58 protein-coding genes (2 of these 58 running past the window's edge) are annotated in these 54,914 nt (G+C 62.7%); 24 read left to right on the top strand and 34 right to left on the bottom strand.

Annotated features, from left to right (window positions below):
* The 7 genes from CRO48_RS09695 to CRO48_RS09725 form a co-directional block, all read right to left on the bottom strand.
* On the bottom strand, positions 1 to 182 hold the 5' end (the start) of the coding sequence (locus CRO48_RS09695; RefSeq protein ID WP_097138569.1) for a pyruvate dehydrogenase complex dihydrolipoamide acetyltransferase. 1,156 nt of this gene lie to the left of the window's left edge; only the first 182 of its 1,338 coding nucleotides appear in the window; it begins with the start codon at positions 180 to 182; the stop codon falls past the left edge of the window.
* A gap of 15 nt (positions 183 to 197) precedes the next feature.
* A complete protein-coding gene (locus CRO48_RS09700; RefSeq protein ID WP_097138571.1) occupies positions 198 to 1,589 on the bottom strand; it encodes a pyruvate dehydrogenase complex E1 component subunit beta in 1,392 nt (463 codons plus the stop codon).
* A gap of 19 nt (positions 1,590 to 1,608) precedes the next feature.
* Positions 1,609 to 2,655, bottom strand: a complete 1,047-nt coding sequence (pdhA, locus tag CRO48_RS09705; RefSeq protein WP_097138573.1) for a pyruvate dehydrogenase (acetyl-transferring) E1 component subunit alpha — start codon at positions 2,653 to 2,655, stop codon at positions 1,609 to 1,611.
* A gap of 148 nt (positions 2,656 to 2,803) precedes the next feature.
* Entirely contained in the window at positions 2,804 to 3,112 is a 309-nt protein-coding gene (locus CRO48_RS09710) for an FtsB family cell division protein (RefSeq protein WP_097138575.1), read from the bottom strand.
* Between the two features lie 356 nt (positions 3,113 to 3,468).
* Positions 3,469 to 4,743, bottom strand: a complete 1,275-nt coding sequence (gene eno, locus CRO48_RS09715) for a phosphopyruvate hydratase (RefSeq protein ID WP_097138577.1) — start codon at positions 4,741 to 4,743, stop codon at positions 3,469 to 3,471.
* Between the two features lie 131 nt (positions 4,744 to 4,874).
* On the bottom strand, positions 4,875 to 5,714 hold the full coding sequence (kdsA, locus tag CRO48_RS09720) for a 3-deoxy-8-phosphooctulonate synthase (RefSeq protein WP_097138578.1): 840 nt from the start codon (positions 5,712 to 5,714) through the stop codon (positions 4,875 to 4,877).
* A gap of 1 nt (position 5,715) precedes the next feature.
* Positions 5,716 to 6,606 carry a VOC family protein gene (locus CRO48_RS09725; protein ID WP_097138581.1) on the bottom strand — a complete coding sequence of 297 codons (891 nt, stop codon included), beginning with the start codon at positions 6,604 to 6,606 and terminating at the stop codon, positions 5,716 to 5,718.
* Positions 6,607 to 7,405: 799 nt separating this feature from the next.
* Here CRO48_RS09725 and CRO48_RS09730 point away from each other — a divergent pair.
* The 4 genes from CRO48_RS09730 to CRO48_RS09745 are packed head-to-tail and all read left to right on the top strand — an operon-like array spanning position 7,406 to position 10,018.
* Positions 7,406 to 8,038: a lysophospholipid acyltransferase family protein gene (locus CRO48_RS09730; protein WP_097138774.1), complete on the top strand. Its 633-nt coding sequence runs from the start codon at positions 7,406 to 7,408 to the stop codon at positions 8,036 to 8,038.
* Positions 8,035 to 8,985: a phosphatidate cytidylyltransferase gene (locus tag CRO48_RS09735; RefSeq protein ID WP_097138582.1), complete on the top strand. Its 951-nt coding sequence runs from the start codon at positions 8,035 to 8,037 to the stop codon at positions 8,983 to 8,985. The genes CRO48_RS09730 and CRO48_RS09735 overlap by 4 nt, the downstream gene beginning before the upstream one ends.
* Complete coding sequence (locus CRO48_RS09740; protein ID WP_097138584.1) at positions 8,982 to 9,377, top strand: hypothetical protein; 396 nt, start codon at positions 8,982 to 8,984, stop codon at positions 9,375 to 9,377. Before CRO48_RS09735 ends, CRO48_RS09740 begins: the two co-directional genes overlap by 4 nt.
* Positions 9,374 to 10,018, top strand: coding sequence for a CDP-alcohol phosphatidyltransferase family protein (locus CRO48_RS09745; protein ID WP_097138586.1), 645 nt, complete (start codon positions 9,374 to 9,376; stop codon positions 10,016 to 10,018). Before CRO48_RS09740 ends, CRO48_RS09745 begins: the two co-directional genes overlap by 4 nt.
* Positions 10,019 to 10,285: 267 nt before the next feature.
* Here the strand turns inward: CRO48_RS09745 and CRO48_RS09750 are convergent, their stop codons facing one another.
* From CRO48_RS09750 to CRO48_RS09770, 5 genes are all read right to left on the bottom strand, one after another.
* Positions 10,286 to 11,212 (bottom strand): alpha/beta hydrolase, encoded by a 927-nt coding sequence (locus CRO48_RS09750; RefSeq protein ID WP_097138588.1) that lies wholly within the window; start codon positions 11,210 to 11,212, stop codon positions 10,286 to 10,288.
* A 364-nt stretch (positions 11,213 to 11,576) separates the two neighbouring features.
* On the bottom strand, positions 11,577 to 13,205 hold the full coding sequence (locus CRO48_RS09755; protein WP_176526707.1) for a CTP synthase: 1,629 nt from the start codon (positions 13,203 to 13,205) through the stop codon (positions 11,577 to 11,579).
* 149 nt (positions 13,206 to 13,354) lie between these two features.
* Entirely contained in the window at positions 13,355 to 13,828 is a 474-nt protein-coding gene (gene secG / locus CRO48_RS09760; protein WP_097138592.1) for a preprotein translocase subunit SecG, read from the bottom strand.
* Positions 13,829 to 13,923: 95 nt separating this feature from the next.
* Positions 13,924 to 14,694 carry a triose-phosphate isomerase gene (gene tpiA / locus CRO48_RS09765; RefSeq protein WP_097138594.1) on the bottom strand — a complete coding sequence of 257 codons (771 nt, stop codon included), beginning with the start codon at positions 14,692 to 14,694 and terminating at the stop codon, positions 13,924 to 13,926.
* A gap of 125 nt (positions 14,695 to 14,819) precedes the next feature.
* On the bottom strand, positions 14,820 to 15,728 hold the full coding sequence (locus CRO48_RS09770; RefSeq protein WP_097138776.1) for an alpha/beta hydrolase: 909 nt from the start codon (positions 15,726 to 15,728) through the stop codon (positions 14,820 to 14,822).
* Between the two features lie 231 nt (positions 15,729 to 15,959).
* Here CRO48_RS09770 and parE point away from each other — a divergent pair, with 231 nt between their 5' ends.
* Positions 15,960 to 18,047 carry a DNA topoisomerase IV subunit B gene (parE, locus tag CRO48_RS09775; RefSeq protein WP_097138596.1) on the top strand — a complete coding sequence of 696 codons (2,088 nt, stop codon included), beginning with the start codon at positions 15,960 to 15,962 and terminating at the stop codon, positions 18,045 to 18,047.
* A gap of 137 nt (positions 18,048 to 18,184) precedes the next feature.
* Entirely contained in the window at positions 18,185 to 18,616 is a 432-nt protein-coding gene (locus CRO48_RS09780) for a hypothetical protein (RefSeq protein WP_097138598.1), read from the top strand.
* 84 nt (positions 18,617 to 18,700) lie between these two features.
* On the opposite strand, the gene CRO48_RS09785 is transcribed toward CRO48_RS09780, so the two are convergent.
* Positions 18,701 to 19,828: a DUF2336 domain-containing protein gene (locus CRO48_RS09785; RefSeq protein WP_097138600.1), complete on the bottom strand. Its 1,128-nt coding sequence runs from the start codon at positions 19,826 to 19,828 to the stop codon at positions 18,701 to 18,703.
* Positions 19,829 to 19,969: 141 nt separating this feature from the next.
* Between CRO48_RS09785 and CRO48_RS09790 the strand changes: the two genes are divergently transcribed.
* Positions 19,970 to 20,623 (top strand): hypothetical protein, encoded by a 654-nt coding sequence (locus CRO48_RS09790; RefSeq protein WP_097138602.1) that lies wholly within the window; start codon positions 19,970 to 19,972, stop codon positions 20,621 to 20,623.
* Positions 20,624 to 20,741: 118 nt separating this feature from the next.
* Here the strand turns inward: CRO48_RS09790 and CRO48_RS09795 are convergent, their stop codons facing one another.
* Positions 20,742 to 21,347 (bottom strand): flavin reductase family protein, encoded by a 606-nt coding sequence (locus CRO48_RS09795; protein WP_097138605.1) that lies wholly within the window; start codon positions 21,345 to 21,347, stop codon positions 20,742 to 20,744.
* A gap of 10 nt (positions 21,348 to 21,357) precedes the next feature.
* A complete protein-coding gene (locus tag CRO48_RS09800; protein ID WP_097138607.1) occupies positions 21,358 to 21,942 on the bottom strand; it encodes a nitroreductase family protein in 585 nt (194 codons plus the stop codon).
* Positions 21,943 to 22,043: 101 nt separating this feature from the next.
* Here CRO48_RS09800 and CRO48_RS09805 point away from each other — a divergent pair, with 101 nt between their 5' ends.
* Positions 22,044 to 23,033 carry a hypothetical protein gene (locus tag CRO48_RS09805; protein ID WP_097138609.1) on the top strand — a complete coding sequence of 330 codons (990 nt, stop codon included), beginning with the start codon at positions 22,044 to 22,046 and terminating at the stop codon, positions 23,031 to 23,033.
* A 31-nt stretch (positions 23,034 to 23,064) separates the two neighbouring features.
* On the opposite strand, the gene CRO48_RS09810 is transcribed toward CRO48_RS09805, so the two are convergent.
* Both CRO48_RS09810 and thrS read right to left on the bottom strand, forming a co-directional pair.
* Complete coding sequence (locus CRO48_RS09810) at positions 23,065 to 23,904, bottom strand: lysophospholipid acyltransferase family protein (protein WP_097138779.1); 840 nt, start codon at positions 23,902 to 23,904, stop codon at positions 23,065 to 23,067.
* 107 nt (positions 23,905 to 24,011) lie between these two features.
* Positions 24,012 to 26,015: a threonine--tRNA ligase gene (thrS, locus tag CRO48_RS09815; RefSeq protein WP_097138611.1), complete on the bottom strand. Its 2,004-nt coding sequence runs from the start codon at positions 26,013 to 26,015 to the stop codon at positions 24,012 to 24,014.
* Between the two features lie 229 nt (positions 26,016 to 26,244).
* On the opposite strand from thrS, the gene CRO48_RS09820 reads away from it, so the two are divergent.
* The 3 genes from CRO48_RS09820 (at position 26,245) to CRO48_RS09830 (ending at position 29,080) form a co-directional block, all read left to right on the top strand.
* Positions 26,245 to 27,216 (top strand): DMT family transporter, encoded by a 972-nt coding sequence (locus CRO48_RS09820; RefSeq protein ID WP_097138613.1) that lies wholly within the window; start codon positions 26,245 to 26,247, stop codon positions 27,214 to 27,216.
* Positions 27,217 to 27,291: 75 nt separating this feature from the next.
* Positions 27,292 to 27,693 carry a MarR family winged helix-turn-helix transcriptional regulator gene (locus CRO48_RS09825; protein ID WP_097138615.1) on the top strand — a complete coding sequence of 134 codons (402 nt, stop codon included), beginning with the start codon at positions 27,292 to 27,294 and terminating at the stop codon, positions 27,691 to 27,693.
* Positions 27,694 to 27,784: 91 nt separating this feature from the next.
* Entirely contained in the window at positions 27,785 to 29,080 is a 1,296-nt protein-coding gene (locus tag CRO48_RS09830; protein WP_097138617.1) for an MFS transporter, read from the top strand.
* 63 nt (positions 29,081 to 29,143) lie between these two features.
* Here the strand turns inward: CRO48_RS09830 and yidD are convergent, their stop codons facing one another.
* Entirely contained in the window at positions 29,144 to 29,602 is a 459-nt protein-coding gene (gene yidD, locus CRO48_RS09835) for a membrane protein insertion efficiency factor YidD (RefSeq protein WP_407071907.1), read from the bottom strand.
* Positions 29,603 to 29,604: 2 nt separating this feature from the next.
* On the bottom strand, positions 29,605 to 30,051 hold the full coding sequence (locus CRO48_RS09840) for an iron-sulfur cluster assembly scaffold protein (protein ID WP_097138619.1): 447 nt from the start codon (positions 30,049 to 30,051) through the stop codon (positions 29,605 to 29,607).
* 347 nt (positions 30,052 to 30,398) lie between these two features.
* On the opposite strand from CRO48_RS09840, the gene folE reads away from it, so the two are divergent.
* The 3 genes from folE (at position 30,399) to CRO48_RS09855 (ending at position 32,869) form a co-directional block, all read left to right on the top strand.
* Positions 30,399 to 31,016 carry a GTP cyclohydrolase I FolE gene (gene folE, locus CRO48_RS09845; protein WP_097138620.1) on the top strand — a complete coding sequence of 206 codons (618 nt, stop codon included), beginning with the start codon at positions 30,399 to 30,401 and terminating at the stop codon, positions 31,014 to 31,016.
* 29 nt (positions 31,017 to 31,045) lie between these two features.
* Complete coding sequence (hisI, locus tag CRO48_RS09850; protein ID WP_097138622.1) at positions 31,046 to 31,504, top strand: phosphoribosyl-AMP cyclohydrolase; 459 nt, start codon at positions 31,046 to 31,048, stop codon at positions 31,502 to 31,504.
* A 354-nt stretch (positions 31,505 to 31,858) separates the two neighbouring features.
* On the top strand, positions 31,859 to 32,869 hold the full coding sequence (locus CRO48_RS09855; protein ID WP_097138625.1) for a patatin-like phospholipase family protein: 1,011 nt from the start codon (positions 31,859 to 31,861) through the stop codon (positions 32,867 to 32,869).
* A 121-nt stretch (positions 32,870 to 32,990) separates the two neighbouring features.
* Here CRO48_RS09855 and CRO48_RS09860 read toward each other — a convergent pair whose 3' ends face one another.
* Positions 32,991 to 33,419 (bottom strand): CBS domain-containing protein, encoded by a 429-nt coding sequence (locus CRO48_RS09860; RefSeq protein ID WP_097138626.1) that lies wholly within the window; start codon positions 33,417 to 33,419, stop codon positions 32,991 to 32,993.
* Between the two features lie 193 nt (positions 33,420 to 33,612).
* Positions 33,613 to 34,326, bottom strand: coding sequence for a rhomboid family intramembrane serine protease (locus tag CRO48_RS09865; RefSeq protein ID WP_097138628.1), 714 nt, complete (start codon positions 34,324 to 34,326; stop codon positions 33,613 to 33,615).
* A gap of 307 nt (positions 34,327 to 34,633) precedes the next feature.
* Between CRO48_RS09865 and CRO48_RS09870 the strand changes: the two genes are divergently transcribed.
* The 6 genes from CRO48_RS09870 to CRO48_RS09895 all read left to right on the top strand — a co-directional run bounded on the left by CRO48_RS09870 (position 34,634) and on the right by CRO48_RS09895 (position 40,055).
* Positions 34,634 to 35,245 carry a PAS domain-containing protein gene (locus tag CRO48_RS09870; protein WP_176526708.1) on the top strand — a complete coding sequence of 204 codons (612 nt, stop codon included), beginning with the start codon at positions 34,634 to 34,636 and terminating at the stop codon, positions 35,243 to 35,245.
* A 106-nt stretch (positions 35,246 to 35,351) separates the two neighbouring features.
* A complete protein-coding gene (locus CRO48_RS09875) occupies positions 35,352 to 35,963 on the top strand; it encodes a PilZ domain-containing protein (RefSeq protein ID WP_097138632.1) in 612 nt (203 codons plus the stop codon).
* A gap of 439 nt (positions 35,964 to 36,402) precedes the next feature.
* A complete protein-coding gene (locus tag CRO48_RS09880) occupies positions 36,403 to 37,008 on the top strand; it encodes a transglutaminase-like cysteine peptidase (RefSeq protein WP_097138634.1) in 606 nt (201 codons plus the stop codon).
* A gap of 270 nt (positions 37,009 to 37,278) precedes the next feature.
* Complete coding sequence (locus CRO48_RS09885) at positions 37,279 to 38,052, top strand: hypothetical protein (RefSeq protein ID WP_097138636.1); 774 nt, start codon at positions 37,279 to 37,281, stop codon at positions 38,050 to 38,052.
* Positions 38,053 to 38,169: 117 nt separating this feature from the next.
* Positions 38,170 to 39,627: a D-alanyl-D-alanine carboxypeptidase gene (locus CRO48_RS09890; protein WP_245423478.1), complete on the top strand. Its 1,458-nt coding sequence runs from the start codon at positions 38,170 to 38,172 to the stop codon at positions 39,625 to 39,627.
* 167 nt (positions 39,628 to 39,794) lie between these two features.
* The gene (locus CRO48_RS09895) at positions 39,795 to 40,055 is read left to right on the top strand and encodes a hypothetical protein (RefSeq protein WP_097138640.1); all 261 of its coding nucleotides are present in this window, start codon (positions 39,795 to 39,797) and stop codon (positions 40,053 to 40,055) included.
* Between the two features lie 2 nt (positions 40,056 to 40,057).
* On the opposite strand, the gene CRO48_RS09900 is transcribed toward CRO48_RS09895, so the two are convergent.
* The 6 genes from CRO48_RS09900 to CRO48_RS09925 form a co-directional block, all read right to left on the bottom strand.
* Positions 40,058 to 40,948 (bottom strand): SDR family NAD(P)-dependent oxidoreductase, encoded by an 891-nt coding sequence (locus tag CRO48_RS09900; RefSeq protein WP_097138642.1) that lies wholly within the window; start codon positions 40,946 to 40,948, stop codon positions 40,058 to 40,060.
* On the bottom strand, positions 40,945 to 41,730 hold the full coding sequence (locus CRO48_RS09905; protein ID WP_097138644.1) for a hypothetical protein: 786 nt from the start codon (positions 41,728 to 41,730) through the stop codon (positions 40,945 to 40,947). The genes CRO48_RS09900 and CRO48_RS09905 overlap by 4 nt, the downstream gene beginning before the upstream one ends.
* 36 nt (positions 41,731 to 41,766) lie before the next feature.
* On the bottom strand, positions 41,767 to 42,354 hold the full coding sequence (locus CRO48_RS09910; protein ID WP_097138783.1) for a protein-S-isoprenylcysteine O-methyltransferase: 588 nt from the start codon (positions 42,352 to 42,354) through the stop codon (positions 41,767 to 41,769).
* Positions 42,355 to 42,420: 66 nt separating this feature from the next.
* Complete coding sequence (locus CRO48_RS09915; protein WP_097138646.1) at positions 42,421 to 43,008, bottom strand: hypothetical protein; 588 nt, start codon at positions 43,006 to 43,008, stop codon at positions 42,421 to 42,423.
* 144 nt (positions 43,009 to 43,152) lie between these two features.
* Positions 43,153 to 43,281, bottom strand: coding sequence for an ABC transporter (locus CRO48_RS09920; protein WP_097138648.1), 129 nt, complete (start codon positions 43,279 to 43,281; stop codon positions 43,153 to 43,155).
* Positions 43,282 to 43,589: 308 nt separating this feature from the next.
* Positions 43,590 to 44,183: a L,D-transpeptidase gene (locus CRO48_RS09925; protein ID WP_097138649.1), complete on the bottom strand. Its 594-nt coding sequence runs from the start codon at positions 44,181 to 44,183 to the stop codon at positions 43,590 to 43,592.
* A gap of 213 nt (positions 44,184 to 44,396) precedes the next feature.
* Between CRO48_RS09925 and CRO48_RS09930 the strand changes: the two genes are divergently transcribed.
* Positions 44,397 to 45,152 carry an SDR family NAD(P)-dependent oxidoreductase gene (locus tag CRO48_RS09930; protein ID WP_097138651.1) on the top strand — a complete coding sequence of 252 codons (756 nt, stop codon included), beginning with the start codon at positions 44,397 to 44,399 and terminating at the stop codon, positions 45,150 to 45,152.
* Between the two features lie 23 nt (positions 45,153 to 45,175).
* Here the strand turns inward: CRO48_RS09930 and CRO48_RS09935 are convergent, their stop codons facing one another.
* The 3 genes from CRO48_RS09935 to CRO48_RS09945 all read right to left on the bottom strand — a co-directional run bounded on the left by CRO48_RS09935 (position 45,176) and on the right by CRO48_RS09945 (position 47,740).
* A complete protein-coding gene (locus CRO48_RS09935) occupies positions 45,176 to 45,613 on the bottom strand; it encodes a DUF1489 family protein (RefSeq protein WP_097138653.1) in 438 nt (145 codons plus the stop codon).
* Between the two features lie 82 nt (positions 45,614 to 45,695).
* Positions 45,696 to 47,096, bottom strand: coding sequence for an L-serine ammonia-lyase (locus CRO48_RS09940; RefSeq protein ID WP_097138655.1), 1,401 nt, complete (start codon positions 47,094 to 47,096; stop codon positions 45,696 to 45,698).
* Positions 47,097 to 47,350: 254 nt separating this feature from the next.
* Entirely contained in the window at positions 47,351 to 47,740 is a 390-nt protein-coding gene (locus CRO48_RS09945) for a hypothetical protein (protein ID WP_141402035.1), read from the bottom strand.
* An 11-nt stretch (positions 47,741 to 47,751) separates the two neighbouring features.
* Between CRO48_RS09945 and CRO48_RS09950 the strand changes: the two genes are divergently transcribed.
* Positions 47,752 to 48,441, top strand: coding sequence for a DUF599 domain-containing protein (locus tag CRO48_RS09950; RefSeq protein ID WP_097138660.1), 690 nt, complete (start codon positions 47,752 to 47,754; stop codon positions 48,439 to 48,441).
* A gap of 66 nt (positions 48,442 to 48,507) precedes the next feature.
* A complete protein-coding gene (locus tag CRO48_RS09955; protein ID WP_097138662.1) occupies positions 48,508 to 49,524 on the top strand; it encodes a heparan-alpha-glucosaminide N-acetyltransferase in 1,017 nt (338 codons plus the stop codon).
* Positions 49,525 to 49,579: 55 nt separating this feature from the next.
* Here the strand turns inward: CRO48_RS09955 and CRO48_RS09960 are convergent, their stop codons facing one another.
* Together CRO48_RS09960 and mgtE are read right to left on the bottom strand one after the other, a co-directional pair.
* Positions 49,580 to 49,966 carry a MerR family transcriptional regulator gene (locus CRO48_RS09960; protein ID WP_097138664.1) on the bottom strand — a complete coding sequence of 129 codons (387 nt, stop codon included), beginning with the start codon at positions 49,964 to 49,966 and terminating at the stop codon, positions 49,580 to 49,582.
* A 66-nt stretch (positions 49,967 to 50,032) separates the two neighbouring features.
* Positions 50,033 to 51,463 carry a magnesium transporter gene (gene mgtE / locus CRO48_RS09965; RefSeq protein WP_097138666.1) on the bottom strand — a complete coding sequence of 477 codons (1,431 nt, stop codon included), beginning with the start codon at positions 51,461 to 51,463 and terminating at the stop codon, positions 50,033 to 50,035.
* A gap of 321 nt (positions 51,464 to 51,784) precedes the next feature.
* Here mgtE and CRO48_RS09970 point away from each other — a divergent pair, with 321 nt between their 5' ends.
* Positions 51,785 to 52,279 (top strand): peptide deformylase, encoded by a 495-nt coding sequence (locus CRO48_RS09970; RefSeq protein WP_097138668.1) that lies wholly within the window; start codon positions 51,785 to 51,787, stop codon positions 52,277 to 52,279.
* Between the two features lie 59 nt (positions 52,280 to 52,338).
* Here the strand turns inward: CRO48_RS09970 and CRO48_RS09975 are convergent, their stop codons facing one another.
* Both CRO48_RS09975 and ligD read right to left on the bottom strand, forming a co-directional pair.
* Positions 52,339 to 52,905, bottom strand: coding sequence for a dual specificity protein phosphatase family protein (locus CRO48_RS09975; protein WP_245423479.1), 567 nt, complete (start codon positions 52,903 to 52,905; stop codon positions 52,339 to 52,341).
* Positions 52,906 to 54,068: 1,163 nt separating this feature from the next.
* Positions 54,069 to 54,914 carry the 3' portion of a non-homologous end-joining DNA ligase gene (gene ligD, locus CRO48_RS09985; RefSeq protein WP_245423480.1) on the bottom strand. Its footprint extends 240 nt past the window's final position, so the window shows 846 of its 1,086 coding nt (coding positions 241-1,086); its start codon lies off the right edge, out of view; the stop codon is at positions 54,069 to 54,071.

The following is a 54,914-nucleotide window of genomic DNA, read 5'->3' on the forward strand; positions in this document are numbered from 1 at the left end:
ACGACGATTTTGGCAACGGTGCCCTCGTCTACGGCCTCGACTTCCATCGTCGCCTTGTCAGTTTCGATCTCGGCGATGACGTCGCCCGACTTGACGGCGTCACCTTCCTTGACCAGCCACTTCGAGAGATTGCCCTCTTCCATGGTCGGCGACAGGGCAGGCATGGTGATGTTGATCGGCATGTCTCCGCCCTCCCGTTACTTGTAGCAGACGGTCTTCACCGCCTGGACGACTTCGCCGACGTTCGGAAGCGCGAGCTTCTCGAGGTTGGCGGCGTAGGGCATCGGCACATCCTTGCCGGCGATCGTCAGGATCGGCGCATCGAGATAGTCGAACGCCTGCTGCATGACGCGCGTGGCAATCTCGGTGCCAACCGAGCTCTGCGGATAGCCTTCCTCGACGGTGACGAGGCGGCCGGTCTTCTTCACCGATTCGATGATCGTCGGCAGGTCCATCGGGCGGATCGTGCGCAGGTCGATCAGTTCGACGTCGATGCCGTCCTTCTCGAGTTCGGCAACCGCCTTCGTCGCATAGGTCATGCCGATGCCGAAGGAAACGACGGTCGCGTCCTTGCCGGCCTTGTGGATGCGCGCCTTGCCGATCGGCAGCACGAAATCATCGAGCTTCGGCACGTCGAAGTGCTGGCCGTAGAGGATCTCGTTTTCCAGGAAGATGACCGGGTTCGGATCGCGGATCGCAGCCTTCAGCAGGCCCTTCGCGTCGGCTGCCGTATAGGGCATGACGACCTTGAGGCCCGGGATATGGCTGTACCAGGCGGCATAGCACTGCGAGTGCTGGGCGGCGACGCGGGCGGCAGCACCGTTCGGGCCGCGGAAGACGATCGGGGCGCCCATCTGGCCGCCGGACATGTAGAGCGTCTTGGCTGCCGAGTTGATGATCTGGTCGATCGCCTGCATGGCGAAGTTGAAGGTCATGAACTCCACGATCGGCCGCAGGCCGGTCATCGCGGCTCCGACGCCGACACCGGCAAAGCCGTGCTCGGTGATCGGTGTGTCGATGACGCGCTTGGCGCCGAACTCCTGCAGGAGCCCCTGTGTGATCTTGTAGGCGCCCTGGTACTCGGCCACTTCCTCGCCCATGACGAAGACGTCGCCGTCGCGGCGCATTTCCTCAGCCATGGCATCGCGGAGCGCTTCGCGCACCGTGGTGGAGACCATCTCGGTGCCGGCCGGAATATCCGGATCGGCAGCAACTTCAGTCTTCGGCGCTGCGGGAACGGAGGCAGGGGCGGCCTGCGCCGCCAACGGAGCCTCGACCTCGGCGCCCTTGGCGCCGGCTGCGACCTCGTCCTGGCCGACGCCCTTGCCGAGCTGGTCGACGTCGTCGCCCTCTTCAGCAAGAAGCGCGATCAGCGTATTGACCTTCACGTTCTCGGTACCGGCCGGCACGACGATCTTGGCGATCGTACCCTCGTCGACGGCTTCCACTTCCATGGTCGCCTTGTCGGTCTCGATCTCGGCGATGACGTCGCCAGCCTTGACCGCGTCGCCCTCGTTCTTGAGCCACTTGGAAAGCGTGCCCTCTTCCATTGTCGGCGACAAGGCGGGCATGAGAATATCGATTGGCATGGTGTTTCCTCCGCCCGGATCAGATCAGAATATCGGTGTAGAGCTCGGATGCATCCGGCTCCGGATCGGACTGGGCGAAATCGGCCGAATCGGCAACGACGTCACGGACGTCCTTGTCGATCTGCTTCAGCTCGTCCTCGGAAGCCCACTTCTTCTCCAGCAGGCGCGCACGCACCTGTTCGATCGGATCGTGCTCGGAGCGCATCTTCTGCACTTCGTCCTTCGAGCGGTACTTGGCCGGGTCGGACATCGAGTGGCCGCGATAGCGATAGGTGAGCATCTCGAGGATGATCGGCCCCTTGCCGGTCCGGCAATGCTCGACCGCCTCGTCGGCAGCCGCCTTGACCGCACGGACGTCCATGCCGTCGACCTGATAGCCGGGGATGTTGAAGGAGGCGCCGCGCTGGGAGAAATCGGTCTGGGCAGAAGCGCGCGAAACGGCCGTACCCATGGCGTACCGGTTGTTCTCGATGATGTAGATCACCGGCAACTTCCAGAGAGCGGCCATGTTGAAGCTCTCGTAGACCTGCCCCTGGTTGGCCGCGCCGTCGCCGAAATAGGTCAGCGAAACATTGTCGTTGCCGCGGTAGCGGTTGGCGAAGGCAAGGCCCGTACCGAGCGAAACCTGCGCGCCGACAATGCCGTGGCCGCCATAGAAATGCTTCTCCTTGGAGAACATGTGCATGGAGCCGCCCTTGCCCTTGGAAAGGCCGCCCCGGCGTCCGGTTAGCTCCGCCATCACACCGCGCGCGCTCATGCCGCAGGCAAGCATGTGGCCGTGGTCGCGATAGCCTGTGATGACCTGGTCGCCTTCCTTCAGCGCCATCTGCATGCCGACCACGACGGCCTCCTGGCCGATGTAGAGGTGACAGAAGCCGCCGATGAAGCCCATGCCGTAGAGCTGGCCGGCCTTCTCTTCGAAACGCCGGATCAGCAGCATCTCGCGATACGCGTTGAGATCCTCATCCTTGGAAAAGTCGGCAAACGTGCCGCCGTTGAAATCTTTTTTCACAGGCTTTACCGCAGACTTGCGGCTCGATACGGACGCGGTTTTGCGCGGAGCCATACAATCCTCCCCGAGTTATGCCTTTGCGGCAAACATAGGGGAAGAATGAGGCATCAGCAATGCTATATTTGCATGGCTATCATTCATCCTAAACATTTGATTTTTATACAATAACTTAGATTAACCTGTTTCCGGTTAATCGTACTGATCAGTGGAAAATGACGATTTCGTCGGCTCTTGACATGTTAAGCGAAAAGCGCGCCTTCTCGTCCAGCATGTCGCGCTCGAGCGAGCCATCGCTCATCAGCGCGACCTCGCGCTCAAGCCGCGTGCGCTCCTCGACAAGCACATCAAGGCGCGCCTGACGCGTGATGCGCGTGCGCTCGAACTGCTCCATCGCGCGCAGACCGAACTCGCCATGGACAGAATGATAGCTGAAATAGGACAGGAAGGCGACCGTGATCGCCGGTACGACAAACCGACCGAGCCGGCGTTTCTTATGATGCTTGGTCCACATGGAAAGGTCCCGATACGCAGTACGTAGGCACTGTAGCGCGCATCGGTTAACCGAGCGTTGACCATGACGGGATTGCCGATGGGGTTCATGACGGAGGCGAGCCCGCCCTGCCAGGCTCCTTCTTCCCGCGAGCGGGGCTAAGGGCGGCATGGCGTCGAAACGTCGCTAACCCAGAGGTTCAAATAGTCGAAAGAGGATAGGCTGCCCAAGGCAGACCGACGACCAATTCGGCGCAAATGCCGGGACGTCTACGGCTTATACCGCGTCCCTTCTCCCCGCTTGCGGGGAGAAGGTTGGGGTGAGGGGCAAAAATGCCGAATGGATCCCCTCCGGCATCACCCCAAATTATGCCAGCCTCAACCGCGCAGGATCGAGCGGCCGGCGTACTTCGCCTGCGGCCCAAGCTGCTCCTCGATACGGATCAGCTGGTTGTACTTGGCGGTGCGGTCGGAGCGCGCCAGCGAGCCGGTCTTGATCTGGCCGCAGTTGGTGGCAACAGCAAGGTCGGAGATGGTGGAATCCTCGGTCTCGCCCGAGCGGTGCGACATAACGGCGGTGTAGCTTGCCTTGTGCGCGGTCTCTACGGCGTCGAGCGTTTCCGACAGCGAACCGATCTGGTTGACCTTGACGAGGATCGAGTTGGCGACTCCCATCTTGATGCCGTCGCGCAGGCGCGAGGAGTTGGTGACGAACAGGTCGTCGCCGACCAACTGCACCTTGCCGCCGATCTTGTCCGTCAGCGCCTTCCAGCCATCCCAGTCGTCCTCGGCCATGCCGTCCTCGATCGAGAAGATCGGGTACTTGGCGGAAAGCTCGGCAAGGTACTCGGCCATGGCGCCCGGTTCCAGCGTGCGGCCCTCGCCTTCGAGAACGTACTTGCCGTCCTTGAAGAACTCGGTCGAGGCGCAGTCGAGCGCAATGAACATGTCGTCGCCCGGCTTGTAACCGGCCTTCTCGATCGACTTCATGATGAAGTCGAGCGCAGCCGGAGCCGATTCGAGGTTTGGAGCAAAGCCGCCCTCGTCGCCGACATTGGTGTTGAAGCCGCCGGCCGACAGCTGTTTCTTGAGGGTGTGGAACACTTCCGAACCCATGCGGACGGCGTCGCGGATGTTGTCGGCGCCGACCGGAACGATCATGAACTCCTGGAAGTCGATCGGGTTGTCGGCGTGCGCGCCGCCGTTGATGATGTTCATCATCGGAACCGGCAGGATGCGGGCGTTCGGGCCACCGACATAACGGTAGAGCGGCAGACCGGCCGATTCGGCCGCAGCCTTGGCAACGGCGAGCGAAACGCCCAGGATGGCGTTGGCGCCGAGGCGGGCCTTGTTCGCCGTGCCGTCCAGCTCGATCATCGTCTGGTCGATCAGGATCTGGTTTTCCGCATCGAGGCCGCCGACCGCCTCGAAGATTTCGCCGTTGACGGCCTCGACCGCGCGCTCGACGCCCTTGCCGAGGTAGCGGGTTCCGCCGTCGCGAAGCTCGACCGCCTCATGCGCGCCGGTGGAGGCACCGGAAGGAACCGCCGCGCGGCCGAAGCTGCCGTCTTCGAGGTGAACATCCACTTCGACGGTCGGGTTGCCGCGGCTGTCGAGGATTTCGCGGCCGATGATGTCGATGATTGCGGTCATGGTACTCTTCCCTGGTTCATGAAGGGGTCAGCGATTTTAATCGATTGAAATCTCTTAATCGAAGCTGATGGAAATGCAAGCGGGTCGGTGCCGGGCTAACGCAGCGGTGTGACACCAGCATGATGACGCCGTCATGCCTTCGCGATCGCGTCGAATGCGAGCAGCTTTTCCAGCAGCCTCGGCAGATCCTTGATCGCCACCATGTTCGGACCGTCCGAAGGCGCGTTGTCCGGATCCTCGTGCGTCTCGATGAAGACGCCGGCGACGCCGACGGCGACGGCGGCTCGCGCCAGGGTTTCCACGAATTCGCGCTGGCCGCCGGAGGAACCGCCCTGCCCGCCCGGCTGCTGGACCGAGTGCGTGGCGTCGAAGACCACAGGCGCGCCCAGCGAGGCCATGATCGGCAGCGAGCGCATATCGGACACGAGCGTATTGTAGCCGAAGGAGGCGCCGCGCTCACACAGCAGGACGTTCGGATTGCCGCTCTGGGTAAACTTCGCCAGCACGTTCTTCATGTCCCAGGGAGCGAGGAACTGGCCCTTCTTGACGTTGATGACGCGACCGGTCTTCGCAGCCGCGACGAGCAGATCCGTCTGCCGCGACAGGAATGCCGGAATCTGCAGGATATCGACGGTCGGCGCGACCAGGCCGCACTGCTCTTCGGTATGGACATCCGTCAGCACCGGAAAACCGAACTCCGCCTTCAGGTCGGCGAAAATCTCCACCGCCTTTTCCAGGCCGATGCCGCGCTTGCCGGAAATCGACGTGCGATTGGCCTTGTCGAAGGATGACTTGTAGACGAGGCCAAGGCCAAGCTTGCGACACATCTCCACGAGCGTGCCGGCGAGCATGAAGGCATGGTCCCGGCTTTCCATCTGGCACGGGCCGGCGATCAGCGTCAGCTTGTCCTTCTGCGAGAAGGTGACCTTGCCTTTGCCTTCCCCGGCGGTGACGACTGCATTGGTTTCCATCTTACTCTCCAAACACAAAAAGCGCGCCCTGCCCGGGAGCGGGCGCAACGAGCAGGCGACCGCCAAGCTCGGTGAATTCGATATCGTTCTCTTCCATCCTGGCCCTGCAACGCGCCAGATCCTTCACGCGGAAGACGACAGCTGCCCCCTTCAAGCCGCGATCGGTTTGCGGAAGTTCGATGCCATAGAAGCCCTTCATTCCGGCAGGATTGAGTACGGTAATGCGTCCGCGCGGCGTATCCACGCTCATGCCGAAAGAGTGCGCTTCCACCGCGCGTTCGTCGGCAGCAGCCTGTACGAGATACTGGAAATCCGTGGGGTTCTGCTCGGACAGAACCACTTCCGAAAGAGCATCCACGCCGTTTGCATGCTGCTCGAGCGCGCTGCGGTCGGACGGAAGCGCGACGACGCGCTGGGAGGAAAAGAAGAAGAAGTCAGGCGCCCGCCTGTCGGCGGCGAAGGCAAGACGAAAGCTGCCCGTCGCACTGCCGCCATCGGGGAGTTGCATCTCGCGCGAGAATTCAAGCATGCGGCCGGTCGAAAAGCCTTGTCCGGCAAAGCGCCGGTCATCGTCACGCGCGTCGTTCGTCGCCATCGCAATCGCGGAAAAGCCATCCATGCCGCGACGGAAGCGGAAAGACTGGTCGCGCGCCACGAATTCGTTTCCGTTGCGCGCCGCCTCCTCACACTCCTCGCGATTGGCGATGCCAAGGGGTTCCAGATAGCTGCCGTCGGGCAGGAATATGCAGCAGTTCTCGGTTCCGAAGGGATGCCGCGCATCCGCCGCCACCGTGAAGCCCAGCCGCGTCAGCCGCTCGCGCGCGATCGAAAGCTCGGCAACCGGCAGAACGAGATGGTCGATCAGGCGGGCGGTCGTAGGCTTCGCTGTCATGCTGGCGATCCGAGCTCATTCATCCGCGGGTGCTTTGCCCTTTTTGCTTCGCCAATGCAAGGGTGCGCGGGTTTCCGACGCGCGTTTGGGTGCCCCTCTCGCTCGCCCTTCCGTAACGTAAAGCTGCATTTCAACGGGAAAGCATCCACAAAGTTGTTGATTGTACGGGATTCTGGGTGTCAACTTCGATCTACGTTTTGACAATTCGTCGTCCAAAGCCTCTGCTGGCAACAGCGACGCCAGGTTGCGAAGCCACTGATTTGGTTAAATATTTACATAGTTCCAGCGTTGCGCGCAGGCCGCGCGGATACCCGCAATCTTCATTTCCGCCCAGGCAAGCATCTGTCGGGGCTCGAACCAGATCGGCGACTTCACCCGACAATTATTGCCGGACCGTCGCCGCCGGCTGAACAAGCCGGATTGCCGGCGGGGGACATGACGTTTTCCGCCGGCAACTAGTTGGCGGTGCGCGGCGGTCCAGTCGCGCGACCCAACTGCAGATGGCATCCGACCTGCCGGAAAAGTATATGTTGTGGGCTGAAGTGGCAACGATTCGAGCGAACCCCGCAGCCTCCCCTGACGGTTGATGTCAGGCTGCGCGATGCTGCGAGGTTCCTTCGCCTGAACGCCGGTCGAGGGGGAATAATGCTTCGGTATCAAACGTAAGCGACAGGACGCGCAAGCCTCCAATGACCGGCCCACAAAATGCAAGACAAACGATGCGGGTAACGCAACAGTGACGACCATCGAGAATTCGCCGCCGCCGGGCGGAAAGACAGCAGGAAGCCTCCTTCGCGCCATGGCCGCTCCCGCCGTGTCCGCGCTCATCCTGCTGTTCGCCCGCGCGGTGACCGCTGTGCGGGCCATCTGGTCACACGACGGCCCGCCGACACGCCAGTGCGTCTATTTCGCCAATCACAGCAGCCATGGCGATTTCATCCTGATCTGGACCGTTCTGCCGCCCCGATTGCGGCGTGTGACACGCCCGGTCGCGGGTGCGGAGTACTGGCTCAGATCCTGGCTGACCCGCTTCATCGGCAGGGACGTGTTCAATGCGGTGCTGATCGAACGCGAGCGCGAGACGCGCACGGAGGATCCGATCGCCTGCATGGCGCAAACGCTCGATGGCGGCGCCTCGCTGATCCTCTTTCCGGAAGGCACGCGCAATCAGGGCGACGATCCATTGCTGCCCTTCAAGAGCGGCATCTATCATCTGGCGCGGTCCCGCCCCGATGTCGAGTTCGTGCCGGTCTGGATCAGCAATCTCAATCGCGTAATGCCGAAGGGAGAGTTCGTTCCGGTGCCCCTCATCTGCACGGTAAGCTTCGGGCCGCCGTTGCGACTGCGCGACGGCGAGGCGAAGGAACCCTTTCTCGATCGCGCGCGCTCAGCACTTCTTTCGCTTTCCCCGCATGCAGGCGAGACCCCATGACCGACCCGCGCTCCCAACTCCTCACCCTGGTATTCGGCATCGTCGTGTTTTTGGTGATGGCAACCGTGATCGGCCAGGTGCTGCAGCGCAGGCTGTCTCCCAATGGCACGAACGCCGGAATCGAAAACCTGAACGCCCGCATCTATGCCTGGTGGGTGATGGTCGCGCTTCTGGGCCTTGCCTTTCTGGCGGGCCGCGCGGGCGTCATTGCGCTCTTCGCCTTCTGCTCTTTTGCCGCCCTTCGCGAGTTCGTCACCCTGACCCGCACCCGCCGGGCCGACCATTGGGCGCTTGCAGCCGCATTCTTCGTGGTGCTGCCGATCCAGTATTACCTCGTCGCGACCGACTGGTACGGGCTCTATGCCATCTTCATTCCGGTCTATGCCTTCCTGCTGATGCCGATCGTCTCGGTGCTTCGGGGCGATACCGAGCGCTTCCTCGACCGCGTCGCCGAGGTGCAGTGGGCCCTGATGATCTGCGTGTTCTGCGTATCCCACGTGCCGGCGCTGCTGACGCTGCAGATTCCCGATTACGAGGGGCGAAACGTGCTGCTGATCGCCTTCCTGGTAATCGTCGTCCAGATGAGCGACGTGCTCCAGTATGTCTGGGGCAAGATCTTCGGCCGGCACAAGATCGCCCCGAAACTGTCGCCCTCCAAGACGGTCGAGGGCTTTGTCGGCGGTGTCGCAAGTGCCACGCTGATCGGTGCAGCACTGTGGTGGATCACGCCGTTTTCCCCGCTGCAAGCGGGCCTGATGGCGCTTGTGATCACACTGATGGGCTTCTTTGGCGGGCTGGTCATGTCGGCCATCAAGCGCGACCGCGGCGTCAAGGACTGGGGACATATCGTCGAGGGACACGGCGGTCTGATCGACCGGCTCGATTCGGTGATCTTCTCCGCTCCCATCTTCTTCCACATCGTCCGCTACGGGTGGTCGCTGACATGAACGGCAACGCGCGCCCGCTTGCGCAGAGCAGCGCCGTCCACATGGGCGTGGCCTTCGTGGCCATGGGAGGCTGGGCGATCCTTGCCAACCGCGGCCACGCGCCGGCGCAGATGCTGCTTGCCGGGGCCGTGCAGGGCGCGATGTCTGCTGCAATCACGCTCTTTCTCAAGAAGGCGATCGAGAGGCTGGCCCGGATCGTCACCGGCGCAGGAAGGCTCTGGCTGCCGCCGGCGCTCGTGATTGCCGTGTCGGGGACGGCGCTGGCATTGATCCATCGCATCGCCGGCACGCCAGAAATCCTGCGCACGATCGCCGTTCCGCTGCTGGTCTCGGCCAGCTATGCCGCCTCATACAACTATTCGCTTCATCGAAAGGAACAGGGATCGCCATGACAGAGAGCGGAGACCGCCGCCCCCTTTCCAGCCGCGACACCCGCTGGGCACGTTCTACGGCGCAATGGCTGGCAAAGCGATCGATCACGCCGAACCAGATCTCGCAGGCGAGCATGGTGGCGGCGGCGATCGCCGGTCTTTGCTTCTGGCTGTCCGGGCAGCAGGAGGGGATTATCGCAGCCCTGCTCCTGATCGCCGCCGCCCTCTCCTGCCAGCTGCGGCTCCTCTGCAATCTCTTCGATGGCATGGTCGCAGTGGAGGGCGGCAAGGGGCAGGCCGATGGGCCGTTCTGGAACGAGTTTCCCGACCGCGTCGCCGACATCCTCATCCTTGCCGGTGCCGGATATGGGATCAGCTCACCTGCGCTCGGCTGGGCAGCCGCTGCCTTCGCCGTATTGACTGCATATGTTCGCGAACTCGGCCGTGCCGCAGGAGCGCCCGGCGACTTCTCCGGTCCGATGGCCAAGCAGCACCGGATGGCCGTGATGACCGCCGCAGCCGTCCTCGCGGCATTTGCAACGGTGTGGGAACGGCAACTGACAGTCATGGACACGGCGCTCTGGATCGTCGCGGTCGGGGCCGCACTGACGGCCATGCGCCGCGGACGCAAGCTCGTTCGCCACCTCAAAGGTAAGCGCTGAGAGACCTGTTCTACGCGAAAACAGCCGCTACTACGCCCACTTCGGCCCTCGCCCTCACGACGGCGCCGCGCAAACCGCTCCCGACAAACAGAAAGGCTCGGAAACTCTGCCAGCCCATGACTAAAATGTGGAATATCTTCCACCAAACTCAGGCTTTTGCGATTGAGTTTTGCAACAGAAATTTGCCTGAAAATTGAGTGCCGGTGATTCTGTCGTAAAAGTGAGGAATTGTGCGACAAGCTTCGTTCCAGTTTTCCATGCGATTTGTCAGCGCACGGTCAGAAGGTACTTCAAGCCCTGCGTGAAGCCGCGCGGTGCGACTGTGAGGTGATCCTCATCGTCCAGGACCACCGACTTCAATTGCAGGTTCGGATACTTTCTGCTCTCCAACGCCGCCTCCAAAGCCCGATTGTCGGAGACCATATCTACGGTCTGGTTGTAGCACCGGTCGCCTTTGCGCTTGGCCTCAAAGGAGCCGACATAGAGATAGACCTTCGCCGGCAGGTCCTTGTTCTGCGTGGCGTAGTCTGTTTCAAGCTTCAATGCGTGGCGTTTGTCGTACCAGAGAGAGGGGCTACCGAGGATATAGCCGCTAAACAGGCCGGGTTCAGTGAATAGGATCTGTGCACCAAGCAAAGCACCGTAGGAGTGGCCAAGGAAGAGCGATCTGGCGGGATCGGTCCGGTAGCGGGCGGCGATGAAGGGTTTCACCTGATCACCCAGATATCGCTGATAGGCCCGTCCTTGCCCATGGATCGCACCAGCAGGTGCGCTCCTTGGACCGTTCGACGTGGGGGTGTAGTCGCGCTGACGGCTGACCTTGGCATCCTCACCGATTCCATAAGACAAACCGACAAGAATGAATTCCTCGATCCGGGGCCCTTCGACGTTCAGGCGGCGGCTGATCTGTCGGATGATCGGGAAAGCGTAGTCAGCATCGGTGACATAAAGCACGGGGTAGCGCCGCTGCGGTTCCTTCGCATAGGACGGCGGCAAGGCGACGAAGACTTGGTAACCGCGACCAGAAACCGGATCGGGGACATCCCAGACTTCACTATCGATGATCTCGTATGCGCGCCCCTCTCCCAACTGAGCTTTTGGACCCGACTGCGCGTAGATGTGGGTCGGACCGCTGGAGACGCTGAAGCCAGCGATGACGGCTATCAGTAGGGTATTCAGAAAACAGCGACGCATGTGAAACCTCCGCGTGCAGCACTACTATGGCGCGGAGGGTTAGTGGCATACATGCGCGGCAATAAGGCTAAAATCTTATCGATTGCATTTGTACTTAATGAACCGTGACAGCCGAGAATGGCGGTTTTGGTAAAGCTGTAAAGCTGCCAGCATTTCGGCGCAAAAATCCCATTCAAAACGACGGTGTTGCGACTGAATTTACGACGTTGCAAACCGCCATTCCACGGCAGGTGAGTATGCAGACAAACCACCTGAAACACCGATGCCAAAAGGGAATTGGCATCGGTATCTACCGGGTTTCCACATTTCGGTTAGAATCTGGGGCAGCTCTGCCGTGCAATTGTTGTTGCAGTGGAAAACTGTCTCAGACGAGCCGCGACTGTTCCAGGGCAGCTTCGATGAAGCTTGCGAACAGCGGATGCGGGTCCAGCGGACGGCTCTTCAGCTCGGGGTGATACTGCACGCCGATGAACCAGGGATGGTCCGGATATTCGACCGTTTCCGGCAGGACGCCGTCCGGCGACATGCCGGAGAACACCAGCCCGCAGTTTTCCAGCCTGTCCTTGTAGTCGACATTGACCTCGTAGCGATGGCGGTGGCGTTCGGAGATGTCGGTGGTACCGTAAATCTCGGCAATCTTCGTTCCCGCCTTCAAGCCCGCCCGATAGGCGCCGAGCCGCATGGTGCCGCCGAGATCGCCGGATGCGCTCCGCTTCTGCAATTCGTTGCCCTTGACCCATTCCGTCATGAGGCCAACCACCGGCTCCTCGGTCTTGCCGAACTCGGTCGAAGATGCCTTTTCGATACCGGCAAGATTGCGGGCGGCTTCCACGACCGCCATCTGCATGCCGAAGCAGATGCCGAAATAGGGCACCTTGCGCTCGCGGGCGAACTTCGCCGCCTGGATCTTGCCTTCCGAACCGCGCTCGCCGAAGCCGCCGGGAACAAGGATGCCGTGCACCTTCTCCAGATACGGAGCCGGATCTTCCTTCTCGAAAACCTCCGATTCGATCCAGTCGAGCTTCACCTTGACGTGGTTGGCGATGCCGCCGTGATAGAGGGCCTCGATCAGCGACTTGTAGGCGTCCTTCAGCCCCGTGTACTTGCCGACGATGGCGATCGTCACCTCGCCTTCCGGCGTATGGATGCGATCGGACACCTTCTGCCAGGCCTCCAGCCGCGGCTTCGGAGCCGGCTCGATGCCGAAGGCGGCCAGCACCTCGTCGTCGAGGCCTTCCTTGTGATAGGCGAGCGGCACGTCGTAGATCGACGCGACGTCGAGCGCCTGGATGACGGCAGTGGGGCGCACGTTGCAGAACAGCGACAGCTTCTTGCGCTCGGCTTCCGGAATTTCCCGGTCGGCCCGCACCAGCAGGATGTCGGGATGGATGCCCATCGCCTGCAGTTCCTTGACGGAATGCTGCGTCGGCTTGGTCTTCAGTTCGCCGGCCGCCGGGATATAGGGCATCAGCGTGAGGTGGACGTAGACGGCGGTGCCGCGCGGCAGGTCGTTGCCGAGCTGCCGGATCGCCTCCATGAACGGCATGGCCTCGATGTCGCCGACCGTGCCGCCGATCTCGCACAGCACGAAATCGTAATCCTCGTTGCCTTCGGTGACGAAGTTCTTGATTTCATTCGTGACGTGCGGAATGACCTGCACGGTCGCGCCGAGATAGTCGCCGCGGCGTTCCTTGTCGATGATGTTCTTGTAGATGCGGCCGGTGGTGATGTTGTCGGTCTTGTTTGCCGAGCGGCCGGTGAAGCGCTCGTAATGACCGAGATCGAGGTCGGTCTCCGCGCCGTCGTCGGTGACGAAGACTTCGCCATGCTGCGTCGGGCTCATCGTGCCAGGATCGACGTTGAGATAGGGGTCCAGCTTGCGCAGCCTGACCCGGTAGCCACGGGCCTGAAGCAACGCTCCGAGAGCGGCGGCCGCAATTCCTTTTCCGAGAGAGGAAACCACGCCGCCAGTGATGAATACATATCGCGCCATGGGAGTCACCGGATACCTTTTCATAAATGATTCCGCCACCGAAAAATCGCCTGTTCGGCAAACTTTCCGTGGAGGATTGTCACTGGTCTACACAAGAAGAAGGCCGGCGGGCTTATCGCCTGCCGGCCGGTTCACATCATTTCGTCCGCTTACTGCCCGGTCGGAACGTCCGTGTTCGGAGCCGGGGCGGCGGGAGCGGCAGTGCCGCCCTGCGGGGCTGCCCCGGTCGCCGGAGCGGTGTTGATCGCAGGCGCCGTGCCGCCGTCTGTCGGAACGCCATTGCTTTCCTGCGCCGGAGCCTGCGGAGCTGCCGGCGGCGGCGCCTCGCCTCCGAGCGAATTGAGAACACCGTTGCCATCGCCCGTGGTGCCGGGAATCCTGTCGAGGATATCCGTCGGCTTGGATTCGTAGCGCGACAGGATGCCCATGCCGAGCGCCAGAACGAAGAACAGCGTAGCGAGGATGGCGGTGGTGCGCGTCAGTGCGTTCGCAGCACCTCGGGCCGACATGAAGCCGGAGCCGCCGCCGATACCGAGACCGCCGCCTTCCGACCGCTGGATCAGCACGATGCCGATCAGCGCCACGACGACCATGAGATAGATGACAAGCAAAACGGTCTGCATATTTTGAACCCTGCCCGAAGGCACAGAGAAAGAGATTGGCGGCTCAATATACCAAGCCGCCCGTCATTCCAAGCCCCACCCGGCAAAAGCCGGCTTCAGGCCACCAGTTCCTCGTATGCCCGGTAGATGGCAAGGAAGTCGTCGGATTTCAAGCTCGCACCGCCGACCAGCGCGCCGTCGACGTTTGCGACTGCCATCAACTCCTTTGCATTGCCTGGCTTGACCGAACCGCCGTAGAGAATGCGCATCTTCGCGCCCTCCTCGCCGAACCGCGCCTTCAGCTCCTCGCGCATGAAGGCATGGGCCTCTGCGACATCGGCCGTAGTCGGCGTCAGCCCGGTCCCGATCGCCCAGACGGGCTCGTAGGCGATGACGGTGTTTTCCGCCGCAGCACCATCCGGGACCGAGCCCGCGAGCTGCGTCTTCAGAACGTCGAGGGTCCTGCCTGCCCTACGCTCCGCCTCCGTCTCCCCGATGCAGACGATCGCGACGAGTTCGGCCGCGTGGGCGGCTTCCGCCTTGGCACGCACCAGCGCATCGGACTCGCCATGGTCGGTGCGCCGCTCCGAATGGCCGACGATGACGTGGGTGCCGAAGCAATCCGCGATCATCTCCGCAGACACATCACCCGTATGCGCCCCGGAAACCTTATGGTGGCAGTCCTGCGCACCGATCAGGAGCGGGCTGTCGTCGCAGAGCGCCGTCGAGACGTAGAGCAGAGTCACCGGCGGGCAGATCAGCGCCTCGACCTTCTCCGAAAGTGCTCCCTTCACACCCTCCGCCATCGCCTTGATCTCGTTCAACGAAGCGCGCGTGCCGTTCATTTTCCAGTTTCCGGCTACAAGCGGGGTCACATCCGGGGTCATCTTGCCTCCTCAAGGTTACGTTCGGTTCCGTGCACCTAGCAAACCGGCGCGGTCATTGTAAGGGTGCTGCACCGCATCCCGTCACCGTCACGCCCATTTCACTCAATTCATTCAATGCACGTCGTTCAATGCGCGAAAAGCCAGTTCAGCGCTTCGCGCCAGTCCGTCATCCGGACCGGCGTCCCGTGCGAACCGGTACTGAAGAGCACGAACTGCGTCGGCACGCCGGCCTGGAGAAGCTTGCGAAACTGCGCAAGCTGGTCTTGCGCTGCATAGACCTTGTCGCGCTCTCCATGGGTGAAATAGATCGGCAACTTCGCCTTGTAGGCGGCGCTGTCGGCATAGTTCGGATCCGTGGCGCCGCCCATCACGATCATGCCAGCCAGATTCCTGACCGCTTCCGGATCCCGCGCGATCTGCCAGCAGATGAAGCTGCCCATCGAGGCGCAGGAGAGCACAACCGGGGCGTCCGGCGAATTCCGTCGCGCTTCCTCGATCAGGCCTGCGATCGGCGACGCCCCCTTCTCGTCGAAGCTCTTCACACTTGCCGAATAGTAGACCCCGCCATTGCGCACCGCGAGGTTTTTGAGGCGGTTGAAATTGCCGCCGAAGCTCCAGTCGTTGTTACCGAGCCTTCGATCGCCGCCGCGGCCATGGATGAAGATGACGGTGAAGCTCGCGCCCTTCCGATTTCCGGTGACGGCGACGTCCAGGGCTCCACGCGCGGTGGAAATCGTCAGGTTTTCCTGGTCGCGCTTGACCGCGGTGGATACGTATGCCGCCTTGGCGCGGCGTTCCGGTACCTGGTCGCGGCCGTTGATATCCCGCATTTCCTGGTAATCGACGACGCGCATGGCGCCACCGTCGCTGCTTTCGATCACCGCCGGATAGGCGAAGAGCTCGTCTTTCCACGGCGCCAGCGATGCGGCAGCGGCAGACATGGCAGGCAGCGCGGAGACGACGATTGCGGCCAGAACAAGCCGGGCGCCGCGCAAAAGACGCGTTTTCCGGCAATGAATTGTGGACTGCGGCATCAAGTCGGGCTCCCTTCGGGCGGCAAGTCTTGCCATTCCGGGTCTGGCGACGCAATCCTCGCAGCAGACATTTTCACCGGAGCGATGCCGGCCTCGAAGGAGAACGAATCGCGAAACCGCGCGAAATCTGGCACACTGCCGCTGATTCGCCGATCCGGTGCGAAACCTTGAAATTCCAAGCCGTCACGGCCACTTCCCCGCGGCCGCAAGCTACGAAGTCTGAACAGCCCGATGGACGATAACAACGATCTCTTCGCCAATCTCGACAGCACGCAGAAGCCTGCGCCCACCGCAGGACCGCGGCCGGCAGCGGCCACGCCCGCCGCTGCGGTCCCTCCGGCGGCAGCACCGTCCGCAACCGCGCGCCCGGCGACCCCGGCGAGCGACGGCAGCGGTTATGACGCCTCGGCGATCCGCGTGCTCGAGGGACTGGAACCGGTGCGCATGCGCCCGGGCATGTATATCGGCGGCACCGACGAAAAGGCGCTGCATCACCTTTTCGCCGAGGTGATCGACAACTCGATGGACGAGGCAGTCGCCGGCCACGCCAACTTCATCGAGGTCTCGCTCGATGCCGAAGGCTTCCTGACCGTTTCGGACAACGGCCGCGGCATCCCGGTCGAAAACCACCCGCAGATGCCCGGCAAGTCAACGCTGGAAGTGATCCTGACGGTGCTGCATGCCGGCGGCAAGTTCGACGGAAAGGCCTATGAGACCTCGGGCGGCCTGCACGGCGTCGGCGTCTCCGTCGTCAACGCGCTCTCCGACCATCTGGAAGTCGAGGTTGCCCGCAACCGAAAGCTCTACCGCCAGCGCTTCTCGCGCGGCGTCCCGCAGGGGCCGCTGGAAGAAGTCGGCGACGTCCAGAACCGCCGCGGCACCAAGGTGCGCTTCCATCCCGACCCGGAGATTTTCGGTGCGCACGCCCGTTTCGATCCCGCCCGCGTCTTCCGCATGGCCCGGTCGAAAGCCTATCTTTTCGGCGGCGTCGAGATCCGCTGGAGCTGCGATCCGGCCCTTCTGCAGGAAGGATCCGAAACACCCGAGAAGGCCGTCTTCCATTTCCCCGGCGGCTTGAAGGACTATCTCCAGGCCACGCTTGGCAAGGAATATACCGTCACCCGCGAGATCTTCGCCGGCAAGACGGAGAAATCCGGCGGCCACGGCGCGCTGGAATGGGCCGTCACCTGGTATGGCGGCGACAGCATGATCCATTCCTACTGCAACACCATCCCGACCGCCGATGGCGGCACGCACGAGGCGGGCCTGCGTATCGCGCTCACCAAGGGCCTGAAGAACTATGCCGAACTGACGCAGAACAAGCGCGCGGCGATCGTGACCACCGACGACGTGATGATCTCCGCCGTCGGCATGCTGTCGGTCTTCATCCGCGAGCCGGAATTCGTCGGCCAGACGAAGGACAAGCTCGCCACCGTCGAGGCCCAGCGTATCGTCGAAAACGCACTGCGCGACCCCTTCGACCACTACCTCGCCGACAATCCGGCCGAGGCCGCAAAGTTGCTGGAGTGGGTGATCGAGCGCGCCGAGGAGCGCGTGCGCCGCCGCAAGGAAAAGGAAGTCAACCGCAAGACGGCTGTGCGCAAGCTGCGCCTTCCCGGGAAGCTTGCCGACTGCTCGCAGAACTCCGCCGACGGCGCCGAACTCTTCATCGTCGAGGGCGACTCGGCTGGTGGCTCCGCCAAGCAGGCCCGCAACCGCTCCAACCAGGCGATCCTTCCCCTGCGCGGCAAGATCCTCAACGTCGCGAGTGCCGGCCGCGAGAAGCTTGGCGCAAACCAGCAGCTCGCCGACCTGATCCAGGCGCTCGGCTGCGGCACACGGTCGAAGTACCGCGAGGAAGACCTGCGCTACGAGCGCGTCATCGTCATGACCGATGCGGACGTCGACGGCGCACACATCGCCTCGCTGCTGATCACCTTCTTCTACCAGGAGATGCCGGATCTGATCCGAGGCGGGCATCTCTTTCTGGCCGTTCCTCCGCTCTACCGGCTCAGCCAGGGCGCCAAGGTCGCCTATGCCCGCGACGACGCCCATCGCGAACAGCTGATGCGAACGGAATTCTCCGGCCGCGGCAAGGTCGAGATCGGCCGTTTCAAGGGCCTCGGCGAGATGCTGCCGTCGCAGCTGAAGGAAACGACCATGGACCCCACAAAGCGGACGCTGCTGAAAGTCGAGGTCGACGACGTCGATTTCGAAGGCACGCGCGACGCGGTGGACAATCTCATGGGCACCAAGGCCGACGCGCGCTTCCGCTTCATCCAGGAACGCGCGGCCTTCGCCGAAAACCTCGACATCTGATTGCAATTCGGCACGCCACAATTTCGCGGAATTGCCAGGGTCTAAGACCGCCACCGGTGCGCGCGTGGCGAGTCTTTCCGGTCGTTCGCGAGCAGCCCTGCGGACGTTGCGTCCCGGTTTGCAGGAAGGAAACGTCCATGAAGGCAGCTCTCATCGTCATGACCATACTGGGCTGCGACGATTCGGTGACCCAGTGCCACTATATCGATACTGTCGATACCACATGGCAGACGGTCGCGCTGTGCGATGCCCAGTCGGAAGCGCAGATAACCCGCTATCAGAACAGCAATTATCCCGTGGTCGTGGCAGTCTGCGAAACCAACGGCAACCAGCACAACGCCGACGCGCAGGAAGATGTCGCCTCCTCGCCGGACAGTCAGGCTGCGTCGGCGCCGACGCCCACACTGGGAACGGAGACGCCGGCAACAGATGCCGGCCTGGCATCCCGCACGCTGACGATGCTGCGGCAGCACCTTCCCGACGCGCCGTCGCTGCGCGAGACAGTGGCGAAACCCTTCCGCTATGCGGAAGACGGCTACAGCTGGGTAGTGCGGAAATTCTCGGATTGAGATCAGGCATCAGGCCCCGGTCACACTCGCAACAGCCCAGCATGGGCCCGACCCAAGCCCAACCCGCGAGATGACAGGCAAGCCTTACGCCGCGTCGGCGGACGCAAGCGTCGCGAAGCTTCGTGCCGACTGCCGCTTCTCCGCCATCGCGAGCCCCTCGATCATGTCGAGCAATGCCTCGGCCGCAGCGCTCCGCGCCTCGCGTGTCTTGGCGGCCAGCCGCGCCGTGACCGTCATCTGACCGCTCCCGGCCTTCGCATCGTTGCGCCAAAGCAGAACCGCCTCGGCAAACAACGCGCTGATGTCGCCACCAAGCCCGGTCGTTTCGAACAGGGCGCAGATGGCGGCCTGACGTCCGTCGGCAAGGATCGAGCGCACGCGCCGCTCGTTCTGCCCGGAAAGATTGACGATCGCGGCGGCGAAGAATTCCACCCGGCCCGCACAAAGCGACTGCATCAGTAGCACCGGGGTCAGCCTGCCGGAGATGCGAAGATGTTCGACGAGGCCGGCAAGTTCGGCCTGCGGGATATCTGCGGCCAAACCGATCGTGGCGAGGTCGCAGGCCTCCCGGGTGATCCGCGTGATCCGGCTGCCGCCTACGACGGCTTGCACGATCGAGCTACCGGCCAGTGCCGCCCCGACTTTTTCCACCAGCGCGTGACGGGCATCGCTGGGCAGGTCTTCGCGATCGAGCACGCGCGCGCGGATTTCGGCATCGTCCCCATGTCGTTCGCAGATCCGCTTGAGCGTTCGGGGCGAAATCGCAGCAGTATCGCCGTCGAGCAGCGTCAAGGCATCGAAGACGCTGCCGACTTCGATCAGGGCCGCACAGACAGCGCGCGACAGGTTCGGCCGGTGCGCAATCAGAGAACGGGTGAAATCGCTGCCGCGCGCGGCGAGATCGACAAGATCGGCATCCGTAAGCACTGGAGAACGCAGGATGATCTGCGCGGCGATCTCCGGCTGGTCTTCCGAAAGCGGCAGGATCACGGCACGCGGCGCTTCCGGATAGTCCGCCAGCGCCTCGGCCAGCGCCAGGCGCACTTTCGGCGCCGGGTCGTCCAGCAGGAAGATCATCGCCATCTCGGCGGAATGTCGCTCGTCATATCCGATCGAGGCGTTCGAATAAGCCCGCGCCAGGGCGCCGGCCGCCCGCGCCCGATCGCCGGCCTTGGCTGTTTCCACCCATCGGAGAAAGGCATTGATGATCAAGGTTTGCCCCAGCGTCTCGGATTCTTGTGCGATGGGAGAAAGCTAGCTGGAAATAGATTACGTTTGGTTCACCACGTTTGTTAACGCCGTCGCCGCCGAACCGTTATTGCAGTGCATGTCCCGCAGGTACTAAATGGCTTCATGTTTGAAACGCTTCATTCGCTGATGCTCGTGGAAGACGATGCTGCGCCGCAGATCCCCTCCGACGCCGACGCGATCATCTGCCGTGCCGCAGCCTTTACCGGGCTTTCGAGCGCAGAACGCATCATCCTCCGCCTCGACGGCGACGACGAAGCGGCGTTGCGCGCCATTGTCAGACGTCGTCCGCTTGCCGTGACGCTCGAGCACTGGCGCACCGGCGCGGAACTGCAGCGGTTCGACGTGCTGCTGTCGGTGGCAGAAGCGGAGGAAGGCATTCCGCTGGGGAACACGCGCATCCTCGCCTGGACCGACGGCATGCTGCCGCCGCCGTTCGCCGAGACTGGCAGCGCCGGAAAGTCACGCCGGCTGGCCGGGATCATCTGGGATTGGCGCGCCCTCGCCGCCGCGCTCGACGCCACCCGCGCCTTCAACCGCGCCGGAGAATGGACGCCCGCATTTGCCCATGCGCGCGCGACCACCCTGCTTGCAGCAAGGACAGCGGACGTGGCGGCCTATGACGTTGCGCCGCCGGGCGATGGCGCAACCTTTGCAGAGAATTGTCGCGACGCCCGCGCCGACGGTTTTTCCGGGAGGCTGGCGTTGGAACCCGCCCAACTGGCGGCCATCAACGCAGCGTTCGATGAACCGCGGTAGCGCAAATGCGGTGAAATTCAGTTCGCCAAAATTGCACTAGAGTGCAGTGGCGACCGCATTGTCCGACGCCGAAGCGACGCCGCTACGGTTGGAAATGCTGTTATCCGGCAATCTTTGCCTATGGGCGCTTCGGCCGCATCATCTCGAAGACGTCGCCGGCGTCACAGTAGTCCATATAGCCCATGCGCCCGATCGGCCGCGCGGTTGCCATGTCGAAACGCCCCTCGCGGATCGCCTCGTCGCGAATGTGAATGCCGACCACCTGGCCGAAAACGACCCAGCTCTCGCTTTCCGAGCCGTCCAGCGTGCGCGGCCGCATCACCTCGGTCATCCGGCATTCCAGAGCGGCTAGCGCCTCGCCGACGAACGGCGCCTCGACCAGCTGACCGTATTGCATCGTCAGGCCCGCGATGTCGAACTCGCTTTCTCCGTAAGCTGCAGCGATCGAAGTCACGTTCATCTGATCGACCAGGTCGCGCCCGACGAAGCTGCAGGTGAACATCCCCGTCGCCTCGATGTTGCGCACGCTGTCCTTGTGGCCGCTGGAGGAAAACATGACGAGCTTCGGCCGGTCGCTGATCGCATTGAAGAAAGAATAGGGCGCAAGATTGTGCGATCCGTCCGCGCCGCGAGTGCCGATCCAGCCGATCGGGCGCGGCGAGACGATCGCCTTGAAAGGATCGTGGCTGAGCCCGTGCTTGTTGGAGGTGGTGTCGTAGAACATTCCTGCCGCCTCAGCCCGCCTCGCCGACCCAGGAGACGATCTCCTTCAGATCGGGCCGCGGGCGCTCGGTCGGCGGCACCATGGCCGTACCGATATGGATGAAGCCCGCGATCTTCTCCCCCGGCTTCACGCCGAGGATCGGGTAGGCGCGCTCGTCGAAGGCGAACCACTCGGTCAACCAGTTGGAAGCGTATCCGTGCGCATTCGCAGCCATCAGCAGGTTGAGGCAGACCGCACCGGCCGACATCAGCTGTTCCCATTCCGGAATTTTGAAATGCGGCGCGGCTGTGCTGACGACGGCGACGACGACCGGCGCGCGCGTCAGCCGCGTGTTTTCGACCGTGACCATATCGGCCGACAGGTCCGGCTTGTCCGCCATCGCGATCTTCGCCAGCTGCGCGCTGATTCGCGCCCGCTCCTCGCCGCGATAGACGATGAAGCGCCAGGGTGCGAGCTTGCCGTGGTCGGGCACGCGCGAGGCGAGCCTGAGCATCTGCTCGATTTCGGCTTGTCCGGGTCCGGGCGCGCCCATCTGGAAGGCTGGAATGGAGCGGCGGTTGGAAAGATAGTCGATGAGCTTGATATCGGTTTTCATCAGGCGGAAGTTCCACTAACGTACGGCCGTCGGTCGGCCATGAAAATGCCATTTGCCGGGCATTGAAGTGGAACCAACGATAAAGGAAGTCAACCTTCACCATGCCCACCCAACGCATTTCCGCTCTAGCGGGGAAACTCTGCCTGTGCGCCGCAATCGCGTCGGCCTGTCCGGCGATGGCGCAGGACACGCTGGATAGCTTCTCCCAGATCACGGCACCGCGGAAAAGCGGCAAGCTCACCTCCTTCAATCCCCTTGTGACCGGCGACGTCGAGCCGAAGAACTTTCGCGAGATCAATTGCGAGGCGCTGCTGACCAAGGACGGCAAGCCCATGCAGCACGGGCTGAGCTGGCGGGTCTTCTCTCCCATTCCGGGCGCGGACGGCAAGCTGCCGCTTCTGGCCTCCTCGGAGGGCGGCTCTGCCGTCTTCCAGCTGGTTCCGGGCGAGTATTTCGTCAATGTCGCCTTCGGCCGCGCCGCCGCGACGAAGAAGCTGCTGGTCCCCGAATCCGGCGCGGTAGACAAGCAGGTCATGGTGCTGGACGCCGGTGGCCTCATGCTGAACGCGGTCTCCGGATCGGACGTGCGGATCCCGCCGAACGAACTGACCTTCTCCATCTACTCTTCGGAAGTCGGCGAGGACGGCGAACGCAGTCTCGTGGTTCCGAACGTCAAGGCAAACACGGTCGTGCGCCTCAACGCCGGCACCTATCACGTCGTTTCCGACTATGGCACGGTGAACGCCGTCATTCGTGCAGACATCCAGGTTGAAGCCGGAAAGCTCATTCAGGCGACGATCCAGCACCGCGCAGCCAAGCTGACGCTCAAGCTCGTCTCCGAAGAGGGCAGCGAAGCGATCGCCGACACCGCCTGGTCGATCCTGACCTCCTCGGGCGACGTCGTAAGCGAAAGCGTTGGCGCCTTCCCGACCATCGTGCTCGCCGAAGGCCAGTACACGGCCGTCGCCCGCAACAAGAGCAAGATCTATCAACGCGACTTCACCGTGACCGCCGGCCAGAATACCGATGTGGAAGTGATTCTCGCCGACACGCCCGATCAGCAGGCACAGGCGGCGACCGAAGCCGACTGATCGTCAAACAGATGAGAACAGTGGCCGCGCGCTATCCCGTCCGCCGGAACCGCGCACGGCGCGGCGGCTGCATGGCGAACACCGCGTCGTAGATGCGCGTCAGCAGGTCCTTGCGGTCGGAAATCGCACAAAGCTGTTCCCAGCCGATCATCGGCCCGATCTGCGCCGATATCGTCGTACCGGACAGCCGCTTGAACTCGCGGATCAGAAGCGACAGCCGCAGCGTCAGCGAGATCTTGCTGGCGATGTGGAACAGTGCGCCGTTCTGGCCATCGAAGAAGATCGGAATCACATTGGCCTGCGCCGCCTGGATCAGCTTGGCCGGAAAGATCTTCCACGGCAAATCCTCGGCACGGCCAAAGCCGCGCTTCGCCGTCGCAACGCCACCGGCGGGAAAGACGATGATCGTCACGCCTTCCTTGAGAAGCCGCACCGCCTCGTGGCGCGTGCGCATGTTGATCGCGAGCGCCTCCTTCGTCTCCTCGAACGACACCGGCAGCGAATAGGGCTCCATCTCCGGCACCTTCAACAGATCCCTGTGGATCATCACCCGGAAGGGACGGCCGAGCTGCTCGGCGAGGGCTAGCACGGCGATGCCGTCGCCGATCCCGAAGGGATGATTGGCGACGATGACGAGCGGCGCATCCGGCAGGTCGCGCGGCGGCCAGGCGCCCGCCACATCCATCTTCACGCCGATGATCTCGAGCATCTCGCCGAACACGCGCGCGCTGCGTCCGACGATCTCCGCCCGCCAGCGCTCATAGAGCGCAGCATAGTGGTTGCGGCCCGAAAGCCCCTCGATCGATCGGATGAACCACCGCTTCAGCCGCGGATCGTTCTCATTGGCGTAGGACAGTTCCTTGAACCGCACCGGCATCCCCTGCACTTCTCAATTGCGACCTGTCTACGACAGTTTTGTTGCATTCATCTGACAGGTGCAGGGGACGAGAGGCGCATACGCGCCTCTAGGCCGTCAATTCAGGCGGCGGCGCGTGCTGCCGCCTTGCGCTTGACGTCCGGCGGCGTCGCCTCGTCGATCAGCGCCGCCATCGCCTCGTCGAGCGACATCGCCGTCTGGTTCTGCGAACCGAGCCTGCGGATGTTGACGGAGCGCTCCTCCGCCTCCCGCTTGCCGCAGACGATGATGACCGGCACCTTGGTGACCGAATGCTCGCGGACCTTGTAGTTGATCTTCTCGTTGCGAAGATCGGTCTCGACCGTCAGCCCCGCGTCCCGGAGCTTTTCGGCCACTTCGCGGGCATAGTCGTCGGCCTCCGACGTGATCGTCGCCACCACCACCTGCTGCGGCGCGATCCACAGCGGCATGTGGCCGGCGAAGTTCTCGATCAGGATGCCGAGGAAGCGCTCCATCGAGCCGCAGACGGCGCGGTGGATCATCACCGGCTGGCGCTTCTCCGAGGCTTGGTCGATGTAGAAGGCGCCGAAGCGTTCCGGCAGGTTGAAGTCCACCTGCGTGGTGCCGCACTGCCATTCCCGGCCGATCGCGTCCTTCAGCGTATATTCGAACTTCGGCCCGTAGAAGGCGCCCTCGCCCGGCAGGATGCCGGTCTTGATCTTGCCGCCGGACTGCGCCTCGATCTGCTTGAGCACGTCCGTCATCACGCTCTCGGCGCGGTCCCACAGATCGTCCGAACCGACCCGCTTGTCGGGCCGGGTCGAGAGCTTCACGACAACCTCGGTGAAGCCGAAGTCCTCGTAGACCGACAGGATCAGGTCGTTGATGCGCAGGCATTCTGCCGCCATCTGCTCGTCGGTGCAGAAGACGTGCGCATCGTCCTGCGTGAAGCCGCGCACGCGCATCAGCCCGTGCAACGCGCCGGAGGGCTCGTAGCGATGCACGTTGCCAAATTCCGCAAGACGCACAGGCAGTTCGCGGTAGGACTTGAGGCCATGCTTGAAGATTTGAACGTGCCCCGGGCAGTTCATCGGCTTTAGCGCGAACACCCGGTCGTCGTCGGTGTCGTCACCGGCGACCGTCACCTTGAACATGTTGTCACGGTACCAGCCCCAGTGGCCCGAGGTCTCCCACAAGGACTTGTCGAGCACCTGCGGCGCGTTGACTTCCTGGTAGGTATTGGCGAGGCGACGGCGCATGTAGGCCACCAGCGTCTGGAACATCCGCCAACCCTTGCCGTGCCAGAAGACAACGCCCGGCCCTTCCTCCTGGAAATGGAAAAGGTCCATCTCGCGGCCCAGCCGGCGATGGTCGCGCTTCTCGGCCTCGGCGAGGATGTTGAGGTAGGTGTCGAGCTCCTCCTGGGTGTGCCAGGCGGTGCCGTAGATGCGGGTCAGCATCGGATTGTTGCTGTCGCCGCGCCAGTAGGCGCCCGCCACCTTCATCAGCTTGAAGGCAGTGCCGATCTGGCCGGTGGCGGCCATGTGCGGCCCGCGGCAGAGGTCGAACCAGTCGCCCTGGTAGTAGATCTTCAGGTCCTGACCTTCGGGAATAGCGTCGACGAGTTCGACCTTGTAGCTCTCGCCCTTGCCGGCGAAGACCTCGCGCGCCTTCTCGCGCGACCAGACTTCTTTCGTGAAGGGCTTGTTGCGCGCGATGATCTCCTTCATCCGCTTTTCAATCTTCGGCAGATCGTCCGGCGTGAACGGCCAGTCCTCGCCGCTGTCGGGGTGGATGCGCTTGAAGTCGTAGTAGAAGCCGTTCTCGATCACCGGCCCGATGGTCACCTGCGTTCCCGGCCACAGCTCCTGCACGGCTTCAGCCATCACATGGGCGGCGTCGTGGCGGATCAGTTCCAGCGAGCGCGGGTCGTCGCGGGTCACGATCTCGATCCGGCCGTCGGAGACGGGATCGGAGAGATCGCGCAATTCGCCGTCGAGCGCGATCGCAACCGCCTTCTTGGCGAGCGACTTGGAAATCGCCTCGGCGACATCGCGCCCGGTCGAGCCGGCGGCATATTCGCGGACGGAACCATCGGGGAAAGTAAGGGAAACGGCATTCGACATGATGAACTCCTATCCAGTCCCGCCAACGAATGCGGGTGGTATGCGGGGAAAGTGCCCGATGCGGGCGCGTGAGCGGATATAGAGGGAAAGGCTTATGTTGGGAAGGGGCCGGAGATCCTCGACGGTCGCAAACCAGATCTGTCCAACGCGCCGCCTGATCAGATGCAGAAAGGCGTACGTCTCCTGCCGTCTTCTGTGCAGTCCTGCTAAACTATGGCATAACTTGCCGATGGCGATGAATGTCTTGGCGGTCCATCGTGACAAGGGCGGGACGGAACAGGCGGCGGGCGGTTCGCTTGCAAGCGCCTATTCCGTAGCGGTTTTCTGCTGGCTGCTCTCGGCCGGCGTCTATATCGCTGCGAAATGGGTCTCCACCGAGATGCCGCCCTGGGCGCTCTGCTTCTGGCGCGTACTGATCGCCTTTGCAGTCCTGTCGCCGATCGTCCGGCGGCATTTCGGTGACATGGTGGCGCTTGTACGGGCGCGCGCCGTCGAACTGCTCGTCATCGGCGGCATGGGGCTTGCAATCTGCCAGGGCATGATCTTTGTCGGCCTCCAACATGCCGATGCCACCACCGCCGGCATCATCATCGCACTCATCCCGATCATCACCATGATCCTCGCCCGCCTGCTCCTTGCCGAACCGATGGGAAGCTGGCAGGTCGCCGGTTCGATCCTCGCCTTTCTCGGGATTGTGGTCATCATCGTCAAGGGCAGCCCTGCGGCGCTGATGCGCCTCGACTTCAATCCCGGCGAACTGTGGATCGTCGCCGGGGCGTTCTGTTTCAGCCTCTACACCGTCCTGCTTCGCCGCGCGAAATTCGACCTGGATCGCCTTTCGCTTCTGGTCCTCCTACTTGGGGCAGCCGTGCTCACCGCGCTCCCCTTCTACCTTTTCGAACTGGCCTCCGACGAGCGCTCGACGCTCAACGGCAGCGGTCTGTTGGCCCTGACCTATGTGGCGCTGCCTGGCGGCGCGCTGATGTACTACCTATTCAACCGAAGCATCGAGGCGCTTGGCGCGGCCCGCGCAGGCGTGTTCCTCTACATCCAGACGATCTTCATCGCCGTGCTTGCCTATCTGATCCTCGGCGAACAGCTTCAGACCTATCATCTCGAGGGCGCAGCCCTCATCATCGCCGGCCTGCTGCTCATCGTCCTGCTCAAGCCGAAGACGGCGACCGAGCCGAAACAGGCCTGACTGCGGACATCCCTGGTGTTCTCTCGCTCGCGTCTTTGGTTGCATTCGGCCTATTGCGGGTATATACCCGAACACATGTCGAGCGACACCTGCCACTGCATCCTGCTGCGCAAAGCCTCCCGCAAGGTCTCGTCCTACTACGACGAGGCCCTGGCACCGCTTGGGGTGAACATCGGCCAGTTCAGCCTGCTCAGGAACATCAACCGCATGGCGCCGGTGTCGCTGACGGAACTCGGCGGTCGGGTCGAACTCGACCGCTCCACCGTCGGCCGCAACGCCAAGGTGCTGGAACGCATGGGGCTGGTGGCGATCGCGACAGGCGAGGACCACCGGGAAGCCATGCTGACGATCACCGAGGCAGGCCATGCCATTCTCAAGACCGGCGCGCCACTCTGGGACGGCGTGCAGGAGGCAATCGAGGCACGGCTCGGGCCGGACAAAACCGAACAGTTGCGGGAGTTGCTCAAGGCGCTCTGATTTTTCTTGAAAACGGGTATATGCCCACAAATACGGGTATCTACCCGGAAGTATTCGATAGGCTGCGGCCGACGGGAAAGGGACTTCGAACATGCTCTCGACACGTATCGCCGGCTGGATGGCCGGCCGGGACCTACACTACGGCTGGGTGGTCGCGGCCACCACCTTCCTGACGATGCTGGCAACCGCCGGCGCCATGGGTTCGGCCGGCGTCATGATCCAGCCGCTGCACCAGGAGTTCGGCTGGGAGATCGCCGACATCTCCTCGGCGATGGCGGTGCGACTGGTGCTGTTCGGGCTGCTCGGCCCCTTCGCCGCCGCCTTCATGAACCACTTCGGCATCCGCCAGGTGGTCGCGACCGCGCTGGCCCTGATCATGTTCGGCATCGCCGCCTCCTTCCTCATGGCCGAGGTCTGGCAGCTTCTGCTCCTGTGGGGCGTGGTGATCGGCGTCGGCACCGGCATGACGGCGCTGGTTCTCGGCGCCACTGTCGCCTCGCGCTGGTTTTCCAAGCGTCGCGGCCTCGTCATTGGCCTCATGACGGCAAGCAACGCCACCGGCCAGCTCATCTTCCTGCCCGTGTTGGCGGCCCTCACCGAGGCCTATGGCTGGCGCACCGCGCTGACGCTCACCGTCGCAGTAATCGCCGTCGCCATGGTCCTCGTGCTGGTCCTGATGCGCGACCATCCCGCCGATGTCGGCCTGCCGGCCTATGGCGATACTACGGTCACGCCGCCGCCGAAGCAGGACCACAAGCTGCTCGCCACGCTCGCCTCACCGCTCTTGACGCTGAAGAGCGTGTCCGCCAATCCTGTGTTCTGGGTCCTGTTCGGCACCTTCTTCGTCTGCGGTCTTTCTACCAACGGCCTGATCCAGACCCACTGGATTTCCATCTGCGGCGATTTTGGCATGGCGGCGGTGACGGCCGCGGGTACGCTGGCGGTGATCGGCATCTTCGACTTCATCGGCACGATCCTCGCCGGCTGGCTCTCCGACCGCTACGACAACCGCTTCCTGCTCTTCTGGTTCTACGGCCTGCGCGGCCTCTCGCTGATCTACCTGTCGATCTCGGGCTTCAGCTTCGTGGAGCTCTCGGTCTTTGCAATCTTCTACGGCCTCGACTGGGTCGCGACCGTGCCGCCGACCGTCAAGCTCGCCGCTGAAAACTTCGGCCGCGAAAAGGCGGGCCTCGTCTTCGGCTGGGTCTTTGCCGGTCACCAGCTCGGCGCGGCAACGGCAGCATTCGGCGCCGGTTACTTCAAGAGCGACTTCGACACCTACATGCCGGCCCTGCAGATCGCCGGCGTCATGTGCCTGCTCGCAGCCGTATCGGTGCTCTTGTTGAGGAGACCGGGCTCGGCCGCCCTCGCCCCGCAGGCGGCGTAAACGCCTCGATGGCGGTTTCCAACTTGGGTCGCAACACAATTGGGGCCCGAAGACCGAACGGTTTCAGGTTGTGTCGCGCTTGTCCCGAGAGGACAGGCGCCACAGCTTCCACGGTGCGCGCCATGCGCCGCGTTCGAGCCGCTCGGGCACGGGATCGAAGCCACTCGTTCCACCGGGTCCGCAGCGCACGACCCGGAACAGCGTCATCCAGCCGCCGGACCACAAGCCGTGGCGGGCGACGGACTCGTAGCCATATTCCGAGCAGGTCGGCAGGTGCCGGCAGGAGTTGCCGATGAAGCCGGAAAGCGTCAGTTGGTACAGGCGGATCAGGCCGAGACCGAAGAGCCGCCCCGGCGTCCGGTCGAACGGGCCCGACCAGTTGCGCGACTTTCGCTGCGCCCGCACTCCGGCTTTGACGGAATCGACCTGCGGCTCGTCGCCCGCCCCTTGGCCTGATGCCGGCGCTATCGATGCCATTTTGCCGGGCGGCGCTTCCCGTTCGATCGAACAGAATACGCACATGATCAGACGGCCTCGGCGGTCGCCCGCTTTGCCTCGACCTGGCCGATCGCGTCGACGACGGCATCGAAGGTCAGCATGGTGGAGGCGTGGCGTGCCTTGTAGTCGCGCACCGGGCGAAGAAACCGCATCTCCTCGAAACGCCCCACCGGCCCATCGCCGTCGGCCTTGAGCATCGCCAGCATGTCCTCGCGCGCCTGCCGTACCTCTGCCGCCGTCGCCCCAATCACATGGCGCGCCATGACGGAAGACGAGGCCTGCCCCAATGCGCAGGCCTTCACCTCATGGGCGAAGTCGCTGACGCGGTCGCCATCCATCTTGAGCCAGATTTTCACGCGAGAGCCGCACAGCTTGGAATGGGCGCTCGCCTCGGCATCCGCGTTGTCGAGCGTTCCGATCCGCGGGATGTTTCCGGCGAATTCGAGAATGCGGCTGTTGTATATGTCGTCCATCGGGAACTTTTCCGACCTGAAGGTAATTTCAGAATTCTGCGCGATAGGGGCAGCATATTCCAGTGTGTCCGCGAAAAAAGCATTCCATGTCGCGCATGGCCCCTTTCGCAGGCAACCAGCGATACTATATGCTATGTCGTGTTGGGGCGACCGTTTTCAATATGCAAGGGTCGCCTGTTGTTTGGGAAACCGTGCCGGAAGATCCATCGTAGAAGTTCCTTCGTACAAGCAATGGATCGGAAAGCCCCGGAGCCCGCCAACGGAACCCAAGCCTGCAGGGTTAGGCGAATGGCCAGTGGCGAGTCCGACATTCGACGAAAGTCAACCTGCAGAAAGGCCATGGGATCATGGACGCCGTAATCAAGAATTTCCCCGTCGGCGAAGAAAACTCGGGCCGCCCGACCCAGAAGGAAGCCGAGGATGCGGTTCGCGTCCTGTTGCGCTGGGCCGGAGACGATCCGTCGCGCGAAGGCCTGCTCGACACCCCTTCGCGCGTCGCCAAGGCCTATAGAGAACTGTTTTCTGGTTATGAACTTGATCCCGAGGACGTCCTTGGCCGCACCTTCGAGGAGGTCGCCGGCTACGACGATATCGTTCTCGTCAAGGACATCCCCTTCTATTCGCATTGCGAACACCACATGGTGCCGATCATCGGTCGCGCCCATGTCGCCTACCTGCCGAACGGCCGCGTACTTGGCCTGTCCAAGATCGCCCGTGTCGTTGAGATCTACGGCCGTCGCCTGCAGACACAGGAGACGATGACCGCACAGATCGCCAGCGCCATCGACGAAACGCTACGCCCGCGTGGCGTCGCGGTGATGATCGAGGCCGAACATATGTGCATGGCGATGCGCGGCATCCAGAAACAGGGCTCGACAACGCTCACCACCACCTTTACCGGTGCCTTCAAGGCCGAGCCTGCCGAGCAGGTTCGCTTCATGACAATGATCCGGGGTCGAGGGTGAGTTCCGCCGGCTCCGCCCTGGAGCCCGACATGGCGATCGAATTTCAGCCACCATCCGAAAACAAGGCCGAACTCGAGGCAGGCGGGGCGTTCACGCCGCGCTTCGACGAAAACGGCCTTCTGACGGCCGTGGTAACCGATGCGCGCGACGGCGAGCTCCTGATGGTAGCCCACATGAATGCGCAGGCCCTGGCGCTGACGATCGAAACGGGTATCGCCCACTACTGGAGCCGCTCGCGCAAGGCGTTGTGGAAGAAGGGCGAGACCTCGGGCAACCTGCAGACCGTCGTCGAACTGAGAACGGACTGCGACCAGGATGCCGTCTGGCTCAAGGTGTCCGTCGCCGGACACGACGCCACCTGCCATACCGGCCGGCGCTCTTGCTTTTACCGCACCGTCAGCCATGCCGGCGAAGCGGCCCAACTGCAGATCACCGACGACGACGTTCATTTCGATCCCGCCACAGTCTATGGCGGCAAGAACGGCTGATGCTTGAGCCCGTTCCCTTTCGGCACGGATTTAACACTTTGGCAACGAAATGAGCGCGTACTGACGGCGGTGGCGCAACCGCGCGCAACATGGTCGAACCGATGCCATTCCGCAGATGCCGAACAGACACGACGATGCCCTCGAGGGCGGCTCTATTTTCCGCCCCGTCGCCCTTCCGCCTCGACTACTCCTTATTGATGAGCCAAAGCCATCGAAACTGGCTTAACGGGGCAACGGATGCAGCCCATGCGCGGGGTGCCAGCGCGCCGTGCATGCGCTATTTTCGGGGCCTGGCGGCGCGGCTTCGGAACCGAATGGGCGAGACTGAAGTTCTTCCGATACCGGAGGCCTGAAATGTTGAACTGGAACTTCAACCGAAGCATGGTGACGACAAACCAGTCGGATCCGGATGGCCCCTCCATGAACCAGTTCCAACCTCCGCGCGATCCGGATAAGACACGCTCCCGCATTGCGCTTGCGCTTGGCGGCGGGGCCGCCCGCGGCTGGGCCCATATCGGCGTGCTGCGCGCCCTGGACGAGGAAGGCGTCGAGGTCAGCATGATTGCGGGGACGTCTATCGGCGCTCTGGTCGGCGGCTGCTATCTCGCCGGCAAGCTGGACGAGTTGGAAAGCTTTGCCCGCTCGCTGACAATGCGCAGGATCGCAAGCCTTCTCGACTTCACCATTCGCGGAAGCGGGCTGTTCGGCGGCATGCGGCTGACGCGCCGCATGCAGGAGCATCTGGAGCACCATTCGATCGAGGAACTCGACCGTCCCTTCGTCGCAGTCTCGACGGAGATCAACACCGGCCACGAGGTGTGGATCACGAGCGGTTCGCTGATCACCGCAATCCGCGCCTCCTACGCGCTGCCGGGCATCTTCGAGCCGATCAAGTGCAACGGCCGCACACTGGTGGACGGTGCGCTCGTGAACCCCGTCCCTGTTTCCGTGTGCCGTGCGCACGAGGAGCCGCTGGTGGTCGCCGTGAACCTCAACTACGACCTCTATGGCCGCTCCGCCGTGATCAAGCACACCGCATCCGTCCAGCAGATCGACAGCCCGCCCCGGCAGGAGACCAGCGAATCGCGGCTGGGATTGACCGGCGTCATGGTGCAGTCGTTCAACATCATCCAGGACCGAATTGCGCGCGCGCGTCTGGCAGGGGATCCACCGGACCTCGCGCTACACCCGCGCCTCAGCGACATCGGCCTGTCGGAGTTCCACCGCGCCGGCGAAGCGATCGACCGGGGTTATCTGGAAGCCAAGGCGAAGATTTCCGAGATCAGGCGAATGCAGGAGTCCTGCTACGATAGCAGGCGCAACGTCGTTCCGTCGGCGATGCCGCAGCATAGCCGGAAAAGCTGAAGCTCGCGAACACCGGCCGCCCAATCAATCGACTGGGATCCGCCTTCGCACAAAGATTGCCGCTAGGATGATACCGCAAGGACGGGGCACACGCCGAGCGCGCGCCCCGCGCAAGGATGGCTCAGCCGGAAATATAGGCCTTGATTTCGGCGGCCTCCCGCTCGATCGAGCGGATATGCGCCTTCACCACGTCGCCGATCGAGATGATGCCGACAAGGCGACCGTCCTTTTCGACCGGGATATGGCGCGCGCGAAGCGTGCTCATCATTTCCATCACTTCTTCGACGCTGGCGCTTTCGCCGCACCGATGGACGTTGCCCCACATGATGGAGGAAATCGGCTTGTCGAGACAATCCGCACCGCTCTTCGCAATTGCGCAGACGATGTCGCGTTCCGTCAGGATGCCGGAGATCCTGTCGTTGCGATCGACGATGACGATCGCGCCGATACGATTGTCGCGAAGATAGACTGCAGCTTGACGAACCGTGATCTGCGGACCGCCCGTAACGACGTTGCGGCCCTTTTCGTCAAGAATGGACTTTACATACATGCATTCCTCCCGTTGCAACATGACGCAGAGAGGCGTTAGCCCGACAGGGCTTACCGCCCACAGGCGGCACTACCCTCCAGTAGTCCCGCTCAGTTTCCGGCGTGCATGCGCGAACCGGAACACCGCGATCGTGCGCCACGAATGGAGCGAAAGCAAGTCCACACAAAGATTAGGCTTAATCGGCGGCGCGCCCCTACGCGGGTCCGGCGGGCAATCTGTCAAACAGCGGGAAGAAGAAGAAACCGAAGAGAAAACCGCCAATATGCGCCTCCCACGCGATCGAAGCCCCGTCTCCGCCCGCAAACATCTGGCCGAACCCGATAGCGAAATTGGTGAGGAACCAGATCGCCGAAAAGACGAGGACGGAACGGTTGGACAAGGCCTCGCGGATGGTCAGCCGCCTGTTGAGATGCGCGAACTGCCGACTGATTCGCCCGCTGGGCGAGAACACGAACCGCGCCGCTGCCCCCATCAGCCCGGACACCACGCCCGATGCACCGATGACGACGACCATTTCCCCCCAGTGGAAGAGGCTGTGCAGCGCGACGGACGCTGCCGACGAAAGGCACCAGAAAAGCACGAATCGGGCAGTCCCGATGCGACGGACGACCGGCGCGCCGAACGCCACCATCCAGAAGCTGTTGAAGATCAGGTGCTCCCAGCTTCCGTGCAGGAACGAGTAGGTCACGGGCGTCCAGACCCATGCAAGGCTCTCGGCCATGAACTGCGGCAGGTAACGGGCCGAGATGAAGGCGAATTCCAGCAGAACCGAGTCATCCTGCTGCGACGAAAGCAGATAGGTGCGCACGACATGGATCAACGTCAGCAGCGCCAGCGCGGTGACGAGGCTCCCTGGCAGGTTGAAAGCCGGCTCCCGTTTCCTGGGGTTCAGCGAAACCTCGCTCATGCTGTCGCCTGCGTTACTCATACCACCCGCCGCAAATGAACAAACCTGCGTGCTTATACAGATAAAATAAGGGCCGTACAGCTTTCGCCATACGGCCCCGAGCCCCCAAACCCCGGCCCTGAAGTGTGTGCTGAAGGTCGCCCTTCATGACGTGATGGACTTTGTGTGCCATGGCCGGACGCGGCGCACAATCGAAACCAATGGTTAACCTTAATGTCCGCGTTGGCACGATCTTCGCTTGGAAATGAGGAACCGGCAGCAAGCGGCGCATGACGTGCCGTTTCGCTACAGCACCCATGAGAATGCAATGCAGACGACGACAGCCAGAGCGATCTACGAATACTGGACCCGGGTAAAGGGAGGCCGCGATGTGCCGAATCGGCGCGACATCGATCCGGCCGAACTGCGCAATCACCTCCCCGATCTTTTCATACTCGAGCAGTCTGCCGGCACGGCGGCCACGTTCCGCCTTGCCGGGACGCGTCTTTGCACCCTGTTCGGTCGCGAGATGCGCGGCGCCGATTTCCGGGAGATGTTCGCCGTGAACATGCAGGCGCGGGCGTCGCGCGCCTGCGCGACCGTACTGGCCCGCCGGGAGCCTGCGACGCTTCAAGCCAGCGCCTACGGAACGTCCCTCGAAGCCGTCCCGGTTGAGATCCTGCTCTTGCCGATGACGTCGCACACCTCGCGCGCCGATCGCATCTTCGGCGCCGTGGTGCCGCTTCGTTCCGTGCACCATTTCGACGTACCGTTTCGCTACATGACGCTCGAAAGTGCAGAGATGATTCACGAACAGGAAACAGCGCTCCCCGCTGCCGAACCCGCCCCGTCCCCATCCTTGATCGCGGTCAGCCGCAGCGATATCGGCAGCACGATGCGCCGCATATTCCATCTGCGCGTCTTCGACGGCGGCAGATAGGCCGTCCACCTGCCACAATTACTAACAGTCGCAACAGATGAAAACGAACTATTAACCGCGACCGGTTAGAAGTTGGAAAGAGATTTCTTTCAGGCGCCGCCCGTCCATGTATTCGTTTCAGCAATCGTCGACCACGGTTCACAGGCCGCAGCCGGAGCAGCGAAGCTTCCAGCGCGTGTCGGTCAATCTTGCCGGCCGCCTCATGCTGCCGAGCCACGACGAATACGATTGCACCGTGATCGACATGTCGCCGGGCGAAGTGTTCTTCACCTGCCATGCTCAGCCACACCCCGGCGAACGTATCATCGCCTATATCGATCACCTCGGTCGCATCGAGGGCACGGTGGCCAAAGTCACCGACGACGGCTTCGTAATACTCGTCAACGCCACCGACCGGAAGCGCGAGAAGCTCGCAGCCCAACTCACCTGGATCGCCAACCGTCACGAACTCGGGCTTCCGGAAGACCGCCAGCACGACCGGCTTACGCCGCGCAACGGCCGCACCGAGCTCGCACTCAACGACGGCCGACACTACCCCTGCCGCATCATCGACCTCTCGCTCTCCGGCGCCGCGATCGATATCGAGGTCCGCCCGGCCATCGGCACGCCGGTGCAGCTCGGCAACATGCGCGGACGCGTCGTCCGCCATTTCCAGGAAGGCGTGGCGATCGAGTTCTCCAGCGTCCAGTCCAGGGAAGCACTGACGCAATTCCTCTGAAGCGCAGAGCCAAAGACTACGCCCGGAAAAGGCTGCGGGCCGTCAGTCGCCCCAACAAAAAAATCGGCTGCTTTTTTCCTCGCATCAATCGGAATCTACCGGAACGATCGCCGTAGCGCGCCGCCAGGCCGCCGTCGAAGCCCCCGCTTCCGCCACCAGCCGCACGCGGACCAACCGCCGGTCGCGGCCAGATCCCTTCCTCCCGGACGTTAAAAATAAAAACAGATTCAGCGTCTTAACGACGACGCCGCAGCAAGTGCCCGTCGCTTTTGACGGCCACGAATTGCTACAATTTTAGTAAAAAGTCGCTCAAATACATGTCAAATTAAGTTCTATTTTTATTCTTATGCAGCGAAATTTTGAACTTAATTATACTTCGCAACTTCGCGCAGGATAAAAATATTCCTGTCATTGTCACCTCACAAACGGGGACATGACAATGAAAAACAAAATCGCTTGGACAGGGACACTCGCCGTTCTGCTCGCATTCGCCTTCAACGCACAGGCCGGCGCATTTCAATCGAGCATGACAGTCACCGGCCCGACCAACCAGCCGATCGGCCACTACGATTTCTGCAAGCAGTATGCCGACGAGTGCAGGGCGACCCCGGTCGCAGCCCCGATGGTGCTGACGGAAGACAGCTGGCGTCAGATCCTGCAGGTCAATTTCGAGGTCAACAGCGCCGTCCAGCCGCTGACGGACATGGAGATCTACGGCGTCGAGGAACGCTGGGCATACCCGGAAACCGTCGGCGACTGCGAGGACTATGTCCTGCTGAAGCGCAAGAAGCTGATCGAGGCCGGCATCGCGCAGTCCAACCTTCTCATCACCGTTGTGCTACAACCCAACGGCGATGGCCATGCCGTGCTCACCGTTCGCACCGATCGCGGCGACCTCGTACTCGACAACATGCGTGACAAGGTGCTGGTCTGGTCGGAAACCGAGTACCGCTTCCTCAAACGCCAGTCCGAAAAGAACGCCGGCAAGTGGGTGAAGCTTGAAGACGGCCGCGCGACCGTCGCAGTCGGCAGCGTCAGGAAATAGCAAGTCGCATCACCGATGCAGGCCGAGCCTGGCCGGCCTGCACACCTACCTCTCAGGGCCCGGTCATTCATCCCCGTCCCGACCCAAGGCCCTCTGCGGCCGGCTTCTGTCCCTGAGCCGGCCGCATTTTTATGCGCCCTGGGGTTGCGCCATTAACGCAAGATTAACCATGGTCGAATGAGGCTACTGGCATCGCGAGCAAGCCCCGCGCCGGTTCCGTGCCGTAGCGTGTCACTTGGCGCCAACGTTATCGGACACGCAAAGCTCGCCATGCACGCCAAGGGTCAAAGGGACGACATCCACGAGGAGCATCTCTTCTCGGCGCGGTTCATAAAGCGTCTCTGCGTCGGCATCGCCGTTCTCGCCGGCCTGACGGGCGCTCTCAGCTATGCCGGGCGGGAATTGGGCGACAGGATCGCACTCGCCGGCCACACCGAAGACCGCACGCCCCTGAACATCCTGATCGGCGAAGACCACCTGCGGCTGCCGTCCAACGCCATCCGCTTCCAGGACCAGCGCCAGACCGGGCGCACCGACCGGCTCGACGTCTACCTCACCTGGCCCGAGATGGAAGGCTACACCAGCGAGAACCGAGACCGCTTCAACGATATCAGGCAGCCGGAAAACCTGATTTTCCTGCAGTTTTCGCAAAGCACCATGTCGCGCGACATGTCCGGGCGGGTCGAGCCGATCTACTCCCACCTCTTCGAGGGCGCGCCCGAAAGCGGTCCGGCCGGCCTCACCATGCGACATCTGAAGGAAGGCTCCGGCTATGCCGGCGAGACCCTCCTCACCGGAACCATGCCGGACGGGTCGATCTATGCTGTCCGCTGCATCCTTCCCGCGCGGGGGCAACCGTCCACCAGCGCCGACTGCCAGCGAGATATCCACACCGGTGACGATCTGTCGCTGCTCTTTCGCTTTTCGAGCAGACTTTTGCCGCAGTGGCAGGAGATGGAGACGGCGGTCCGCACCTATGCCCGCCAGCACCTCGTCCAAGTGGCACCGCCCACACGGACGCCCGATAAAAACACGCCGGAATGATCAAGGAATGATTCATCATAAACCGATTGGTAACCCTGCGCCGCTAACCTCACTCAGATCGTCGTTCAGGTTCGCCTCAGAACGAAACAACAATCCGAAGACTTGAAGAGTAACAGCGTGTTCCGTTCCGTTTTCTCCGCCATCATCTCGCACGCGATCGGCCTGGCAGGCAAAACATCCAGGCGGCTGGTTTTCGCCGGGGCCGTAACGGTCGCAGCGGCAGGCCTTGCGCATGCCAATCCGAAGTATTCCGGAATCGTCATCGACGCGAAGACGGGCAAGGTGCTGTACAGCCAGGATGCAGACGACCTGCGTTACCCCGCGTCGCTGACCAAGATGATGACCATTTACCTGACCTTTGAAGCGCTAGAGTCGGGCAAGATCACCAAAGACACGCTCGTTCCCGTATCCAAGCACGCAGCCAGCGAGCCGCCGTCCAAGCTCGGCGTCCGTCCCGGCAGCAAGCTTACCGTCGAGCAGGCGATCCAGGCGCTCGTCACCCGCTCTGCAAATGACGTGGCGACGGCGCTTGGCGAGTTTCTCGGCGGCTCCGAGGATCGTTTCAGCCGGATCATGACGCAGAAAGCCCGCGCGTTGGGCATGACGCGCACCGTATACCGCAACGCGCACGGCCTGCCGAACACGGCACAGGTCACCACCGCCCGGGACCAGGCCCGGCTGGGTCTCGCACTGCGCCAGCACTTCCCGCAGTACTACGGTTATTTCAACACCCGCAGCTTCCGTTACGGCAAGCAGACGATCGGCAACCATAACCGCCTTCTCGGTGTGGTTCGCGGCGTGGACGGCATCAAGACAGGCTACACCCGCGCTTCCGGCTTCAATCTCGTCACCTCTGCCCAGGCGGACGGTCGCAGCGTCGTCGGCGTCGTCATCGGCGGCCGGTCGGGCGCCTCGCGTGACCAGCAGATGAAGAAACTGATCGCCGCCTATATGCCCAAGGCCTCGCGTCGTGGCGGCGGCAACTTCATCGCGGCGACCGAATCCGCGCCGACGCTCACTGCTTCGGCCGCGTCGAACGCCGTATCGGCCAATGTGGCCTCTGCCGGCGCGTCGGCAGCATTCGAACTTCCCACGAGCGGCCCCGTTCCCGCATATCGCTACGAAGAGGCGCGCATCCAGACCGCCTACGCCGCGACCTCCGGCTCCTCCCAGGTCGTCGGCAAGGACGCACTGGCTGCGACGCTTCGCATCCAGCGCAGCGCCGAACCCGCAGCAGCCGAATCTGAAATCGAGCAGGGCGACGCGAGCGCCTCGGTCGATGCTCTTACGACCTCCTCCACCGCCGCCGCATCGCCGAAGTCGATCCCGGCGGGCTGGGTGATCCAGATCGGTGCGACGCCGGACCGTAGCCAGGCACAGGCTCTGCTCGACAGCGCCAAGGACCGTGGCGGGAAGGCTCTCGCCGGCGCGCAGCCCTTCACCGTTGCCGTCGGCTCCGGTTCGAACCAGCTCTACCGCGCCCGCTTTGCCGGCTTTGCCGGACAGGACAATGCCGTCAACGCCTGCAAGGTGCTGAAGAAGAAGGGCATCGCCTGCTGGGCGAGCCAGCAGTAAGAAATCAGGCTGCGCGAGGGATCCGACTTGATCGCGCGCAGCCACGGAACTCGCCTTGATCGTCAATGCTGCCGGATGGGTTTGATTTCCGGCGAAGACGGCAGGGCGGATGGGGCCGGAACCGGCCATCCATCGACCTCGATTAGGTATTGCGTACGAGGGATATCATGGCGATGAACGAGAATATGAACGGTACCCTGTCAGGCACGAAGCGCAATCACCGGAGCGGTCTTCATCCGCTCCACGAAGCTGCGCTCCGGATCGCCGATATCGGCCTCAACCGCTCGCGCGCAAGGACGAAGGATCTGGTCGGCATGCTGCTCGCGCACGGCGCGCGCGCATGGCGGACCGGTCAGCCCGAGGTGGGCATCCACCTCCATGTCGGCCGCGACGGCCGCCGCCACCCAATCCGGATGCGGATACGCTGATTTCAGCCTTTCACGCTGCCGGCGCGTGCAGTGGACCTCGCCCCTCTTTTGCCGCAGCATTCGCTGTAACGCTTGCCGGAACCACATGGACAGGGATCGCCGCTGCGGCGCTGCAACTTCCCGATCAGCGGCAACAGCAGCGCATGCGGAATGGCTGAAGCGGTAAATGCCGCCAGCTTGGCCGATATTCCGGGCACGACAAGCCTTCGACCCGACCTGAAGCCGCGCCATGCGCGCTCGGCCACATAGTCCGCATCGAGACGTGGCAGCACCTTGAACAGCATCGACCTCCCGGCACCCGAACGCTGCAAGAATTCGGTGGCGACGGGACCGGGCGCCGCACAGGTGACCGTGACGCCGGTCGCGCGAACTTCTTCGTGCAGTGCCTCCGAAAACGACCGGACAAAGCCTTTGGTGGCATAGTACATCGCCATGCCGGGTCCGGGCGTGAAGCTGGCGATCGAGCCCAGATTGAGCACCCCACCCCTTCTGCGCGCGCACATCGCCGGCAGAAAATGCAGGGTCATGTCGGCAAGTGCGCGGATATTGATATCGATCATGCCGATCTGCTCGTCCGCCGGCAATAGCGTCGCCGCACCGCGCAGACCATACCCGGCACTGTTGACGAGCACGTCGCAGTAGAGACCCACGCTTTCCAGATGGGCTTGCAGCCGCTTCGGCGCATCGACGGTAAAAAGATCGAGTTCGAGGACGAACGGTTCGCCGCCCGCAGCGCGGACGTCGCCGGCGACTTCTGCGAGCGCGTCAGCCGCACGCGCGACAAGCACCACCGGGCAGCGCTCGTTTGCGGCCACCTTGGCTATGGCACGGCCGATCCCACGCGACGCGCCAACCACGACGACGGCCGGCCTCGGCGATGCCTCCCCGTTCATCCTGCCGTCCTTATCGCGGCTGCGTCGCGCGACGGCGCGTCGCCGGACATGGCGTCCACTTCCGCCGCAACAGCGCCGTTCAATATCGCTTCGAAACGCTCCAGCGCACGGGCGACGTTCGCACCGTCCATCACCCGGTGATCGTATAGAATGCGCACGGTGACCGTGCCGTCCTCGGCGATCGGGCCGTAGTTCAACAGCGTCGTCAATGGTGTCAAAGGATTGAGCGATTCGGCGCCAAGCCCCGAATAGACCGAGAATTGGAAAGTCCCGAAGTGGCGTGCGCGGCGTCGAGCGATGTTGAGGCCGAGCCACATGATGGCCCAGCGCATCACCCCCGGCAGGCGGGCGAATTTCAGTGCGCGCCGGAATTCTTTGATCGTGGCGATCGGACGCGTTCTGGCCGTCTCGATCAACGCCTGCAGTTCGGAAATGGTGCGACGCTCAGGCCCCTTGATGGTTCCCAGCAGCACGATGCGCTCACCATCAAGCTCGCGCTCATGGGCGACCGACGCGATGCTCAGCGGATACTCGTAGAAGTGCGGCCAGGGTAGTTTGACATAGGCGCGCCGGAGTTCGGGCACCTCTTGCGACAGCAATCCGTAGCCCTTGAGGAAAAGGACTGTCCACGACGGCCGGATGGGCTGCTGCGCCCGTGCCTGCAGAAGCGTGGCAAGGGTCATCTGCCGTTGCACCGTCACGCGCGGGATGCCGATCGAAAACCGCATGAGATCTCCGACAAGCCTTCGTGGCGCCGAAATCTTCAGGGCCCTTCCTCGCAATTCTGCCTCCCTCTTTCGCAAATGCCAGCGAGACGACTAGTAGATATATGGAATGATCCGTTTGGTCCTGTCCATGTACTGCCGGTATTCTTCGCCGAACGTATCGGTCATCATCCGCTCTTCCTTGTCCACCCGCAGGAAGAAGAGTGTCGCGAAACCGGCAAGACCGGCAAGGCCGACGATCCAGTTTGCAAGCAGCAAGGCTTGCCCCAGCGCCAGCATGAAGAACGACGTGTACATGGGATGGCGGATCAGCGAATAAGGTCCGCCGCTGATAAGCTTGTGCTTCTCACGGATCTCGAGCGAGATCGACCAGTTCTTTCCAAGCTCCTTGTGGGTTCTGCGGAACAACCACACGCCGGCGAAGAACAGGAATGCCCCAAGCGCAACGCCCCAGGCGCTCGCTGCATGGTCGCCGGCTTTCGGAAAGCCTGTTGCGACATAGATGCCGGGAACAACCGCCATGCCGGCGAGCGCTGCGCCCAGGCCGATCCGGTCGGTCAGCGACCGCCGATTGACCACGACGCGTGTACGCCGCGCCCGGCGTTCGAAGGGGAACCGGATGACGTACCAAGCGACGATCCCCAGAACCCAGAGGATCTGGCCTGCATTTTCCACTGACATGTTCATGGGCGTCACTCTAGCCTTACGGCCATCCCCTGCGCCAGCCGTGCGGCCTTGCCGACACCGTCATCCACCGTTCATCTCGCGAAGCTTGGTGATGAACTGCTGCGGACGCAGCCATATTGCCGGCGTCTTGTAGCCCATAGATCTCGCGATCTCCGCGACGAAGGCATTGCAGTTGTAGACCGAGGCCTGCCAGACACGTGAACGGGCCTTGAGATCGCGTATGAATGCCACAGTCTTGCGGTACTCGGCTTCCGTCAGCAGGACGCGCCAGCTTGCGGAACGATATTCCTCCTCGAGATCACCGTCGCTCGCTCCCGTCTCCGCCGGAACCGGAACGAAGTGCCCGAGCACATAGGGTGCAGGATCGTTCGTGGCGGGTGCAAGACCGGCCACCTCCTGGGTGGCAGGGCGGCCGGATTTGTCGAGCCGTCCGAAGATGACGTAGGTATGACCATAGCTCAGGGCGTAACGCGACCGAAACTCGATGTAGTAGCGGGCGTCCTTGCGCACTGCCTTGCCGTCTGCGCCGGCATAGCCGCGATAGTCGGAAACATAGCGGGGCAGCGGCGGCTTGTCCTCGGATTGGCAGGACGTTATCGCAAGGGATAGAAGGATCAAAAGCGAAACGCGGCTCTTGCCCAACGACATGGACACGCTCCATTTCACGCTACGAATGCAGTAGCTCATGTCTGCTATGAAAGGTCTTCCGGTCGAGGGTCCGCCTGAAAACCGGAAGAGCGTTTCGGCCGGGGAAGCGCGCTACCGCGCCTCCCCGGGCCAAGTTCAGGCATGTCACTTATAGACCGGTGCCGGCTGTTCGACCGGAGGCGGAGCCTTGCCCTTCCCCTTGCCGACGGTGTCGCAAGCGGTAAGGCCGGCCACGGAAATCACTGCTACTGCCAGGATCAAAAGTCTGCTCATCAAGATGTCCTCTCCTTCACACGGAATAGGTTATCGAAGGCAACGACTCTAGTAATAGCCGCAAATGCCGATAACGCCTAGTGCGCAAGCACGACAAAGTTAACGCATGCGAAGTGCGCTCAAGATCAGTTTTTTCAACGGCTTGTAGCAATTGCGTGAAGACGGGTTCCCGATCGTGCCATTGGCGCTGGACAATACTTCCTTCGAACGAGGAGGTGCGGCGACGAATCGATTTTTGTCCGAAAGCGGTGCTGCAACGCATGGTCTTCGCAACCCGGGGGGTGCGCGAAATACCCGCCCCTACCCGCTCATATGATGACCACCCGAGTCCCGACCGGGGTGCGGTTGTAGAGGTCGACGATGTCGTCGTTCGTCAGGCGCACGCAACCGTTCGAAACCGCTTGGCCGATGGACCACGGCTCGTTGGTTCCGTGAAGCCGGAACAACGTGTCCTGGCCGCCCTGGTAGAGGTAGAGCGCTCTTGCGCCCAGGGGATTGTTCGGTCCACCCTCGACCCCGCCGGCATACTGCGCAAGACGCGGCTTGCGGCTGATCATCGAGGCGGTCGGCGTCCAGGACGGCCATTCCGCCTTCCGACCAACCGTCGCCTCGCCCTTGAACGTAAGGCCTTCCTCACCGACAGCCACGCCGTATCGCGTCGCCAATCCGCCGCCCTCGACAAGGTAGAGGTAACGCTCCCGTGTATTCACGACGATGGTTCCGGGCGCCTCGTATCCGGCATACTGCACGGTCTTGCGCCTGTAGCGGCGATCGACACGGTAGTTTTCGTAATTGCTTCTGGAATACCAGTAGGTTGTGCGGCACCCGGAAGCTCCGGAAACCAGCAGGCTGAGGCTAGCGAGCATCAGGGCTCGGCGGCTTTTGGCGAAGTCTCTGTCCATTGGCACCTGTCAGTGATCTGACGAACCCTCACCGCTAGACTTACCATTGCCGCGCCGTTTGGCCAAGCCTCCCCTCTGGTGGACGGCCAGTGGAGGCCCTACCCGGCAGCCGAATACAGAAGCCTGCGTGCCCTTCCGCTTGTACGGAAAGGACTTGCGTCCTCCGCCCGCGTCTGTTCGACTGGTCGACACTCGTGATTTGGGAAGGACACGATGGCATCGAGTTTTGCAGGAAAAGTGGCGATCGTAACGGGCGGCGGCTCGGGCATAGGGGCGGCAATCTGTCTCCGCCTGGCCCGGGATGGTGCCGAAGTTATCATCGCCGATATCGACCGCGCAGGCGCAGAGAAGCTGGCGGCCGACGTTGGCGCGAATGGCGGGAGGGCGCATGCGGTCTCAACCGACGTCACGGATCCGGAGGCGGCCCGCAAGCTCGTCGATTTTGCGGTCGAGACATGCGGCGGGTTGCACCTTGCCGTCAACAATGCCGGCACCCACGGTGCGCTGGCCATGACGGCGGACTACCCTCTCGACAACTGGCGCAAGCTGATCGACGTCAACCTGAACGGCGTCTTCCACTGCTTGAAATACGAGATCGCCGCGATGCTGGCTTCCGGCGGCGGCGCGATCGTCAACATGGCATCCGTGCTGGGCACGGTCGGCCTGCCGGCGACCGCGGCCTATACCGCAGCCAAGCACGCCGTCGTCGGCCTGACAAAGGTGGCGGCGATCGAATATGCAAGGCACGGCGTGCGCATCAATTCTGTAGCACCCGGATGGATCGAGACGCCGCTTCTGTCAGAGCATTCCCGGATCGCAAGCAACCGCCGCATGGAGGCCCTGCAGCCTATGGGGCGTCGCGGCACGCCGGATGAAGTGGCAGCCCTCGTCGCTTTCCTGCTGTCCGACGAAGCAAGCTTCGTCACAGGCAGCTGTCATGTGGTCGACGGCGCGTACACGGCCCACTGATCGGGTAACCGGTCGCAGCCGCGTCAGAGCAATCCGAGTTCGGCCAGTTCGCGCCGCAGCTCCATCGGCAAATCGGCGCCATCGGCCCCAAGGCTCATCAGGTCGCGCGGCGCGTCCTCGCCCGTGAGATAGCGCCATCCCTGGAAGGCGCGCTTCGGCTGGGGTTCGGTTTCGATGACTTCGGGGCCGAGCACGAGTTCGCACCGGGTGATCCCGTCTACGTCCTTGAACGTCTTCAGATCCAGCAACGGCTGCCGTGCCTGCACCTGTCCCTTGATCACCCAGTAGAGCGAACCGCCGTCAAGCAGCTCCTCCGCCCGCTTCGGGATCATGCGCGTCGTATGAGACGAGCTTGGTTCGAGACCGGCGGCGATCGCCACGAGCGCGCGCCGCGATACCCAATCACGCAGATCCTCGATCGAATCCGCTCCGACGCAAAGTTTGATGAGATGAAGGGCCATGGCTCCTTGAACGCCTTTCCGCCCCTCCAGTCAAGCAGCCAAGCCCTGCCGGGCACCCCGACCCGGAGGCGCGCCGGCAACATCAACATTCGACGACGTTGACCGCGAGGCCGCCTGTCGAAGTCTCCTTGTATTTTTCGTTCATGTCGACGCCAGTCTGCCGCATCGTTTCGATGCAGGCGTCGAGCGGCACGAAATGGGTACCGTCCCCCTTGATCGCAAGCGACGCCGCCGTAACCGCCTTGACCGCGCCAAGCGCGTTGCGCTCGATGCAGGGAACCTGCACGAGACCGGCGACCGGGTCGCAGGTCATGCCAAGATGATGCTCGAGCGCGATTTCGGCGGCATTCTCGATCTGCTCCGGGCTACCGCCCATCACGGCTGCAAGCCCTGCCGCCGCCATTGCAGATGCCGAGCCGACCTCGCCCTGACAGCCGACCTCGGCGCCGGAGATGGAGGCATTGTGCTTGATGATTCCACCCACCGCAGCAGCAGTGAGCAGATAGTCGCGAATGCCCTCGGCGTCGGCATCCTCATGGAAATGCAGATAATAGCGGATCGTCGCCGGAACGACGCCTGCCGCGCCGTTGGTCGGCGAGGTCACCACCCGCCCGCCGGCGGCGTTCTCCTCGTTGACGGCCATGGCGTACACGCTGAGCCAGTCGTTTGCGAGCAGCGGATTGGCCTTGTTCGAACGCCATTCCGCCTGAAGCTTGTCGTGGATCATCCGGGCGCGGCGCTTCACCTTGAGCCCACCGGGCATGATGCCCTCGCCCTGCAGGCCGCGGTCGATGCAGCCCTTCATCGCCGCCCAGATGCGGTCGAGCCCGGCATCGAGTTCCTCGCGCGACATCGCGGTCTCTTCGTTCGCGCGCTTCATCTGCGCGATCGTCATGCCGGAGCGCTGCGCCATCTCCAGCATTTCCCTCGCGGTGGCGAACGGGAACGGCACCTTGCGCTCGCTGGCCTGTGCCTTCGTCGCCCGCATCGCCTCGAGTTCCGTATCGGTGACGACGAAACCGCCACCGACGGAATAGTAGATCCGCTTCAAAAGCAGCCGGCCGTCGCGATCATGGGCCGAGAACGTCATGCCGTTGGCGTGCCCCGGCAACGGCGTCTTCTTGTCGAAGACAAGGTCGGTCTTCGGCTGGAAGGCGTAGGACGGGTGGCCGGGCGGCGTGATGCGGCCGGTCCGTTCCACCTCCGCCACGATTTCGTCCATGCGATCCGGATCCACGATGTCGGGCCTTTCGCCCATCAGTCCCAGGATGACCGCGCGGTCGGAGCCATGACCGACCCCGGTATAGGCGAGAGAGCCGTGCAGGCTCATCCTGATGGCGGCAACAGCCGCTCCCGCCGGACGCGGCCAGTCGGGCGACAGGATCAGGTCGAGAAAGCGGTTCGCCGCCGACATGGGTCCCATGGTGTGGGAACTCGAGGGGCCGATACCGATCTTGAAGACGTCGAAGACCGAGAGAAACATGCGCTGGACCTGCCAATACCTGCACCCGCGTGGAGATGCGACCTCGTCACCGAAACGCCCGCCAGATGACTGGCCTCGTGTGCGGCAACATATGGAACATGTGGTGAAAGCTACGTCATACCGCAAGGCGCATACGGCGGCGGCCCGACATCCTGTTCTGCGCCTGCGACATCGCGCTTGCGTAGAAGAAGCCCAAAACAAAAACGGCGCACCTGAAGCGGCGCGCCGTTTTTGCTAGTCACGAGATCTTGGTCTCATGCGCCCCCGAAAAGATAGACCAGGGCAAAAAAGCCTGCAAATGCGATGACCATGCGGCATGTGAGGCCCCAGCAGGCCTTCTGAGCGGTACTTTCCATGATTTCCCCAAGAGAAAAACGATCGTCGCCGGCAAAAAAAATCCGCCCGCGCCGGCCCTCTTTAGTGAAGAAATGATGAAGGAGCAACAGCAAAGATGGCGAAAGCGTGGCACCAGCATCGACGGCCGCGCCGCGTCCGGAGATCTGAGCAAGGGATATCAACATGTTAGCGCGCGCGGTATGCGTCAGGCGCTTACCTGCCCGCCACACAAATGCCGGCAGTCTAAACGGCAGATGACAAGCCGGGTTGACGCGGCGGCGGTTTCCAAAATGCGCAATCCGTGGCAAATCACGAATCCATGTCCATCATCGATCCGATCGCCTTCGTCGTCTTCATCCTGTTGTGGCTGGGCTACGCCTGGATCACCGACAAACGGCGTTTTCTGAACCGGGTGAGCCTGACGCGCGCGATGAATGCGCAGCGTGCGGCCTGGATCCGCAATGCCATGCGCCGTGACCTACGCATGATCGATACGCAGATCATGTCCGGACTGCAGAACGGCACCGCCTTCTTCGCCTCCACTTCGATCCTCGCGCTCGGCGGCTGCTTTGCGCTTCTCGGCGCGACGGAAAAGGTCTTCATGATCTTCGGTGATCTGCCGCTGGTGTTCCAGGCCGGACGCGCCGGTTTTGAATTGAAGGTCGGCGGCCTGGCCGGCATCTTCGGCTACGCCTTCTTCAAGTTCGGCTGGTCCTACCGGCTTTTCAATTACTGCACCATTCTGCTCGGCGCCGTTCCCATGGCCGGCGACGTCCACAAGGACCCCGCCGCCGCCGATCTGGCCGCCGACAAGGTCATCCGCATGAACATCCTGGCCGCCAAGCACTTCAACGCCGGCCTGCGGGCAATCTTCCTGTCGATCGGATATCTCGGCTGGTTCGTCAGCCCCTACCTGTTCATGCTGACGACATGCTTCATCACCATCGTGCTGATACGCCGCCAGTTCTATTCGGAGGCGCGGCTGACGGTACTGGAAACCACCGAGTAGTTCGAGCACTTCCCATCCGCCGAAAGTGGGGACGCTCGGCCAGCCAGAATTGCGAAGTACCGCACCATGACCCAGGAATTCTCAGACAAGGCGGCCGCATCAGCGGAGCGTACTGCGCCGGCAAAGCAGCGGCTGGCATGGCTCGATGCGGCCCGCGGCGTGGCGCTGCTTGCCATGGCGATCTATCATTTCACCTGGGATCTCGACTATTTCGGCTATATTGCTCCGGGCACGGCCGCCACCGGCGGCTGGCGAATCTTTGCCCGGCTGATCGCCGGCAGCTTCATCTTCCTCGCCGGCTTCAGCCTCGTACTCGGGCATCGCAATGCCATCCGCTGGCGCCCGTTCTGGAACCGGTTCGGCCGCATCGCCGCCGCGGCATTGCTGATCACGACAGCGACCTATCTCATCTTCCCGAGTACCTTCATATTCTTCGGGATCCTTCACCACATCGCCCTTGCAAGTCTGCTCGGCCTGATTTTCCTAAGGCTGCCGCTCGTGGTCCTGCCGGTGGTCGCCGCCGCAGCATTCGCGGCCCCGCAATTCCTTCGCTCCGAGCTGTTCGACATTCCGGCGCTGTGGTGGGTGGGGCTATCGGAAACGGCGCCGCGTTCCAACGACTACGTGCCGCTGCTGCCCTGGTTCGGCGCCTTCCTGCTCGGCATGACCGCTTCCCGGCTATGGATCGCGCGCGCGGCGAATGCGTCGACAGGTCCCGCGCCGCGCCCCCACGGCAGGACAACCGCTCTTTTTGCCATGGCGGGCCGGCATAGTCTGGCGGTCTATCTCATTCATCAGCCGGTGCTGATCGCTCTCGTCTATCTTGCTACACAAGTCGCGCCGCCGCCGAAGCCCGATCCGGTCGAAAGCTATCGCCGCAGTTGTGTCGCAGCCTGCAGCGTCGATACAGACCCCGCCTTCTGCAAAAGTTTCTGCGACTGCACCATCAGTGAACTGCAGAGCAGAAACCTGTTCGACGCCCTGAACGCCGGCACCCTCGACGTCCAGACGGACGAACGCATCGGCGAGCTTTCGCAGCAATGCACGGCGCGCGCTTTCTCAGACGTGCCGTCGCAGCAATAGGACGCGCCGGGACACATGCCCGGCGCGGTAATGTCTGCTGCAGCTGGTCGTAAGCTCAGGTGCCGACGCCGATCTCCGCCAGGCGCGTCAGGCAGGCTTCCTCGACATTGTCGAGCTCGGCGAGCGTCTCGTCGATGTCGCGGCGCTTCTGCCGAAGGTCGTCACGTTTCTCCACCACCTTCTGCATCAGCAGCTGCAACTGGCCGATCTCGCCCGGAGGGTCCTTGTAGACCTGGATGATCTCGCGGATTTCCGAAATCGTGAAGCCGATGCGGCGGCCGCGGAGGATTTCCTTGATCAGATGGCGATCGGCGGGCCGGAACAGCCGTGTGCGGCCGCGCCGTTCGGGGTGAATGAGCCCCTCGTCCTCATAGAACCGCAAGGTCCGCGTCGAGACCCCGAATTCTCGGGTCAATTCCGTTATGGTATAATACTTTTCCACGCCGACTCCGGTGGTTTTGCGCGGTGCCGATTTTATTGACTTTTACGTGAAAGTCAATTTTTGCGACTACGAGATCGCGAACCACCAGGTCGCAAGGCCCAGAAACGAGAAGAATCCGGTCGTATCGGTAACCGCGGTCACGAAGACGGCGGACGATACCGCCGGATCGGCGCCCACCTTGTCCAGCACCAACGGGATCATGATCCCGGCCAGCGCTGCCGCCATCATGTTGATCAGCATTGCGGTTGCGATGATGCCGCCGATGTTTGCATCATGGAACCAGAGGCCTGCGACGCATCCGATCAGCGTGCCACACAGCACACCGTTCAGGAGCCCGACGCCCGCTTCGCGGCGCACGACGCGCCAGGCGTTGTGAATGTCGAGATTGCGCGTTGCAAGCGCCCGCACGGTCACGGTCATCGTCTGCGATCCGGCGTTTCCGCCCATGCCCGCCACGATCGGCATGAGAATCGCCAGCGCCACGATTTCCTCGATCGTCGCCTCGAACAGCGAGATGACGGACGCGGCAATCGATGCGGTGAAGAGATTGACCAGCAGCCACGGCACGCGCGAACGCGAGGTCTCCAGCACCGTGTCCGACAGCTCCTCGTCGCCGACGCCGCCGAGGCGCATCAGGTCTTCTTCGGCCTCTTCCTGGATGACGTCCACCATGTCGTCGATCGTCAAAACGCCGACGAGCCGGCCGTTTTCGTCCACGACGGCGGCCGACAGCAGGTCGTACTGCTCGAAAAGCTGCGCCGCCTCCTCCTGATCCATCAGCGCCGGGATCGGATGGCTGGTCTGACGCATGATCGCCTCGACCTTGACCTCGCGCTTGGAGCGCAGAACGCGGTCGAGTTCGACCACTCCCAGCAGGCGGAAGGTCGGATCGATCACGAAGATCTCGGTGAAGCTGTCGGGCAGGTCGTCGTCCTCGCGCATGTAGTCGAGCGTCTGGCCGATCGTCCAGAACGGCGGCACCGCCACGAATTCCGAGCGCATGCGCCGGCCGGCCGTGCTCTCGGGATAGTCCAGCGACCGGCGCAGCCGAATCCGTTCGGTAAAGGGCAGCTTGGCGAGGATCTCTTCCCGGTCCTCCTGGTCGAGGTCTTCGAGGATGTAGACGGCGTCGTCGGAATCCATTTCGCCGATCGCCGCGGCGATCTGCTCGTTCGGGAGGTGTTCGACGATATCGAGACGGATCGCCTCATCGACCTCGGTCAGCGCGGCAAGGTCGAACTCCTCGCCCAGCAGCGACACCAGCGCCCGCCGCTGGTCGGGCTGGATCGCCTCCAGCAGGTCGCCCATTTCCGATTCGTGCAGCTTGGCGACGTGGCGGCGCAGAAAAAGCGTGTCGCGGTCGGCGATCGCCGCACCGACCTGCATGAGGAAATCGGAGCGGATGGAGCCGTCCGGGGCATAGATGTCGTCGCCATCCACGGCACTCCGTTCGGCAGCCCGGGCGCGCTCGCGATCGTCTTCGCCGGTGTCCGTCATCCGAGCCGCTCCTCGAAAATGCATCCTCCGACGATGCTTCCGTTCAAGGACACAAGGCCAGGGCAGAGAATGGAATTGTGATACCGCCTGTCGGACCGGGCATGAGATTCCCACCCCTTCCGGCCGGAATCGTGCTAGCCGAAACCTCTGACATGGTCCACAGCCAGCTACCGCATTTCACTTGGCACGGCGCGTAAATTTCTCTGACTGTTGCGTTTCTGGGAGACATCGGGAGCGACGTGCCCATCGGCCTTCTGCCGCAGACCCCGCAAAAGGCCGGCAGGTCGCTACTGTGCTGCCAACCGTATCTGGAGATCCGACATGCCGATCCGCCCCATCGTACGTTTTCCCGACGAAAGGCTGCGAACGCCCTGCCGCGCCGTCGAACGCTTCGACGATAACCTTGCGGCGCTCGCCAGCGACCTGGCAGAGACGATGCGCGCGGCCCCCGGCATCGGCATCACCGCGGCCCATGTGGGCGAATTGCTGCGGCTGACGGTGATGGAACTCGACGGCCCGTCATCAACGCGAATCTACGTCAATCCCGAAGTCGAGTGGAGCTCCGCCGAGATACGCCGGCATGCGGAAGGCAGCGTCTCCATGCCGGGCGTGACGGAGGAGGTGGAGCGCGCGGCCCGCATTCGCATCCGCTATCAGGACCTGCTTGGAAACTCGCACGCGGAGGAAGCGGACGGTCTGCTGGCAGTCTGCCTTCAGCACGAGATCGACCAGCTCGATGGCATATTCTGGATTGACCGGCTGTCGCGCCTGAAGCGTGAGCGCATCGTCAAGAAGTTTCGCAAAATGAACAGCTAGCAGGGAGGGCGGCGCTGCAGCCACGGAAGCCTCTATGGCTGCCCGCCCGCCGGACGCCTTCACCCCTTGGGTCTATAGTGATCCTCGATGACTTCCCAGCTCGCATCCATGGCATAGGCCGCAGAGATGTGCGGAATGCCCACATGGCCGAACACCAGCGAGAGCTGTCGCTCTGCCCGCTCCTCGCTCTGTCCCGCGAGGCGGTAGCTGTAGAGTGCGGACACAAGCCCCGTCCGGTCCGATCCGGCCTGACAGTGAACAAGGATCGGCTTCGGCGCCGCGGCCATGATCGCGACCACTTCATCCGCCTGGGCCGGGGTCAGCGTCCTCGAGGCGGACATGCGATAGTCGATGTGCTGGACCCCCAGCCGTCGTGCCGTGGCAAGCTCGTTTTCGTACCAGACAGCACGCGCATCCTCCCCTCGCAGGTTGATGACCGTCTTTATACCGTGCGTGCGAACATAAGCAGCCAGTTGTGTCGCACTCGGTTGCGCCGAGCGGTAGAATTCCCCCTCGATGACCGTATGAAAATTGCCGACCACCTGAAGATAGGCGGCATAGGCGCCGAATCCGACACCTGCTAGCAGATAGGTGCAAGCAATCCCAAACAGATATCTCCGTGCCAACCGCATCCTTCTCGCCCATTCTGTTGTGTACGGCGAAACGAATGCGCGAACTGCCTGACACTGATCTGAACACGGCGATTTTCAGTGCTTTACCGGAAATTTACTCTATCCGCCTAAGGTCCCTGCAGGCGCGACTAGAGTATAGCGTACGCGCCACTCCCGGAATTCGCCCGCTTCGGCGGGCTTTCTTTTGCCCGCCCTGCCATGCACACGGCGCGTTCATGTTCATGTCAGCTAGGCGGCGCACCTTGCGAAAGTCCGGGGCAGAGCCAGTCGCGGACTTGAAGACAGGGAAGCGACCGGAAAAGCCGCGATCGCCGGTCGCTTCCTGTCCCCGACCTTCTGATCCAAGAGGCTAATTCTAGCACTATCGGGGGTGGCAGGCTTCGCGTACGTTCTTGCTGCCGCCCACTTGGGCGCTGTTCCCCTCTAAGGCTTCCGTGGAGGAGCCCAATTGCCCCGCATTCGGCGGGGCTTTCTTTTACTCCGACGGCAGACTTTAAAGCGTCGATTGCAGTCTCGCATCGAGCGGCATCCGCGTTGCCGGGATGTTGCACGCTCCCTAACCTTCGGCCTTCTTCCGACAAGGACCCGATCCGCGGAAGCAATCGCACACACGCACCGGAAACTGTTGATAGAAAACAAAAAACCCGGCCTAAGCCGGGTTCTTGGTGCGGTCGAGACGACCAGAACCGCACACGCACCTCATAAATATCAATCTGTTACAAATACGATGGTAGCTCACTGTACTGCAAACTGTAGTGCAGGAATGACCCTACTGATGGGCATCACCGGCACGGCTCATCACGGCGCGAAACCGTAATAGATGTTCCAAGCCCTCGAAGTGCACGGCTGGGCGCTGCCAAGACAATCCGCATCAATCCCGACGGTGCTCGCGTCCCGGCACATACCAGTTAGCAAGGCATATCTTTCGCGCTCAACTTCGCTGAGCCGATAAATTGTCCACGCAAGAGCCACCGCGAGCGATACGATGAGCAGCCACCTCATGTCAGCCTCCCAAATTGCAGAGTTGCGATCTGTACCCTCACACGTTCAGCTTGGGAAGCTCGTGACGTTCCTTTCGCGCCAATAGCTTGGCTGTAAAACGGGCGAAATACGCCCCAAATCCCGTCAATGGGTTAGCAGTCCTCTGTAAAACCGGCTCACTGCTTTATCTGGTAGATCGTGGCCGCATCCGCATCCTCTCTCAGCCCCTTGAATGAAGCGTGGCGTAGCTTCCCATCACGCGTCCACGCTCGAAACTCCACCTCCGCCACCACGATCGGCTTAACGAACACGCCCTTTCGCTTTCCGACATCGATGGCAGGTTTAGGAATCGCAATCGCGTCGAGCTGACGGCGTAATGCGGTGCCAGATCTGGCGGTGAAGCCAGTGCCCACGCCGCCGACATAGACCAGAGCATCTCCCTTCCGCGCCGCCAGGAGCAAGCGCCCGATCCCGCCGAGCGCGTCGCGCGAGGGCTCATAGCCGACAATGACGAAGCCTTCGCTCTGCACGCACTTTGCCTTCACCCAATCGCCGAGGCGGCCCGAACGGTAAGGCTTGTCCAATTTCTTCCCGATGATCCCCTCAAGCCCCATGTTGCACGCAACCTTCAGCAGCTGGGCGCCGTCGCCGCCGATCTCCTCGGACAAGCGGATGACGCCGCCAGGAACATGGCAGATCGCCTCGAGCATCGCTCGCCGGTCATGCAGCGGCATGCGCGTCAGATCATGTCCGTTGAGGTATAGAAGGTCGAAGGCATAGAACAATGCTTCACCGGCGCGCCGCTTGCCGCCTCGACCGCCGAGCGCCTGCTGCAACGCGCCGAAGTCGGAGCGCCCCTGTTCATCGAGAACAACCGCCTCGCCATCCAGGATCAGCGTTTCTGCGTCCATCGCCGCTGCGGCTTGCGCAATCGCGGGAAAGCGATCCGCCCAGTCGTGACCGCCACGCGTAATGATGCGGACGCCCGCAGGCTCCTTGTGGACCGCCAGACGGTATCCGTC

It is taken from the genome of Rhizobium subbaraonis, assembly GCF_900220975.1.
Taxonomy (GTDB): domain Bacteria; phylum Pseudomonadota; class Alphaproteobacteria; order Rhizobiales; family Rhizobiaceae; genus Mycoplana; species Mycoplana subbaraonis.

Excerpts from the sequence above, each read along its gene's own strand:
- CRO48_RS09700 (WP_097138571.1), bottom strand. The coding sequence starts at position 1,589 with ATGCCAATCGATATTCTCATGCCCGCCTTGTCGCCGACAATGGAAGAG.
- pdhA (WP_097138573.1), bottom strand. The coding sequence starts at position 2,655 with ATGGCTCCGCGCAAAACCGCGTCCGTATCGAGCCGCAAGTCTGCGGTA.
- CRO48_RS09710 (WP_097138575.1), bottom strand. The coding sequence starts at position 3,112 with ATGTGGACCAAGCATCATAAGAAACGCCGGCTCGGTCGGTTTGTCGTA.
- eno (WP_097138577.1), bottom strand. The coding sequence starts at position 4,743 with ATGACCGCAATCATCGACATCATCGGCCGCGAAATCCTCGACAGCCGC.
- kdsA (WP_097138578.1), bottom strand. The coding sequence starts at position 5,714 with ATGGAAACCAATGCAGTCGTCACCGCCGGGGAAGGCAAAGGCAAGGTC.
- CRO48_RS09725 (WP_097138581.1), bottom strand. The coding sequence starts at position 6,606 with ATGACAGCGAAGCCTACGACCGCCCGCCTGATCGACCATCTCGTTCTG.
- CRO48_RS09730 (WP_097138774.1), top strand. The coding sequence starts at position 7,406 with ATGGCCGCTCCCGCCGTGTCCGCGCTCATCCTGCTGTTCGCCCGCGCG.
- CRO48_RS09735 (WP_097138582.1), top strand. The coding sequence starts at position 8,035 with ATGACCGACCCGCGCTCCCAACTCCTCACCCTGGTATTCGGCATCGTC.
- CRO48_RS09740 (WP_097138584.1), top strand. The coding sequence starts at position 8,982 with ATGAACGGCAACGCGCGCCCGCTTGCGCAGAGCAGCGCCGTCCACATG.
- CRO48_RS09745 (WP_097138586.1), top strand. The coding sequence starts at position 9,374 with ATGACAGAGAGCGGAGACCGCCGCCCCCTTTCCAGCCGCGACACCCGC.
- CRO48_RS09750 (WP_097138588.1), bottom strand. The coding sequence starts at position 11,212 with ATGCGTCGCTGTTTTCTGAATACCCTACTGATAGCCGTCATCGCTGGC.
- CRO48_RS09755 (WP_176526707.1), bottom strand. The coding sequence starts at position 13,205 with ATGGCGCGATATGTATTCATCACTGGCGGCGTGGTTTCCTCTCTCGGA.
- secG (WP_097138592.1), bottom strand. The coding sequence starts at position 13,828 with ATGCAGACCGTTTTGCTTGTCATCTATCTCATGGTCGTCGTGGCGCTG.
- tpiA (WP_097138594.1), bottom strand. The coding sequence starts at position 14,694 with ATGACCCCGGATGTGACCCCGCTTGTAGCCGGAAACTGGAAAATGAAC.
- CRO48_RS09770 (WP_097138776.1), bottom strand. The coding sequence starts at position 15,728 with ATGCCGCAGTCCACAATTCATTGCCGGAAAACGCGTCTTTTGCGCGGC.
- parE (WP_097138596.1), top strand. The coding sequence starts at position 15,960 with ATGGACGATAACAACGATCTCTTCGCCAATCTCGACAGCACGCAGAAG.
- CRO48_RS09780 (WP_097138598.1), top strand. The coding sequence starts at position 18,185 with ATGAAGGCAGCTCTCATCGTCATGACCATACTGGGCTGCGACGATTCG.
- CRO48_RS09790 (WP_097138602.1), top strand. The coding sequence starts at position 19,970 with ATGTTTGAAACGCTTCATTCGCTGATGCTCGTGGAAGACGATGCTGCG.
- CRO48_RS09795 (WP_097138605.1), bottom strand. The coding sequence starts at position 21,347 with ATGTTCTACGACACCACCTCCAACAAGCACGGGCTCAGCCACGATCCT.
- CRO48_RS09800 (WP_097138607.1), bottom strand. The coding sequence starts at position 21,942 with ATGAAAACCGATATCAAGCTCATCGACTATCTTTCCAACCGCCGCTCC.
- CRO48_RS09805 (WP_097138609.1), top strand. The coding sequence starts at position 22,044 with ATGCCCACCCAACGCATTTCCGCTCTAGCGGGGAAACTCTGCCTGTGC.
- thrS (WP_097138611.1), bottom strand. The coding sequence starts at position 26,015 with ATGTCGAATGCCGTTTCCCTTACTTTCCCCGATGGTTCCGTCCGCGAA.
- CRO48_RS09820 (WP_097138613.1), top strand. The coding sequence starts at position 26,245 with ATGGCGATGAATGTCTTGGCGGTCCATCGTGACAAGGGCGGGACGGAA.
- CRO48_RS09825 (WP_097138615.1), top strand. The coding sequence starts at position 27,292 with ATGTCGAGCGACACCTGCCACTGCATCCTGCTGCGCAAAGCCTCCCGC.
- CRO48_RS09830 (WP_097138617.1), top strand. The coding sequence starts at position 27,785 with ATGCTCTCGACACGTATCGCCGGCTGGATGGCCGGCCGGGACCTACAC.
- yidD (WP_407071907.1), bottom strand. The coding sequence starts at position 29,602 with ATGTGCGTATTCTGTTCGATCGAACGGGAAGCGCCGCCCGGCAAAATG.
- CRO48_RS09840 (WP_097138619.1), bottom strand. The coding sequence starts at position 30,051 with ATGGACGACATATACAACAGCCGCATTCTCGAATTCGCCGGAAACATC.
- folE (WP_097138620.1), top strand. The coding sequence starts at position 30,399 with ATGGACGCCGTAATCAAGAATTTCCCCGTCGGCGAAGAAAACTCGGGC.
- hisI (WP_097138622.1), top strand. The coding sequence starts at position 31,046 with ATGGCGATCGAATTTCAGCCACCATCCGAAAACAAGGCCGAACTCGAG.
- CRO48_RS09855 (WP_097138625.1), top strand. The coding sequence starts at position 31,859 with ATGTTGAACTGGAACTTCAACCGAAGCATGGTGACGACAAACCAGTCG.
- CRO48_RS09860 (WP_097138626.1), bottom strand. The coding sequence starts at position 33,419 with ATGTATGTAAAGTCCATTCTTGACGAAAAGGGCCGCAACGTCGTTACG.
- CRO48_RS09865 (WP_097138628.1), bottom strand. The coding sequence starts at position 34,326 with ATGAGCGAGGTTTCGCTGAACCCCAGGAAACGGGAGCCGGCTTTCAAC.
- CRO48_RS09870 (WP_176526708.1), top strand. The coding sequence starts at position 34,634 with ATGCAGACGACGACAGCCAGAGCGATCTACGAATACTGGACCCGGGTA.
- CRO48_RS09875 (WP_097138632.1), top strand. The coding sequence starts at position 35,352 with ATGTATTCGTTTCAGCAATCGTCGACCACGGTTCACAGGCCGCAGCCG.
- CRO48_RS09880 (WP_097138634.1), top strand. The coding sequence starts at position 36,403 with ATGAAAAACAAAATCGCTTGGACAGGGACACTCGCCGTTCTGCTCGCA.
- CRO48_RS09885 (WP_097138636.1), top strand. The coding sequence starts at position 37,279 with ATGCACGCCAAGGGTCAAAGGGACGACATCCACGAGGAGCATCTCTTC.
- CRO48_RS09895 (WP_097138640.1), top strand. The coding sequence starts at position 39,795 with ATGGCGATGAACGAGAATATGAACGGTACCCTGTCAGGCACGAAGCGC.
- CRO48_RS09900 (WP_097138642.1), bottom strand. The coding sequence starts at position 40,948 with ATGAACGGGGAGGCATCGCCGAGGCCGGCCGTCGTCGTGGTTGGCGCG.
- CRO48_RS09910 (WP_097138783.1), bottom strand. The coding sequence starts at position 42,354 with ATGTCAGTGGAAAATGCAGGCCAGATCCTCTGGGTTCTGGGGATCGTC.
- CRO48_RS09915 (WP_097138646.1), bottom strand. The coding sequence starts at position 43,008 with ATGTCGTTGGGCAAGAGCCGCGTTTCGCTTTTGATCCTTCTATCCCTT.
- CRO48_RS09920 (WP_097138648.1), bottom strand. The coding sequence starts at position 43,281 with ATGAGCAGACTTTTGATCCTGGCAGTAGCAGTGATTTCCGTGGCCGGC.
- CRO48_RS09925 (WP_097138649.1), bottom strand. The coding sequence starts at position 44,183 with ATGGACAGAGACTTCGCCAAAAGCCGCCGAGCCCTGATGCTCGCTAGC.
- CRO48_RS09930 (WP_097138651.1), top strand. The coding sequence starts at position 44,397 with ATGGCATCGAGTTTTGCAGGAAAAGTGGCGATCGTAACGGGCGGCGGC.
- CRO48_RS09935 (WP_097138653.1), bottom strand. The coding sequence starts at position 45,613 with ATGGCCCTTCATCTCATCAAACTTTGCGTCGGAGCGGATTCGATCGAG.
- CRO48_RS09940 (WP_097138655.1), bottom strand. The coding sequence starts at position 47,096 with ATGTTTCTCTCGGTCTTCGACGTCTTCAAGATCGGTATCGGCCCCTCG.
- CRO48_RS09950 (WP_097138660.1), top strand. The coding sequence starts at position 47,752 with ATGTCCATCATCGATCCGATCGCCTTCGTCGTCTTCATCCTGTTGTGG.
- CRO48_RS09955 (WP_097138662.1), top strand. The coding sequence starts at position 48,508 with ATGACCCAGGAATTCTCAGACAAGGCGGCCGCATCAGCGGAGCGTACT.
- mgtE (WP_097138666.1), bottom strand. The coding sequence starts at position 51,463 with ATGACGGACACCGGCGAAGACGATCGCGAGCGCGCCCGGGCTGCCGAA.
- CRO48_RS09970 (WP_097138668.1), top strand. The coding sequence starts at position 51,785 with ATGCCGATCCGCCCCATCGTACGTTTTCCCGACGAAAGGCTGCGAACG.